This is a genomic window from Exiguobacterium sp. s16 (assembly GCF_018618115.1).
Lineage (GTDB): Bacteria > Bacillota > Bacilli > Exiguobacteriales > Exiguobacteriaceae > Exiguobacterium > Exiguobacterium mexicanum_A.
Window position 1 is genome coordinate 1 of sequence record NZ_JACSLM010000010.1, and the last position, 57,671, is coordinate 57,671.

At 43.4% G+C, this 57,671-nt stretch carries 54 protein-coding genes and 1 pseudogene; 24 read left to right on the forward strand and 31 right to left on the reverse strand.

Annotated features, from left to right (window positions below; genetic code table 11):
- Positions 1-234 precede the first annotated feature (234 nt).
- The 7 genes from KNP86_RS13465 to KNP86_RS13495 all read left to right on the forward strand — a co-directional run bounded on the left by KNP86_RS13465 (position 235) and on the right by KNP86_RS13495 (position 6,264).
- A complete protein-coding gene (locus tag KNP86_RS13465; RefSeq protein ID WP_034799670.1) occupies positions 235-690 on the forward strand; it encodes a JAB domain-containing protein in 456 nt (151 codons plus the stop codon).
- Positions 691-1,081: 391 nt separating this feature from the next.
- Positions 1,082-1,288 (forward strand): hypothetical protein, encoded by a 207-nt coding sequence (locus tag KNP86_RS13470; RefSeq protein ID WP_029596469.1) that lies wholly within the window; start codon positions 1,082-1,084, stop codon positions 1,286-1,288.
- Between the two features lie 169 nt (positions 1,289-1,457).
- Complete coding sequence (locus KNP86_RS13475) at positions 1,458-1,841, forward strand: hypothetical protein (protein ID WP_214754913.1); 384 nt, start codon at positions 1,458-1,460, stop codon at positions 1,839-1,841.
- A gap of 411 nt (positions 1,842-2,252) precedes the next feature.
- On the forward strand, positions 2,253-3,692 hold the full coding sequence (locus KNP86_RS13480; RefSeq protein ID WP_114167311.1) for a caspase family protein: 1,440 nt from the start codon (positions 2,253-2,255) through the stop codon (positions 3,690-3,692).
- A gap of 60 nt (positions 3,693-3,752) precedes the next feature.
- Positions 3,753-4,361 carry a hypothetical protein gene (locus KNP86_RS13485; protein ID WP_114167312.1) on the forward strand — a complete coding sequence of 203 codons (609 nt, stop codon included), beginning with the start codon at positions 3,753-3,755 and terminating at the stop codon, positions 4,359-4,361.
- A gap of 519 nt (positions 4,362-4,880) precedes the next feature.
- Positions 4,881-5,453, forward strand: coding sequence for a lecithin retinol acyltransferase family protein (locus tag KNP86_RS13490; protein WP_131472574.1), 573 nt, complete (start codon positions 4,881-4,883; stop codon positions 5,451-5,453).
- Between the two features lie 172 nt (positions 5,454-5,625).
- Positions 5,626-6,264, forward strand: coding sequence for a helix-turn-helix domain-containing protein (locus tag KNP86_RS13495; RefSeq protein ID WP_131472576.1), 639 nt, complete (start codon positions 5,626-5,628; stop codon positions 6,262-6,264).
- A gap of 335 nt (positions 6,265-6,599) precedes the next feature.
- On the opposite strand, the gene KNP86_RS13500 is transcribed toward KNP86_RS13495, so the two are convergent.
- From KNP86_RS13500 to KNP86_RS13510, 3 genes are all read right to left on the reverse strand, one after another.
- Complete coding sequence (locus KNP86_RS13500) at positions 6,600-6,902, reverse strand: putative quinol monooxygenase (protein ID WP_012655943.1); 303 nt, start codon at positions 6,900-6,902, stop codon at positions 6,600-6,602.
- A 136-nt stretch (positions 6,903-7,038) separates the two neighbouring features.
- The gene (locus KNP86_RS13505) at positions 7,039-8,190 is read right to left on the reverse strand and encodes an alcohol dehydrogenase catalytic domain-containing protein (protein ID WP_131472577.1); all 1,152 of its coding nucleotides are present in this window, start codon (positions 8,188-8,190) and stop codon (positions 7,039-7,041) included.
- 322 nt (positions 8,191-8,512) lie between these two features.
- On the reverse strand, positions 8,513-10,768 hold the full coding sequence (locus KNP86_RS13510) for an ATP-binding cassette domain-containing protein (protein WP_131472579.1): 2,256 nt from the start codon (positions 10,766-10,768) through the stop codon (positions 8,513-8,515).
- A 286-nt stretch (positions 10,769-11,054) separates the two neighbouring features.
- Between KNP86_RS13510 and KNP86_RS15840 the strand changes: the two are divergent.
- Positions 11,055-11,534 (forward strand): annotated as a pseudogene (locus KNP86_RS15840) (IS30 family transposase); the annotation flags it as partial.
- A gap of 185 nt (positions 11,535-11,719) precedes the next feature.
- Here the strand turns inward: KNP86_RS15840 and KNP86_RS13515 are convergent.
- Positions 11,720-12,838, reverse strand: coding sequence for an IS3 family transposase (locus KNP86_RS13515; RefSeq protein ID WP_214754915.1), 1,119 nt, complete (start codon positions 12,836-12,838; stop codon positions 11,720-11,722).
- On the opposite strand from KNP86_RS13515, the gene KNP86_RS13520 reads away from it, so the two are divergent.
- Positions 12,734-13,273: a hypothetical protein gene (locus tag KNP86_RS13520; protein WP_251130531.1), complete on the forward strand. Its 540-nt coding sequence runs from the start codon at positions 12,734-12,736 to the stop codon at positions 13,271-13,273. The two genes, KNP86_RS13515 and KNP86_RS13520, sit on opposite strands and share 105 nt — an antisense overlap.
- A gap of 77 nt (positions 13,274-13,350) precedes the next feature.
- Here KNP86_RS13520 and KNP86_RS13525 read toward each other — a convergent pair whose 3' ends face one another.
- From KNP86_RS13525 to KNP86_RS13535, 3 genes are all read right to left on the reverse strand, one after another.
- On the reverse strand, positions 13,351-14,292 hold the full coding sequence (locus KNP86_RS13525) for a DNA/RNA non-specific endonuclease (RefSeq protein ID WP_114167509.1): 942 nt from the start codon (positions 14,290-14,292) through the stop codon (positions 13,351-13,353).
- A 56-nt stretch (positions 14,293-14,348) separates the two neighbouring features.
- Positions 14,349-14,729 (reverse strand): hypothetical protein, encoded by a 381-nt coding sequence (locus KNP86_RS13530; protein WP_029596478.1) that lies wholly within the window; start codon positions 14,727-14,729, stop codon positions 14,349-14,351.
- A gap of 124 nt (positions 14,730-14,853) precedes the next feature.
- Positions 14,854-15,135: a hypothetical protein gene (locus tag KNP86_RS13535; RefSeq protein ID WP_029596479.1), complete on the reverse strand. Its 282-nt coding sequence runs from the start codon at positions 15,133-15,135 to the stop codon at positions 14,854-14,856.
- Positions 15,136-15,278: 143 nt separating this feature from the next.
- On the opposite strand from KNP86_RS13535, the gene KNP86_RS13540 reads away from it, so the two are divergent.
- From KNP86_RS13540 to mphN, 3 genes are all read left to right on the forward strand, one after another.
- Positions 15,279-16,121, forward strand: coding sequence for a ComEC/Rec2 family competence protein (locus tag KNP86_RS13540; RefSeq protein ID WP_131472583.1), 843 nt, complete (start codon positions 15,279-15,281; stop codon positions 16,119-16,121).
- Positions 16,118-16,342 (forward strand): DUF3006 domain-containing protein, encoded by a 225-nt coding sequence (locus KNP86_RS13545; protein ID WP_024127775.1) that lies wholly within the window; start codon positions 16,118-16,120, stop codon positions 16,340-16,342. Before KNP86_RS13540 ends, KNP86_RS13545 begins: the two co-directional genes overlap by 4 nt.
- Positions 16,343-16,880: 538 nt before the next feature.
- Entirely contained in the window at positions 16,881-17,771 is an 891-nt protein-coding gene (gene mphN / locus KNP86_RS13550) for a macrolide 2'-phosphotransferase MphN (protein WP_131472585.1), read from the forward strand.
- Positions 17,772-17,840: 69 nt separating this feature from the next.
- Here the strand turns inward: mphN and KNP86_RS13555 are convergent, their stop codons facing one another.
- The 19 genes from KNP86_RS13555 to KNP86_RS15845 form a co-directional block, all read right to left on the reverse strand.
- Positions 17,841-19,277 carry an ArdC-like ssDNA-binding domain-containing protein gene (locus KNP86_RS13555; RefSeq protein ID WP_214754916.1) on the reverse strand — a complete coding sequence of 479 codons (1,437 nt, stop codon included), beginning with the start codon at positions 19,275-19,277 and terminating at the stop codon, positions 17,841-17,843.
- Positions 19,278-19,281: 4 nt separating this feature from the next.
- Positions 19,282-19,569 (reverse strand): hypothetical protein, encoded by a 288-nt coding sequence (locus KNP86_RS13560; protein WP_214754919.1) that lies wholly within the window; start codon positions 19,567-19,569, stop codon positions 19,282-19,284.
- A gap of 5 nt (positions 19,570-19,574) precedes the next feature.
- Entirely contained in the window at positions 19,575-20,024 is a 450-nt protein-coding gene (locus KNP86_RS13565) for a hypothetical protein (RefSeq protein ID WP_214754921.1), read from the reverse strand.
- Positions 20,025-20,033: 9 nt separating this feature from the next.
- Positions 20,034-21,188, reverse strand: a complete 1,155-nt coding sequence (gene mobP2, locus KNP86_RS13570; RefSeq protein ID WP_214754923.1) for a MobP2 family relaxase — start codon at positions 21,186-21,188, stop codon at positions 20,034-20,036.
- Positions 21,181-21,432 carry a hypothetical protein gene (locus KNP86_RS13575; protein ID WP_131469365.1) on the reverse strand — a complete coding sequence of 84 codons (252 nt, stop codon included), beginning with the start codon at positions 21,430-21,432 and terminating at the stop codon, positions 21,181-21,183. Before KNP86_RS13575 ends, mobP2 begins: the two co-directional genes overlap by 8 nt.
- 192 nt (positions 21,433-21,624) lie before the next feature.
- A complete protein-coding gene (locus KNP86_RS13580; protein WP_214754924.1) occupies positions 21,625-22,464 on the reverse strand; it encodes a hypothetical protein in 840 nt (279 codons plus the stop codon).
- A complete protein-coding gene (locus tag KNP86_RS13585; RefSeq protein ID WP_214754926.1) occupies positions 22,465-23,043 on the reverse strand; it encodes a hypothetical protein in 579 nt (192 codons plus the stop codon).
- A 30-nt stretch (positions 23,044-23,073) separates the two neighbouring features.
- Positions 23,074-24,180, reverse strand: a complete 1,107-nt coding sequence (locus KNP86_RS13590) for a lysozyme family protein (RefSeq protein WP_214754928.1) — start codon at positions 24,178-24,180, stop codon at positions 23,074-23,076.
- The gene (locus KNP86_RS13595; RefSeq protein WP_214754930.1) at positions 24,180-26,132 is read right to left on the reverse strand and encodes a VirB4 family type IV secretion system protein; all 1,953 of its coding nucleotides are present in this window, start codon (positions 26,130-26,132) and stop codon (positions 24,180-24,182) included. Before KNP86_RS13595 ends, KNP86_RS13590 begins: the two co-directional genes overlap by 1 nt.
- Positions 26,133-26,149: 17 nt before the next feature.
- Positions 26,150-26,770, reverse strand: coding sequence for a hypothetical protein (locus KNP86_RS13600; RefSeq protein WP_214754932.1), 621 nt, complete (start codon positions 26,768-26,770; stop codon positions 26,150-26,152).
- 1 nt (position 26,771) lies between these two features.
- The gene (locus KNP86_RS13605; RefSeq protein ID WP_214754934.1) at positions 26,772-27,071 is read right to left on the reverse strand and encodes a DUF5592 family protein; all 300 of its coding nucleotides are present in this window, start codon (positions 27,069-27,071) and stop codon (positions 26,772-26,774) included.
- 6 nt (positions 27,072-27,077) lie between these two features.
- On the reverse strand, positions 27,078-29,036 hold the full coding sequence (locus KNP86_RS13610; protein ID WP_353048186.1) for a pLS20_p028 family conjugation system transmembrane protein: 1,959 nt from the start codon (positions 29,034-29,036) through the stop codon (positions 27,078-27,080).
- Positions 29,037-29,051: 15 nt separating this feature from the next.
- Complete coding sequence (locus KNP86_RS13615) at positions 29,052-29,468, reverse strand: hypothetical protein (RefSeq protein WP_214754937.1); 417 nt, start codon at positions 29,466-29,468, stop codon at positions 29,052-29,054.
- A gap of 16 nt (positions 29,469-29,484) precedes the next feature.
- Entirely contained in the window at positions 29,485-29,727 is a 243-nt protein-coding gene (locus KNP86_RS13620) for a hypothetical protein (RefSeq protein WP_214754939.1), read from the reverse strand.
- Between the two features lie 16 nt (positions 29,728-29,743).
- On the reverse strand, positions 29,744-32,107 hold the full coding sequence (locus KNP86_RS13625) for a VirD4-like conjugal transfer protein, CD1115 family (RefSeq protein WP_214754941.1): 2,364 nt from the start codon (positions 32,105-32,107) through the stop codon (positions 29,744-29,746).
- Between the two features lie 14 nt (positions 32,108-32,121).
- Positions 32,122-33,222 (reverse strand): hypothetical protein, encoded by a 1,101-nt coding sequence (locus tag KNP86_RS13630; protein ID WP_214754943.1) that lies wholly within the window; start codon positions 33,220-33,222, stop codon positions 32,122-32,124.
- 66 nt (positions 33,223-33,288) lie between these two features.
- Positions 33,289-33,513, reverse strand: coding sequence for a hypothetical protein (locus KNP86_RS13635; protein ID WP_012390467.1), 225 nt, complete (start codon positions 33,511-33,513; stop codon positions 33,289-33,291).
- Positions 33,514-33,525: 12 nt separating this feature from the next.
- Positions 33,526-33,708 carry a hypothetical protein gene (locus KNP86_RS13640; protein ID WP_051627825.1) on the reverse strand — a complete coding sequence of 61 codons (183 nt, stop codon included), beginning with the start codon at positions 33,706-33,708 and terminating at the stop codon, positions 33,526-33,528.
- A gap of 298 nt (positions 33,709-34,006) precedes the next feature.
- Entirely contained in the window at positions 34,007-34,495 is a 489-nt protein-coding gene (locus KNP86_RS15845) for a helix-turn-helix domain-containing protein (protein ID WP_214754944.1), read from the reverse strand.
- A 337-nt stretch (positions 34,496-34,832) separates the two neighbouring features.
- On the opposite strand from KNP86_RS15845, the gene KNP86_RS13650 reads away from it, so the two are divergent.
- The 4 genes from KNP86_RS13650 to KNP86_RS13665 all read left to right on the forward strand — a co-directional run bounded on the left by KNP86_RS13650 (position 34,833) and on the right by KNP86_RS13665 (position 38,446).
- The gene (locus KNP86_RS13650; protein WP_214754946.1) at positions 34,833-35,054 is read left to right on the forward strand and encodes a helix-turn-helix domain-containing protein; all 222 of its coding nucleotides are present in this window, start codon (positions 34,833-34,835) and stop codon (positions 35,052-35,054) included.
- An 80-nt stretch (positions 35,055-35,134) separates the two neighbouring features.
- The gene (locus KNP86_RS13655) at positions 35,135-36,511 is read left to right on the forward strand and encodes an AAA family ATPase (protein ID WP_214754948.1); all 1,377 of its coding nucleotides are present in this window, start codon (positions 35,135-35,137) and stop codon (positions 36,509-36,511) included.
- Positions 36,508-36,987, forward strand: coding sequence for a hypothetical protein (locus KNP86_RS13660; RefSeq protein ID WP_214754950.1), 480 nt, complete (start codon positions 36,508-36,510; stop codon positions 36,985-36,987). The genes KNP86_RS13655 and KNP86_RS13660 overlap by 4 nt, the downstream gene beginning before the upstream one ends.
- Positions 36,988-37,420: 433 nt before the next feature.
- A complete protein-coding gene (locus KNP86_RS13665) occupies positions 37,421-38,446 on the forward strand; it encodes a tyrosine-type recombinase/integrase (protein WP_214686093.1) in 1,026 nt (341 codons plus the stop codon).
- Between the two features lie 101 nt (positions 38,447-38,547).
- On the opposite strand, the gene KNP86_RS13670 is transcribed toward KNP86_RS13665, so the two are convergent.
- The 3 genes from KNP86_RS13670 to KNP86_RS13680 all read right to left on the reverse strand — a co-directional run bounded on the left by KNP86_RS13670 (position 38,548) and on the right by KNP86_RS13680 (position 45,920).
- The gene (locus KNP86_RS13670) at positions 38,548-40,899 is read right to left on the reverse strand and encodes an nSTAND3 domain-containing NTPase (protein ID WP_214754952.1); all 2,352 of its coding nucleotides are present in this window, start codon (positions 40,897-40,899) and stop codon (positions 38,548-38,550) included.
- Positions 40,900-40,935: 36 nt separating this feature from the next.
- Entirely contained in the window at positions 40,936-41,838 is a 903-nt protein-coding gene (locus KNP86_RS13675) for an HNH endonuclease (protein WP_214686089.1), read from the reverse strand.
- A gap of 395 nt (positions 41,839-42,233) precedes the next feature.
- Positions 42,234-45,920, reverse strand: coding sequence for a YobI family P-loop NTPase (locus KNP86_RS13680; RefSeq protein ID WP_214686087.1), 3,687 nt, complete (start codon positions 45,918-45,920; stop codon positions 42,234-42,236).
- A 1,733-nt stretch (positions 45,921-47,653) separates the two neighbouring features.
- Between KNP86_RS13680 and KNP86_RS13685 the strand changes: the two genes are divergently transcribed.
- The 8 genes from KNP86_RS13685 (at position 47,654) to KNP86_RS13720 (ending at position 55,646) form a co-directional block, all read left to right on the forward strand.
- Positions 47,654-48,988, forward strand: coding sequence for a hypothetical protein (locus tag KNP86_RS13685; protein WP_214754954.1), 1,335 nt, complete (start codon positions 47,654-47,656; stop codon positions 48,986-48,988).
- An 847-nt stretch (positions 48,989-49,835) separates the two neighbouring features.
- Positions 49,836-50,903, forward strand: coding sequence for a hypothetical protein (locus KNP86_RS13690; protein WP_144429880.1), 1,068 nt, complete (start codon positions 49,836-49,838; stop codon positions 50,901-50,903).
- A 674-nt stretch (positions 50,904-51,577) separates the two neighbouring features.
- Positions 51,578-52,360 (forward strand): ParA family protein, encoded by a 783-nt coding sequence (locus KNP86_RS13695; RefSeq protein ID WP_058765852.1) that lies wholly within the window; start codon positions 51,578-51,580, stop codon positions 52,358-52,360.
- Positions 52,357-53,046, forward strand: a complete 690-nt coding sequence (locus tag KNP86_RS13700; RefSeq protein WP_214754956.1) for a hypothetical protein — start codon at positions 52,357-52,359, stop codon at positions 53,044-53,046. The genes KNP86_RS13695 and KNP86_RS13700 overlap by 4 nt, the downstream gene beginning before the upstream one ends.
- On the forward strand, positions 53,043-53,819 hold the full coding sequence (locus KNP86_RS13705; protein ID WP_214754958.1) for a ParA family protein: 777 nt from the start codon (positions 53,043-53,045) through the stop codon (positions 53,817-53,819). Before KNP86_RS13700 ends, KNP86_RS13705 begins: the two co-directional genes overlap by 4 nt.
- Complete coding sequence (locus KNP86_RS13710) at positions 53,816-54,619, forward strand: hypothetical protein (protein WP_214754960.1); 804 nt, start codon at positions 53,816-53,818, stop codon at positions 54,617-54,619. The genes KNP86_RS13705 and KNP86_RS13710 overlap by 4 nt, the downstream gene beginning before the upstream one ends.
- An 86-nt stretch (positions 54,620-54,705) precedes the next feature.
- The gene (locus KNP86_RS13715) at positions 54,706-55,263 is read left to right on the forward strand and encodes a DUF6036 family nucleotidyltransferase (RefSeq protein WP_214754962.1); all 558 of its coding nucleotides are present in this window, start codon (positions 54,706-54,708) and stop codon (positions 55,261-55,263) included.
- Positions 55,264-55,295: 32 nt separating this feature from the next.
- On the forward strand, positions 55,296-55,646 hold the full coding sequence (locus KNP86_RS13720; RefSeq protein ID WP_214754964.1) for a hypothetical protein: 351 nt from the start codon (positions 55,296-55,298) through the stop codon (positions 55,644-55,646).
- Between the two features lie 187 nt (positions 55,647-55,833).
- Here KNP86_RS13720 and KNP86_RS13725 read toward each other — a convergent pair whose 3' ends face one another.
- A complete protein-coding gene (locus KNP86_RS13725) occupies positions 55,834-56,580 on the reverse strand; it encodes a hypothetical protein (RefSeq protein WP_214754966.1) in 747 nt (248 codons plus the stop codon).
- A gap of 270 nt (positions 56,581-56,850) precedes the next feature.
- Positions 56,851-57,669 carry a hypothetical protein gene (locus tag KNP86_RS13730; protein ID WP_214754968.1) on the reverse strand — a complete coding sequence of 273 codons (819 nt, stop codon included), beginning with the start codon at positions 57,667-57,669 and terminating at the stop codon, positions 56,851-56,853.
- Positions 57,670-57,671 lie beyond the last annotated feature (2 nt).

A 57,671-nucleotide genomic window follows, 5' to 3' on the forward strand; every position in this document is an offset into this window, starting at 1 on the left:
GACGTCAAAAAAATGACGCGCCCTCCGGCCCGTCTTCCTTCGCTTTAGGCTCAAAGCGAGGCTTTTCGCTCGTTGGCTACGGAAGCCTGGACCTATGTGCGCTCTACGCATTTTTTTGAGGCTCTCCCTGCGGTCGCCCTTGCACCGTCTCCCGACGCTCGCTGCGTTTCCGTCAACAGGACGCACAACGGTGTTCGTTCTGAGGACAGCTTATCCGAAAGGGGACAAACCATCATGGAACTATCCGCCATCATCGAGGTCATCCGTATCAAACAAGAGGTTCGCGAGGAAATGGTCGCCCTCGAGCATGCCATCATCCACTCGCCGGACAGTGCCAGACAAATCGGGTCATCGTTCATCGGGGACGACGACCGTGAAGTGTTCCTCGTCATCATGTTGAATACTAAAAACCGGGTCATCGGCGTCCACCGGGCGCATGTCGGGAGCGTCAACTCGAGCGTCGTCCACCCACGGGAAGTCTTCAAATGCGCCATCTTGAACAATGCCTCATGCCTCATCGTCTGTCACCAACATCCGAGCGGGGACCCGACCCCGAGCCGGGAGGACATCCTCGTCTCCGAGCGCTTACATGAAGCAGGCGACCTCATCGGCATCCCCGTGCTCGACCATCTCATCCTCGGTGCGGACGAGTCATACGTCAGTATGAAACAGCGAGGTTACATGGGTTGAATGGAATGGAGTGGGGCCGGGGGACCGGTCCCGGTCCGTCCGGTAAGGGCAAGGACGAAAAACATACGTTTTTCTTTGAAGAGACGGGCGACTCGCGTTGCTCTCGCCTGGATCCATAGAGCGGGATCCGGGAAAAGGTCCGTTTTCGCATGACGAAAACGAGATGGTTCGTGTGTGAAGGTTGGACGTTATTTTGGTCTGTCTCGTAAGAAGATTGTTTGATGAAATAGTAGAAGTGAAAACACGGTTTGTTTATTGAAAATGACCATGTTTTCGAAACAAGCCCTAGGGCTTGTTTGAAACAACACCAGAGCTTACGTGAAATATCCTGAGATGTTGCCTGCTTGGATGCGAGGTATCATGAGGCTAACAACAGGAGAGGATGATTCAGATGGACAGCTACCAACTAGATCAACAGACGATGGACGAGATGACGGAGGTATTGCTTCGACGCCTTCCTGACCGGCTTCAAGAAGATTTTGACGACTTAAAACTTGTGAGCATGGATCTTCTTTGTGATGTGAAGGAAGGAGAGCGCTTGACCCACCTCACCGTCTTTTTCAATACCAATATGATTCGACGGAATCGTCGTACATAAGAAAAAGGAATGGTTGTATACATGTATACATGTAGATTTGTATACGTGTATACATGTATATGTGTATACAGTTTTAAAAAGTCTTCATTTCTGTAGGTTCATGAACAAGGACTGAACTGGCTCTGGAGGGGGAGTCGTTTTAGAGAGGACCAGAAGGGGGGGAGACGTGATGAACGAGGGACTGCTTGATGACTATGCGTTCGAAGGGTTGGATCCGTTCGTCCGGACGGTCTTCTCGGAACTGATGGAACATCCCGAGTGGATGCGTGTCGTCGACAGGGAACATTGCGTCGAGAAGGTCGTCCGGTTCGATGAGGGACGGAACTCGCCTTACTTTCGCGTAGTGATCTATCTGGATGCGGAAGAGCGTCCGATCAAGAGCGTATATCAATATGGAACATGGGTGGTGGCGGATGGAGACGTCAGTTTCGTCGTCTCAGAGCTATCGAAGGATATATTCGAATATGAAGTGATGCATGTCCATTGGCTCATCAAGTATCGCTTTGAGGATTGGGGCGTGTTTGAAGACGGGGCATGGGAGAAGGAATGGTGATCCGGGCTCATGCGTGAGCGTCTAACGCCTTGTGGCGAAGTCGCTCATCGCACCGCTGCCTCCCTGACGGCCCGATAACAAGAGCTGCTGGTTCACCGCCGCATCTCTATGTTCCTGGCCCTTTCTGACGGGAGGCACGGAGCGTAAGAACAACACTAAAAGCAAGAACGTGGGCTTGTCGATCGACAAGCGAGGGAAACCATTCAGTCGAATGGTTTTTTGTTTTTACCTAGAGGCACTTTACTTTTCAAATCAGCTGTTTATCAATGGCTCTTAGAATAAGGATTGAGAATGAAAGAGTCTGCGTCGACATGTCTTCTGAATCGAGTGATTGATTTTCTATTCAAGTTTGGAGCATGTGTACATTGTATAATACAATATATGTAAATGATGAGAAGGTAGGGATTTACATTGTACAAAGCTCTATTAATTGCAGTCAATGAGCAACGTGACCATGAGATATCTGCTCTTCCGAATACGTTAAACGACGTAAGAGAAATCAATCGATTATTGACAGAAGAGCCCGCCGTATTCGGTAAATCTGACGTCCAGATTTTATATGGGAATTTGACCACCAAGTCAATGTTAGACCATGCATTACATAGTTTTTTTGGAGATGCGTCTCCAAATGATGTCTTATTTCTCTACTGGGCAGGCCACGGGGGGTTCAGTCAAACCAATGCGTATTTCATTCCATATGATGCAGGTATTCATGCTATAGGTGACACCAGCATCAACATGTCCGATGTCAGAGACCATATCGATCAAACAAAGGCCCGCACAGTCTTGAGCTTTTTTGATACGTGTCATAGCGGTGCGCTCATGCGATCAATCGACAATCTGATGGAGAGAGGGCTTGAAATTAAAGGGTCCGGTAAGTTCGTCATCGCAGCGTGCACGGAAAATCAGTTGGCTTGGGATCGAAACGGGCATGGAGCCTTCACAGATCATTTGATCCGTGGCCTAGAAGGTGGGGCGACGAACCTGAGCGGGGAGATTGATATCTACACGCTCTATGCTTACGTCAGCCGGGCTCTCTCGAAAGAATTCGAGAATCAACATCCTGTCTTAAACAGCACGCTCTCCGGTCCACCTGTCATCATCAAGAATGTAAAGACGAGACAGGCCGAGTCGAATTTGTCACCACTCTTTGACGGTGGACAACGGGTGATCGACAATTCTGGAGACTGGTTTCTATTGGGAAGTTCGAGCGCACGTTACTTCTCCTATCGCTACAACAGTTCTGACAAGGCATACAGCTTGATCTTGAAGGCCGAAGACAACTCGAGAGGGGTCGAGGAGGTGCTCAAGCAGATGTGGAAAACTGAGCAACCTTTCGCGATTGAAGATACGGCTGAATATGTCCGCGTGGCCGAGGTGAATGTGGAAGTGGTCGGGGGTGAAAAAACAATCAACCTCAAGCTGGTCTCGAGTGAAGACAGACATGGCAGTCATATGTTTAGTGAAATGACAGTCAATGGTATTAAACCCGATGAAATCGCTAAGCTGAGAATCGATCACTATCTATTCAACAAAGAAGTTCCAAGACATGTCAGAATGGATCATTCGGAAACACTCATTTACGGGAATCCATCCGACTATGAGGTGTCCAATCGGTTAATCCCGGATTTGCTTGATCAGCATGTCACCCTGGAATGTATCAGACTACACCTCATAGCGGTCCTTGTATTCAAATCAATTGTGTCTGAAGTGAGCTCATTGCATTTATTTGTCGAACGCGGTGCCATCACGAGGATTACCATCGAAGGTAGGCGGCCCCGCGTCTACTCGAACGTCAATCCGTCAATAGTGTCAGTGGACGAACCGGTACATTTTTCATTGGACTATTGATACGATCCGCGTACATGAGTAAGCGAAAGACCATCAAATCAGAGAAGGCGGAGAGGCCAGATGAAACATGCCTTACCGGACACACGTTGGCTATATGAACAACTTTTGAACCATGGGCAACAGACCGCTGTCGATGACTTTGCGGCTAAATGCCCTATGCACGGGCAAGCGGAATTCGTAGCACAGTTATGGGAGACGGACGCGGAAATCGGAGGGATCGGCGGATACCAGCTTCCTAAAAACCCGATACAAAATCCGTTTCCCGGCGGAATGGAACGAACTTTATATAGGCCGTTGCAGTATGCGGCGAGCGAACTAGAGCGGGACGTAGCGCATGGGGCGCGATACATCGTTCAATATGCAGGCATGCACCTGGAGGCCGTGACACGTCAATATTTGATGCGATCGCAAAAGCTCGGGTCGCTTCGACACTCCCAGTCCACCTTAGGAAAAGCGGTCCATCAAATCGCCAAGCTACGAACGATAGATGAAAAGACGATTCAGAGCCTACTTGTATTCGTACGTTTGTACAACATGTCGAAACATGAGGTGAACCAAGACGAATCGAGAGACCGTCTATTCAGTGCGGAGGACGCACTGATCGCTTATCTGTCTGCTCGTATCCTAGGCTTCCGGTTGTTGACCGAGATCGGTTTGGTTCCATCATAAGCATGGTCATGAAACAACTGATGTCCTGACACCTCTTGATCAATGGTCAAGATGTCTAGATTTTTAAACGTGAAAGATATCAATCTTTTTAATCGAACAGGCCATGAAAGAATGAATCAGACCATCTTAAACGAGCATGTATATATTTCGATGTCGAAACGTATACATACTCGTTTTACCCACTATTCCAAAAGTGTTTAAGCAGGACACTCCTGTCTCTCGACATGAAAGAGGCAAAACGAATATCTATTACGAACAACTTCACAAAACGTGAAATGGTGGCGAATCATCTGTTGGCTATACCAGTATCGGAGAATAAAGTCATTCATCTACCAAATTAACAAATGATAATAATCCCCTTACAATTTTATTCATAGGTAATACGATAAAAATATAGTATAATTTTTCCTGTTAATTAATCTTAGTTTTTTATCTTTATACTTTTATTTTGTAAAGAATTCGACATCTTAATTTTTGAATGATATTTGATACAAAGAAAAAAAGATTGGAGATATACAGTTGAAAAATAGATTTTTAGACAAAATTAAAGTCACGCCATCTAACAAAAAAGTACTAAAAAATATCGTTACTCCCATGTTATGGGCACGAGAAAAAACTTCAATTCATAGGCATTCCTCACTTTTGAATAAATCATACAATTTTATGCAAGAGCCTGCTATTGGTGCATTGATTTATTGCCAATTAGGTACAGCAGAACATTCGGGTGTATACATAGGAAATAAAAATGTTATCGACTTAAATCGAAAAGGAGAAATTAAAAAAGTTAGTCTGAAAGAATTCACTGGTAACATCCTTAGTACAGATAAAGACATTTTTATTCCAGTAATGAAGCATGCAATGTGGCCATTAGGAGATGAAAACATAGCAAAAGAAGCGTTTAAAAATCTGTCAGAAAGAAGAAAATACAATCTTCTTGATGATAACTGTCATCAATTTGTAGCAGGCTGTATCATAGGGAACCTTGAAAATGATTGTAATTTTTTGTTTATGGTCAAAGAAGAGTTTTCAAAATTCTTGAGTGTAGAGGAATCTAACATTGTTTGGGTTCGCTGGAAGTGGTATTTAAATTAGGATGGCCAAATCTTCAATCGACTACATCGATAGATAGATAACATAGGGTTATGGAGTGATCATCTACCTATGAATCGAGTGTATTCGTTTTATGAAGGATTTCTCTCGCTTTTAATACAATGAACATGGTATTATTTAATGAGAACATCATTGTGTTAAAAGGAGGTCCGTCATGTATACAATTGATGAAGCATTTGAGATTCTATCGAAGACCAAGCTCACGACCCACAAGGAAACCGTCCGGAACTGGGTACGAAAAGGCGTGATACAGGCGGAACCGCTCGAGTCCCGTAAAAAAGGCTATCGAATCAGCGAGGAGGCTCTCGAGCAGTTCATCAAAAAACGGATGCCTGAAGGATGGGAGATGTATCCAAAGTCGGTGACAGGAGATGCTCGGGAGGTCGTCAAGAGTGAGGACGTGGCCCCATATCACGTCGAAATCGACGTGGAAGCAATCAAAGAGCAGGGGCGGATTGAAATGTGGCATCAAGTGGCCGGCCGCTGGCTGTGGGAAGGCGATTTTGAGATCAGTCGTAGGATGGTGCGGAACGCGGTCGCGCATAGACGTTATTCAAAAGAATTTGAACAGCTGGTTTGGGAAAGGTGTCTTAAGAACAGTGCCCCACGAAAAAAACCACGTGTCCTTTATTTGGTTGATGCGTTCTTATTTGAAGAAGAGCGGGTGCCATTTCACAAGGGTTTTGATATCAAAGAAGATCAAATCATGCAGGCATTGATTGAACACGTTCGTATGAATGCAAAGTCCGGAAAATATACAAATGAATCTAGTGTAAATAAATTCAAGATTTAGACGCTTCTAATGAAAAGGTGTACTCTCTTTAACATTGAGAATACACCTTTTGCAATTGTTGTTGTATTAAATGAAAGATTGCACCTATATTTCTAAAGATTAGACTTCACTCTTAAGAAAATCGTCAGCACGACACAGAGTGGTGACTAAAGTGGACCCCATTGTCAAGACACTAATTTTATAATAATAAGGTGAAAACAGTCATTCTTCTTGTCCTTGTCCCATCTTGCAGACCCAGCCTTTCCTATGCCAGGTTCTGTCAAGGGCGTATTTTCCCTTGACAGGGCCTGGGATGGGAAAGATAATTGCTCCGAGATGGCAACGATAATATGACTTTATTTAGGAAGCTTGGAAGCAAGGACATCAATATTTTCAATCACTGGTGGCTCTACGAAAAGTTCAGGAGCTTTCTCCATCAATGCCGCAGCCACTTGACCAGAAAGGTGTGCTTGACGACCTGTGTCGTCCGGGAATGCGTCAAAGATTCCGAATGTCGTAGGTCCAAGTCGGATTGCAAACCATGCAATCGTTTCTGACTCCTCCTGAACCACAGGTAGGGCCCCACGTAGGAAGCTTTCAACTTCCGCTTCTTTTCCAGGTTTTGCTTCAAGTCGAACCAATAGCGCTACATTAACCATTTTTCTATCTCCTCCTCAAATTAGAAATTTCATCCATATGTGAGAACTATAATTCTATTTTACCTTTAATATATACACATTAAAAATATATTGTTCAGTTATATCAAACTACTTAAACGTTTAATTTTATGAATAATTACTCCGGTTTAAATACGACTTTAATATTATTATCTCGTTTTTCATCAAATACTTTATAAGCCTCATCGGCTTTTTCTAAAGGAAAAGTATGTGTGATAATTTCAGTAGGATCAAATACTTCATCTTTAATCATTTCATATAATTTAGGCATTAAATGAATAACTGGTGCCTGACCAGTTGTTAAACGAACATTTCTATTAAATATTAAATCAAGTGGAAAGTTATCAGCTGGTGTACCATAAATTCCAGTCAGTTGAATTGTACCAAATTTACGGACTGATTCAGCGGCTGTAATAATCGGACTAATTGTTCCTCTTTGTTGAGATGTTTTTGAAAGTTTTGGTTCTGGACTTGATTGTGCGCCATCAAAACCAACACAGTCAATAACTACATCAGCACCACCACTAGTTTTTTCTTTCAATAACTTACCAATTTCTTTTTCTTTATCGAAATTATAAACTTCAACACCATTGTATTTTTTAGCATGCTCTAGTCTATGTTCGACATTATCGATTGCTATAACACGTTCGGCACCTTTTAGTTTCGCAAATTTTTGTGCCATTAAACCTATAGGACCACATCCTAATACAATAACAGTATCCCCAGCCTTCACACCTGCATGTTCGACACTCCAATAAGCTGTAGGTACTACATCAGATAAAAATAATACTTGTTCATCTTTTAAATCACTATCTGGCACAACAAAAGAAGAAAAATCAGCATATGGAACTCTTAAATATTCAGCTTGACCACCCCAAAAATTCCCATGCATTTTTCCAAATCCAAATAACGCACCGTTATCCATCTTCCAGTTTGCAGGTTCTTCATTAGATTGATCACATTGTGATTCCATTTGGTTATTACAGTAAAAACAATCGCCACAACCAATATTAAAAGGAATAACGACACGATCACCTTTTTTTAGATTCTTAACTTCTTTACCAACTTCTTCAACAATCCCCATTGGTTCATGTCCGATAACAAAATCTTTATCCATAAACATATCGCCTTGATGATATAAATGTAAATCTGATCCACAAATACCTGAAGCAGTAATCTTAATAATTGCGTCAGTTGGTTCAATAATCTTTGGATCTGCAACTTTTTTTACTTTCATTTTCTTTTTACCTTGAAATGTTACAGCCTTCATACACATTACTCCTTTATTATATAATATCTGTATAACACATTATTAATACCCCTAATTTTAAATGATAAAACCTTTATACATATATTATTACCTTTACACAAGATTAAATATTCAACAAACTATTTATTTAATTTTACTTCTTAATTATCGAAAGATTTATCAGCTATGTGAATACCTATTAATTCACTATCTTTATTAAGGATAGGGGCTCATATTGCCCAAATGAAGTATCAGCTTAGTATATCTTCTTATTACATATACTTGCTTTTACTTTACCATCACTAAAAATATCTTACTTTTTTCACCACTAAATACACTCCTCTTATTTTTGAATGTAATTAGATAAATGTTTCCCAGTTACGCTATCTTGTATGCTAAGGACACCTTCTGGGTAACCACTGTATAATAATCTTCCTCCTTGTTGACCAGCAGCTGGTCCCATATCAATTAACCAGTCTGATTCTGTCATCATTGACAAGTTATGCTCGATTAGAACGACGGTATTACCTTCATCCACTAATTGATTAAATAATTCGATCAGCACATGGATATCCCTTTCATGTAACCCTGTTGTTGGTTCATCAAAAATAAAGATGTGGTCAGTCACTTGATTGATTAAATACTCACTGAGCTTTACACGTTGAATTTCTCCACCTGAAAGTGTGTCCAATGATTGTCCAAGTGTCATATAGCCTAGACCAGTGGCAGCGAGGGATTTTAATATCTCCAGAATTTTATGATGTGTATTGAAGTAATTTATTCCTTCTTCCACCGTTAATTGTAAGACATCTGCAATAGAGTAACCATCTACTTTAGCATCTAGAACTTCCTGTCTATAACGTGTTCCATGACATACTTCACAAACTTGTGAAAAATCAGGCATAAACGCAAGTTCTGTTTTAAGAATTCCTTTTCCTTTACAGTTTGGACAAGCACCTTCAGAATTATAGCTGAACATACTTTTCTTTAGCCCTGTCTCCTTACTGAAAAATGCTCGTAATTCATCAAATGTATTGGTATAAGTTAATATATTTGAACGATTTGAAACATTAATAGCTTTTTGATCGATGAATATAACATTTTTAATCTGTTTAAACCCAGTTTTTATGAGCGTACTCTTCCCAGAACCAGCAACCCCTGTAATAACAGAAATAGCATTTTTAGGGAGATACACTTCAACATTTTTGACGTTATTTTTTGTAACTGGACCGATATGAATCATTTCTTGAGATGACCTTGGAACTTTTAGTTGATGTTTTTCTTTGAGTTCTTGTCCAGTCGCAGTGTGGGAGTCGAGAAGTTGATCGTATGTTCCTTCAAATGTAATTCTACCCCCATTTTTACCGGCACCTGGTCCTACGTCAACAATGTGATCTGCAATCTTAATAATATCAGGATCGTGTTCAACCACAATAACTGTATTTCCTTTATCCCGAATAGACATAATTATGCGATTGATATTTTCAATATCTTCAGGATGCAGTCCAACACTCGGTTCATCGATAATGTATACGAGATCGGTCAGTGGGCTACTTAAATGACGAATAAGCTTAATACGCTGAGATTCACCACCTGATAATGTAGGTGTTTCTCGACCAAGTGTCAAATAACCAAGTCCAATATCAACTAGAGATTGAAGTTGCTGTTTAAGCGGCTTTACAATATATGCAGCTGTTTTATCAGTAAGATAGTCTAAAAACAGGATATTTTCTACGATACTTTGATTTGTAAAATCAGCAATATCTGCACCGTTAATTTTGCAGCTTAAAATACGTTGATTTAAACGTTTTCCGTGACAGTTAGGACAAACCATTGTCGTTACAACACGCTCATATTCATCCGGCCACCTGCTTTTTTCATAGCCATCATTAATAATAAACAGTCGCCTGAATCGATAGACGACCCCTTCATATTTTGCAGTACGGGGCCATTCTTCAGGAGGATTGGTCAGTTTGGTCGGCTCTAAATAAAGTAATTGATGCATCTCTTCCTTCGAATACTCTTTCAGCTTCTTATCATTATCAAATAGACCCGAATGCGTATAGCTTTTACCACGCCAGTGATCTGGTCCGAATGTAGGAAAATTAATTCCATGTTCGTTTAAAGATTTGTCATAATCCAGCAATTCATCGATATCAATTTCCTCGACATATCCTAAGCCTTGGCATCTCTCACACATTCCTGCCGAATTATTGAATGAAAATTCATTTGAATATCCGACAAATGGTTGACCAATACGAGACCATAGTAGACGAACAGCAGAATAAATGTCGGAAATTGTACCTACTGTAGAGCGCGAGTTACCACCAAGTCTTTTCTGACCAATGACCATTGAAACAGGAAGATTTTGAATGGAATCTACATCAGGTTTCTCATAATGAGTTAATTGATTCTGTATATATGTAGAATAAGTTTCATTGAGTAGACGCTCAGATTCAGCTGCAATCGTACTAAATACTAATGAAGATTTTCCAGATCCTGATTTTCCTGTAAAAACGGTCAATTGATGCTTTGGAAGACTTAACGAAACATTTTTTAAATTATTTTGTCGTGCACCTTTGATGATGATATTTTTCATCCCAAACTTCCTCTCCATAATTAAATATATTTATATTTTTTACCTTTTTAACGAGAAATAAGTTTATAAGTATCAATTTTAAAGTTCCAAATTTTTAGCTGAATTTCCGATTATATTCTATTAAAAAATTTAGGGAAATTCTATAATCAAGTTAGCCACCTACGGTGTGCTTTAAAAAATTTAAATGTACGCAGATTGTAAAATTAAGCTAGACAACTAAAAAAGCCTTCTGTGCTAAACTTAATATGTATTTCCGACCAAAGAAAACATTAAGGAGTTAGCACAAATGGCCTATACACACCTTACCACGGATGAACTTGCGTCCATAGAATTATATTACCACCAGAAAATTTCGGTCAGTGAGATCTGCCGGAGAATTAAGCGTTAAAGAGAGATCGTCTATAATGTAATTAATGCACTCAAAGCAGGTATATCTGTACTGGAATTCTATCAGAACGATAAGAAAAGAAAATCTCTTTGCAGAAGACGTAGAATCGTCCTTCCTAAGCATCAGATCAGTTATATTCAAAAAAGGATAGCCGACGGCTGGACACCTGACACCATCATAGGCAGAAATGAAGAATCTATCAGCTGTTCTGTTAAAATTCTGTACAGAATGTTCAGAGAAGATATTCTTCCTGTTCACTCACTTCCGATGAAAGGGAAAAGAAAACCTAACAGTCATCATGAGAAAAGAGGTCGTCAGACTTTCAAACGTCACATTTCAGAAAGAACAGTTGAATTTCCTGACTTTGATAAAGCGTTCTAAAGTGGATCCCATTGTCAAAACACTAATTTTATAATAATAAGGTGAAAACAGTCATTCTTCTTGTCCTTGTCCCATCTTGCAGACCCAGCCTTTCCTATGCCAGGTTCTGTCAAGGGCGTATTTTCCCTTGACAGGTCCTGGGATGGGAAAGATAATTGCTCCGAGATGGCAAGGACAGTAACCTACTGAAAATAGATGGATGCCGGTGTCCTATAACCCAATGACTGGTGGGGACGTTCCCAGTTATAGAATTCCATGTAGTCACGGATGTTCTGTCTCGCTTCTCTTGGTGTCCCGTAGTCCTTCAGATAGACCTCTTCGTACTTGAGGCTCCGCCAGAAACGTTCGATCATGATGTTATCCAGTGCCCGACCCTTGCTGTCCATGCTGATTTGGACGGCAGGCTGTTCCTTCAGGAGGTGGATATATTTGGAACTGGTGAAGTGGCTACCCTGGTCACTGTTGAAGATGTCCGGCTGCCCGATCGTGAAAGCCCGCCGGACGGCATCCAGGACAAAACCTATTTCCAGTGTCTGGTCCAGTTCCCAGCTGATGATATACCGGAAGTGCCAATCGATGATGGCTGCCAAATACATCCAGCTATCCTGCAGGCGGATATACGTGATATCAATGCCCCAAGCCTGGTTGGGACGGGTAATGTTCACCCCTTTCAGTAGGTATGGATAAATGCGATGCTGCAGGTTGCGTTTACTCAGATTGGGGCCTGGATAGAGAGCCTGTATGCCCATCTCGCGCATGTGACGCTGGACCCTCTTGCGGTTGATATTCACCTCTTCATTTTTCAATACTTCGGCAATCCTGCGTGACCCGTAGAACGGATATTTGGTGTAGATCTCATCAATCCTATGCTTGATGGCAACCTCTTCAGGCGAAGGGGCAACCGGCCTGTAATAAAGGCTGGAACGATTGAGCCCAAGCAGATCGGCCTGTTGGGAAACAGGAAGTTTACTGTTTCCCCATTCCATCATCTCTACCCGTTCCTGTCTAATCGTGGTAGATGCCAGATTTTTTTTGATCCACGACAGCTGCGTGGTTAACTTTCCGACTTCTGCATAGAGATTTTCCAGTTTCTCTTCATAGTCGGCTCTCATCTTCTCTTGGTCCTTGTTCTGTTTCTTGAACACTTGTGGCATCTCTGACAGGAAATGTGTTTTCCACTTATGCAGCTGGTTCACATGGATGCCATGTTCGGAAGCAATCTGGCTCATTGTTTTTTCTTCCTTCAAGATTTCCAACACAACTTGAGTTTTGAATTCGGGTGTATATCTTTTTCGTTTCATATACCTACCTTAACATCTCCTTTTTCGTGTCTGAAATCTTGGGTCCATTATAAAGAGACAGGGTTATGTGGTGCGCGTGGCATCGATCAAGAATTTATCCATGACGTGGATGCAACCATCGTGTTGGACCGTCGGGGCACACGCGACATTGTCACCGGATGTCGAGGCATGTTCGATTTTTGTGAAGCGTCTTATGGAGAACTGTTCGAAAGAGCGGGGCGATTGGTCGGAATGAACGACTGGAAGGCGACGCGCAACGGGGGATCAAGTGATGCAAAAGTATTTGCGGAATTCGGTATTCCGTCTGTGAATCTATCCATCGGTTACCGTGACGAGCATACAGACTTCGAGGAAGTTGACTATTGTGCAACATTTGAGACGGTGGTACTTGTCGAAACAGTCCTTAGTCATCGTCTGATTCAACAAAATAGCTGAAAAAATAGGAAGGCAGCACTTGAAAAAAATGCTGCCTTCCTATTTGCAATTTTCCTTGTATTAAAATGATTCTATTTTTATTCCCCTACCATTCCGTCATTATCGTTATCACGCATATAGGGGTAGAGCCAATGGTCGCTCATGATCGGCATCGTGAAACCGGCGTCTTTCGCTTCCTGGATCGTCACCTGACCGTTGCCATTCGTATCTACGCTCGAGACATCGCCTGTGGCCTCAGGTGCAGCTGCGGGTTCCGGTTCACCTTCTGTTAGGCCGAGTGCTGCATTCACTTCATCCGGGTTAACGTTGTCGAAGGAATCGGTGACGACATTTCCTTTGACCGTATAGGTGTATTGGTAGTGTGACGGAATATAAGTTTTCGTATCCGGATAGGTAATGATCGCCTCGAAGTCGGTCGCGCCGCCGGCCATACGGATGACGTCCTCCATATAGGCCTGGTCCCCGTAGCGGTTGAGCGTGCTATCTTGTGGTGTGATGTTGTAGGCGTTCGAGACGCCCCCGAGCGAGTCAGCGATGACGTGGCCTTCATCGAGATCACTGTTTTCGACGCCTGAGACCTTCGCCTCGTCATGATAGTAACGGCCATCCGAGGTCACATCCTCCGAATCATCATCCTGCAAGATGATCTGATCGGCGATGACACGAATCAATTGACCATGTTCGTTCGTGAACGCCCAATACTCGCGATCTCCATATCCGATATCGACGACGACGTTCGCCTCACGGTACCCGGACAAGTCCCCACCATCAACATTGATCAGTTTATAGCCGGAGAATTGATTGTTATCCGAATTTGTGACCGTTTCTTCGGCTGTTGCAGGTTCTTCTGCAGTCGTCTCCGTATTTGCGTCGTCTGTGCTCGTTTCGGTCGTCTCGACGACTTCTTCTGTTTGAGTAGCAGGCTCCTCTGCTTTCTCATTTGTAGAAGGGGTGTTTTCACTGGTACAACCGGCCATCAGCAGGATGGCCAAAGGCAAGGCTAAGTAGGTAAATTTCATTTTGTTCTCCTTATAGCATGTATATATGTAGATGAGTCAATACGATCTATGTTCAATTATATCCTCCGCATGTTTACGATGCGCCAATCCTTCACGTTTTGTTCGTCCATATGTTGAGTGACGCGTTCGATCATTCTAAATCGTTCGCGCTGACAAAAGTTGTAGGCTTCTTCCGGTAATGGCAGTTCGACCTCAATCGTGACTTTCACTTTTTTTCTTCGTTTGTTGAATCGATTCAGCAAATGATGTTCCAGCTTCGTGATGAACGCGTCGTCACCAATACCCTCTTCTGACTTCAGTACGCCGGTTATCTCAGGACTGATTCCATCAAGGTGGTGTTTGATTTCAAACGGTGTCGCATCTAAGTACTCGCAGAGGTGATCAAAGCGCAGTAACTCTGTACCGTGATATTGCTGGATCCATTCTTGAAGTCGCATGAGGAGAACCCCTTTTTAGTTCAAGTGTACCTCGTAGGGTTTTAACAAACAGTGACGAAGTCGTGTACAGCGTATGTAAGGTGCCGCACATGAGACTTGTTCGATTTCGTAATTCTGTCCTTCCTTAAAAACGGACTTTGTTCTGAGCCTCCATCTCTGCCAGCTTTGCCTTTTTCACATCAGGATCAGTGGTGAACCGATAGCTGCTTCCCTCATGGATCCAGGTCTCATCAAGGATAATGCCATTCATAATGTGGCGATACGGCATGGCGGTACATAACGTGTATCCCTTCAGATAGTGTGCAGCTTCCTGAATGGAGACACACTCCTTTACTTCTACCCCGTCTTTAAAAATCAGGACCGGTTTATACGTCTTGTTTATTGCGATTGGTTTTCGTAAATCCATTTCTCTCACTCCTCCTATCATCACACCTTACCTATTTATGTATGTGGTCAACCGCAGGAATTAGAAGCTATTTAACAAATAGCGGATTATAATAAAGGTGTGTTGGATAATTTTACAATAATTTTAAAGTGGAGTGATAGAAGATGAATAAATTGATCAAGATTGGGAGTGCCGTTCTATTTAGTGGAGCGCTATTGGTGTCACCATACGGGGAAGCATCAGCCGCTACGAGCATTAAAGTCCATTACATCGATGTCGGACAGGGAGACGCCATCTACATCAAGATGCCGAGCGGTGAGGACGTCATCATCGACGGGGGTAACAAAGGAAAGGGCGATGCCATCGTCGCCTACCTCAAAAAGCAAAAAGTTGACGATATCGAGGTATTGATCTCGACGCATCCGGATGCGGATCATATTGGTGGATTAGACGAAATCCTAGATGCCTATCGTGTCGAGAACGTCTACGCGCCGAAAGTGAAGCACACGACCCAGGCTTACAAAGATTTTCTGCAAGCCGTCAAACGGGAAGGGAAGACCATCAAAACGGCACAGGCCGGCGTGAAGCTACCGATCAAAGGCGTCAGTGCGAAGTTTGTGGGTCCGGTCAAATCCTACTCGAACAGTGACTTGAACAACTGGAGTGCAGTCCTTCATGTAACGTACAAGAAGAACACGTTCTTGTTCACGGGAGACGCGGAACACGTTTCTGAGAAGGACATGATGGCGAAGAAGCAGACGCTCCGTGCAGATGTCTTAAAGGTGGGACATCACGGTGCCAAGACGTCGACAAGCAGTACGTTCCTGAACACGGTCAAACCGAAGCATGCTATCATCAGTGTCGGGAAGAACAGCTACGGCCATCCGACTTCCGAAGTGGTGACGAACTTGAAGCGTCAAAAAACGAACACGCTTCGCACAGATAAGAATGGCACGATCATCATTACAGGGAACGGTTCAAGTTATGCCGTAAAGAAATCAAGATGAAGCGACGGAGAGGTATCATCGATCGATTTGAAGGGGACTTGGCTGTCGTCGAATTCGGAGAAGTGATGGAGGATATTCCAAAGTCACGACTTCCAGACACGGTTCAACCTGGTGACGTGCTTTGGTTTTATGAAGATGGGAAAGTTGAAGTGGACGCCAAGGAACGCAAACGATTATCGAGTGATATCGATGAGTTGATGGATGAGCTTTGGGAAGATTAAAAACGAGTATCAATTATTCATGATTGTATTTTTAAAACTTACAAATCAGTATTTTTTAATAAAGACAAATCGGCAAATAATTTTTATCTAAATATAAAGCTCGATTGACATTGAATAAAAACTGATATAAAGTCAACAGCATAATATTCACTAGGAGGATTGTTAAGAATGATGCACGCCGGGAGATTACGCCACCACACTTTGAACAATGGCTAATTGAATATGTTCAAAGGCTCTGTTTTCATAAAACAGAGTAAATGGGAGTAGTCTGCACATTTTTATCAATCTTTGACGAAGAAACCACACACTTACAAACATAGCAGATTTACAACTCTTTTTGTCGTGTCCTTTTATTTTTGATAATGGACGCTTCTTGGTTGTAGCTCATTTACTCTTGATCACAGACACCATTTTGTCTGTGATTTTTTTATGACTTCATTTAGTTAAGTCTAATTAGAAAAGATTGAAATGAAAAAGTATTAAAAATGCATACATTTCACTTGCTTATCGCACAACATAAAAATTGGAGGAACAAATCATGAACGAATTTAAACGGCTTGCAAAAAATAAAGGATTAGATGTGTTAGAGAATAGCATTGTGGTAAATGAATCGGGTGTTGATTTTCAAGTTGCTTATGCAAAAGATACGCTTGGTAGCAAGTGGATACTAAGAATTCCTCGAAGATTAGATTCGATGAGGAGCGCCTTGAAAGAAAAGGGGGCACTAGAAATTATGGAAGAACATGTGAGTTTTCAAGTTCCAAATTGGTCAATTTTTGATGATGAACTAATTGCGTATAAGCAATTAGATGGTGTTCCGGTTGCAACAATTGATGTAGAGCAACAAGATTACATCTGGAGTTTTGACAAAGAGAATACACCACAATCTTACTATCAGTCATTAGGTAAAGTGTTGGCAGAACTACACACATTACCACATCGACACTTCAAAGAAATCGGTATCAAAACTCTATATGCTAGAGATTTAAACAGTTCAATGAAGATACGGATGGAGAAGGTGAGACAGAAGTATCATGTGAATTCAGAGCTATGGGAGCGTTGGCAAGAATGGTTGGCGAATGATTCCCTATGGCCATCGCATGTAGGTGTAAGCCACGGGGATTTACACCCTGGCCACATATTAATAAATAAGAATTTTGAGGTCTCTGGTTTGATAGATTGGACAGAAATTAGTATTGCGGACACATCTGTGGATTTTCTATCACATCTATTACTGTTTGGTAAGGATGGTTTGACAAAGTTACTCGATGCTTACGACAATGCAGGCGGAAGAACATGGCCAAGAATGGATGAGCATATAATTGAGTTGTTAACAACCAGCGCAATAACTGTAGCTGAATTCGCAGAGATATCTGACCTACAAGATATGCGTGAAACAGCTGCTCATATGCTTACACAAAATGTATGAGGTAAAAGCAATGGCAGCGCTCTGAAATTGAAAAGGGTATGATTTTTTAAATCATCATACCCACGAATGTCACCAGAGTCTTTCGATGTTAAACAATGAAATTCTTGAAAGGGACTTTTGTTCTTCATCTAACAACACGTCATGCCAGTGATTTTCAAGCGATTTCAGGACCGGTCTCTCCAAACGATTGGTTTTTTCAAGATGGTGTAAAGGATGTACGGCACTTTCCGGGACGAAGTGACCACTGACCAATGGTTGATTCGGTAATGCGATTGTATAAGCCACAAGCTGATCTTCACTGAAGTCATGATTATTGGCGATGCCGAACTGCTGAAACCCGAGACCCATACCATGAATATACATGAGCGGCTCATCGACGCGATCCACCTTCAGGTTCGTCTCGAGGGCCGCTTTTGCGTTCAGATAGGGCTCCACCTCCTCGGGGAACACACTTTGTACGGCATGCACCCGTTCATAAAGACTGAGGTCAGCGTCTTTCCATCCCATTGGCCGCTCCAGCTGTTCAAGGTAATCAAGAGGGCTCTGCTCTTTCTCCTGTTGCAAGGTGTTCACCTTTTCTAAGTGTGTCTCGATATGTTCGAGGAAGCCTGCGGACGTCTGGTGGACCTCCTGCAACAATTTTTCCTTGTCGAGGAGTTCCTTGTCTTTCGTCCAACCGGCCAGATAGGAGAGCGAGAAGTCGTCCGTCGAGAACCCGAGTTGATGTGAGACGACATAGGCGACCATCTCGGCTTGGAACTCCTTCTCGGGTGCCGTGAGCGGTTGATCGCGTTCAAAATTCCGCTCCTGATTGTGTAGCTCCGCATGGGCAAGCTCGTGAATCAGGACGCTGATGTCCTCGATAGATGAGTTCCGCGGGTTCAAGGCAATCGCATGTAGCTCCGGATAGTAACAGCCCTTCGCCGTTCCGATCTCGTCGAGCGGTTCATCCAATAGTGTCACATTCCGGGCATCCGCGAGCGTCGTCAAGGCGTCACGGATGTCTTGTTCGTTCTCCATCCCGCCGTCCCGGTGATACCGTTTGAAGATGTCCGAGACCTCGATTCCTTTCTCGCGTGCGTCGGTCTGCGTGTACTCGAACACGTGACCGATCTTGAAGTACATCATCTTGCGTGACGGGATGCGTCCTTGTTTCACGCCGTCCTTGATTGGCTTCGGTGCCTTGCTGAGCGGTACCCATTCATCTTTGTGCAAGACATACGTCACCGGGTTCGGGACAAATACTTTGATGCCACGCTCACCTTTTTGGACCTGTGCGCCTTGCTTTTCCCAGAACGGGTAAGAGCCGACCGCGACCGCGCCGGGGAATTGGGACTCGATCAAAATTGCGTTCCGCATCGAGTATTGATGAAACTTGCCGAGGAACTGTAGATGTTCCCGGATTTTTTCCGGACTCTCGAAGTAGCTGTCGATCTGTTTTCCCATCTGTTCGGTCAAGGCCTCGAGCTCGGCCTTCCGTTCTTCGTTCGTCTTCATCTTGGCCATCGTGTCAGACTCCTTCCTTCAACAAGTCGGTGACAGATTCATCACTATCCGCAAATTCGTCCAGTTCACGCTCGAGTTGTGGCGACGTTTCCGGTATGTCGAGTAACAGCTGTGTCCGCTCGAAATTGACGGGAAGCAAGACGATCTCGTCTTGCGCGACGGCGGTCAAAAGTTGGTGCTCGGAAACGGACACCGGCATGTCGTATCGCTTTCCATAGATGAGGACCGTGACGGTATCCGGTTGAAGCGTCAACAGTTGTCCCATCGTGAAGGGACGGTCAAGTGGTCGCATAAGATTCATCCTCTCTCAAAAGTTAATGTGTCCTTCTTCTGTTTTTGGTGTTCGATGCGCTCCTGGACGATGCGTTCCGCCGTCGCGAGAAACGTCGGCTTGAATTGATCCGTCGTCATGATGTCCTCGATGCCCTCGGTCTGCATCAGCGCCTGCAGAAGCTCTGTCAGGATCTGCCCGTGGCGATCGGAACGGTTCGCGGCGAGTCGGATCCGCTCGAGTTCCGTCGACACCTGCTTGTTCATTAACTCCTCGATATGACTTGTAACCTGCGTGCTGATCGAGCGGGTGAGGAACTGCATGTCCCACTTCCCGTCAGCCAGGTGTTTATGCTCGTCTGCGATATGGTCGATGACCTGACCGAGATGGCCGAAGCGTTTGTCGTCGGCGAACTCTTCTAAATACGCGACCGTCTCCGGCTTTAATCGGAGACGGATCTGTCTCAACTCTTCCATCGTCCTCCCTCACTTTCCATATTCGATGTCCCGTTCCAGCTGTTCGAAAGCTCGTTGGTTCTTCAAATGTTCGAATTCGTCATTCATGTGCCGCTCGATACGGTAGATTGATTCGTTGAATATCTTTTGCTGGTTGAACGCGCGTCGGATCGGATGTTTGGGGGCTTCTTTCTTCTCCAATATCGCCTGTTCTTTTGACAAGTCGCGCATCTCGGAGAGGATGGCATTCCCCATCCGGGTGTAGAGATCCTGTCGTTTCGTCGTCTGGTAACGCTCGGCTTTCTCCGTGTCGCCGTAGCTGCGACGATGGAACGACGCTTCCTGCTCGAGTCGCGCGTTGAAGGCTTGAAACTCTGATTTGAAGTGAATATCGATATAACTGTCGGTCAGACGATTGAGCGATTCACGGAGCGGTTGCATCCCGTTCATGTTGTAGCGCCACTGTCGTTTGTCTTCCGGCAACCGCTCATAGATGTCCTTGAATTGACGGACGAGCTCGGGATGCAGGACACGGTTCGGGAGCGTTGGAATCTTTCGGTTCCGTTTATGGGCGACCAGTTCGTCTCTTATGAACGCATTCAGTTTCTCCTGTTCTTTCGTCCGGTCGGCGAGGGAATGGATGACCTTCGACTTCATCAACTCGATCGATTTCGGTTTGCGTTTGCCGCGCTCGCGTATGTGGCTCGTCTCGACGATGGCGACATGCACGTGGATGTTGTCGGTGTTGTAATGCACGGCACCAGTCCAGTAGGCATGAACCATCTTTTCTTTTTGGAGCATTGCCTCGACCGCGTTCCGTGTCGCCTGGATCAACCGTTTCTCGTCGACGAGGTCATCGTGGAGCACACCGGTCTCGCGTAGCCAGGTGTTATCGAATGAGATGACGTCCTGCCAGAGGATGCTCCCGTTCTCTTGCGCTTGCTTGAAGATGTCACGGACGGCGCGACGTTTTTCGTAATTCAACCGGTCGTCCTCGCGTGTAAACAGACCGCTCGACTTCGTCTCGTCTTCCATATAGTCGTGATACGTCTCGAACTGTTCGCGGCTGTCTTTCGCATCCGGTCGATTGATGTAGTCGAGGTATGTCGTGTACTGCCGCGATTTCTTTTTTGTACTAGGCACCTTGAACTTCGACTTGATGACGACACCGGGTGTCTCACGCATCCTGCATCACCTCACTCAACAAACGGGTCACCTGGGCGAGCTCGTCCGCACTCCGTTTCAAGTGGAGCGTGTTCGCCTCGAGCTGTCGTTCGAGCCGCTCGACTTGCGTCGATTGGATGCCGTTCGCGCACCAGGAGGCGAGCAGTTCTTTCAAATATTGTTGCCGGGAGCGATTATGTTCCTTCGCCCACTCATCGATTTGCTTCACGATGACGGGGTCGATGTCGCGGAGTAACAGATCCATCTGCCTGACCACCTTTCTAGAGGCTATATTTTGCCGACGTCCGAAAAGTTCGTTCAAAGAGCATAAGGGGAAATTGCTATCACTTGTCGTGATAGCCCAGGCAGAGCCTGGGGTTTCCGTGATATCACCAAAAGTCCGAAAACGGCACGAAATGTGCCAGTGAAACCAGCGATTTGGCACGAAATGTGCCACTTAAATCGACAGTTCCCGGAGCCGGACGCGCAATTTGTCATGCTTTTCTTCGAGCGCTTGGACCGACTGTTCGAGCTTCTCGAGTTCGAGTGTAAGCTCGTCGCGCTTCCGGACGAGGTCGAAGATTTCGTTCTCTTGTTCGACCTGTTCGTCGAGCGAGAGATAGGTGAGTTCGCCTTCAAGCTCCTTTTTGTCACGGTCGAGCCGCTTGATTTGTTGCCGCTGCGCCTTGACCGACTGCTGTGCTGTTTCCAAATGCCGTTCGGTCTCCGCGAGCTCGTCCTCGACAAATAGTCTCGTGAAGGTTGTCTCGTCAGATGAAGAGTGACTCGCCTGTTGGATGGTCCGGCGGTCGGCATAGAGGGAGGTCAGGAGACCGTCTTCTCGTTTCTCGGGTGTGAGTGTGTCAATTGATTGTGAGTCATCGAATCCGTAAATCCGGACAGCGAGCTGGTCAAAATCGTTCGGCACATCTTTCAATTCGAGCACGTATTGATCGTTCCGGTCATACAGCACCATGACTTCCTTCTCGGAATCCGGACGTGCCTTATAGACGTAGCGGAAGAGATGATCGTTCGTGTTACCTGGTGCTTCATCGAGCGAGAGTCGGATGCGTATTGTCTTGGCCTCCGTATCGTAACTGGACGCGTGGAGCGTCAAGGTCTCCCCGTTCGAGAGACGGATTGCCTCGTTGATCGTCGTCTCATTGACCGGTGCCTCCTCGGCGAAGAAGAACGACGAGGTGCCGAAAAAGAGGAAGCCGACGACAAAGAATACACCGAGTACGAGGTAGAACCGGGAGACGTTCTGGGTGAGACGCCGTCGTGTTTGTCGTCGCATCTAGATTCCTCCTTCAGGTGTCAGGTCTTCCATTTCGGTGACGACCAAACGTCCTTCGATGGACTCGAACGTCAGGGCCAACAGTTCTTGCGTCGTCTCTTCATAACCCGTCTCGGTAATCAACAGGTGCTGTTCGAACTGGACGAGACATTCTGCTCCGGAGACAGAAGGGAACACCTTGATGTCGCGGACGGTCGTCTCGTACGTGCCGACATCACTGCCGTCAGCGGCGAAGAGCGTGGCCGCGAGGTCCTCCGACATGACGTCCTTCGCCTGTCGTTTCTGGGTCGTGTAACTGTCCTTCGTGACGGTGAAGGCGTATTCGACGAAGCGCGTCGCGCGTGTTGTCAGCTCTTTCATCCGTTCGGTCTCTGTTGATGCGACGACTTGTTCAGTGTTCGACGGCGTATCTTCGAAAGTGACTGACTTAGAGGGAGTGATGCTCTCGTTTTGTGTCTCACTCGCGTCTGAAGTGCTCGTGACAGCCGTCATTTCCTGATAGAAAAAGACATTCGCCGCGAGCGAAATCAGGAGTAGCACTCCGAACAGATACGCGAGGTGACGTGCAGTGAAGTTCATTCTTTCTCCTCCTTTCCATACATCCATGACTTAAAATCCGAAGACCGAAGCGGGGTCGATGTGACCGGACCATTCACTCGTCTTGATCTCGAAATGCAGATGGTTCCCGCTCGATCGGCCGGTCGTACCGCAGTACCCGAGCGCTTGTCCGGCATCAATTTGTTGTCCGCTTTGAACGCCGAGACGACTCAGGTGCGCATACGCCGTGATGTAGTTGTCATGGCGGACCTGGACGAGATTGCCGTACGGACCGCGGTTCCCGCTATAGATGACGGTGCCGCTCTTGACCGCGTGGATTGTATCAGACGGGGTGCAACTGAAGTCGATACCGGTGTGGTTGTCCCGTTGTCCGAAGACGACGCGCCACCCGAAACGCGATGTCACGTTGAGCGAGATGGCGAGCGGGGAACGTAACCCTGATAACAGTTCTTTCGTGATGACTCCGTCGGCGACGGAGACCGGCGCAAGATATTTCAACACCGCGTCGACATACTCGATGTCGCCGTAACAGGCGCCGTGCTGGACCGCACTCGGACGATGACAGCGATAGATGCCGGTGTGTTTCACGCGCTGATACATCATCTGGGAGAACGAGATGGCGAGCTCTTTCGAGTAACGGCCGCCGTTCTCCTGGACATAATCGATAAAGCCGCCGCCGAAGTTGTAACTCTGTAACGTGAGCTGCACGTCACGGTTCGCCCGTTCGAAGACGGAGGCGAAATGTTCGACGCCGTAGACGATGCTCTCCTCGGGGGAGGTGATGCATCCGATGCGTCCACACTTTGATTCGCTCGCCTGCATCGGGTCGTTCCCGCGTCCGCCGCTCTCCTGCATCATGAGCGCGAGTACGGAGTTCGTCTGTTCGGCCAGTCCGTGCTTCGACAGTTCCGATTCGACCAAGCCCCGATATTGGAGCACCTGGTCGCTTACCTGTAGACCTCCTGCGGTATTGAACGTGACGTCGGTCGGTTGTTCGTTCTGGACACCTGTGAGCGAGTCGAGGATGCCGACGACGAGGATGACCAGGAACAACACGAGTGCCGCGATGCCGAGCAGGATGAGCCGCCACTTGAGCGTCGCGAGCTGCCATTTCGCTGTGACGGCGAAGCGGGCCGTCCGTTTCGCGGCCGCCCACATCAGGCACCCCCACCGAACAAGACGAGTTCTTCGGGTGCGACGTCCACGTCAAAGATGAGGTTCTGCACCCCGGAAATGCTCAGGACGACGCGTCCCGTCTCGAGTGAGGGGATGATCCGCATCTCGGAATTCGAGAGTTGGCCATCAAACACTGTTTGGATGATTGGGATGCTCTCCGCGTCCTGTTCGCCGATAATCTTGTATTGCGTAAGCTGGAAGAGCGACTTGACGTTCTCCGCGTTCTCGGACTTCGATCCGGCTGGCACGAAGTCGGTGATCAGATGCGAAACGAAGAAGATGCCGCCGAAATACTTGCGCGCCTCGCGCATGCAGCGTTGTAGATACAGGATGGCCGGCTGTGCGATGTCACGCGTGTTGATCAAGTGGTGCGCCTCATCGATGACGATGAGGTACTTGCATGCTTCTTCGGTCCGGAGCACGCCCTGGTTGTAGGCCTTCAGTTGACTCGAGCCGTTGGCAATCATCCCGTCCCACAGCATGTTCATCAAAGAGAACACCTGCGCCTGGAACACCTCGTCCCGCAGACTCGTCAGGTTCCGGAGCGGGAACGACACGATGAGCTCCTCGTCGAACCGGTCGATGGAGGAGTGCCCGTCGAAGATGTTGCTGTAGTTGTGGACGAGGTTCGTGACGGCGAGCTCGATGTTCTCGAGACGCCGCACCCGGTTCGGACTGATTGCTTCCTTGATCGAGGTGCGCGTGTCATCCGTATAGAGCTCACGACGTACGAGTTTTAAGAAGTCGGAGAACGTCGGGTACCGGTTCGCCGGATGCGTCGTGATCGGCAGTTCACCCTGTTCGTCCCAGAGTCCGTGCCGGACGTACAGGTCCCGAAGTAGGATCTCGAACTCGTTCGTCTCTTCCTGTGTCGCTGCCGGGTTGATGTAGTGATAGAACACGGCCATCTTCGATAGATGCTGCATGAACGAAAGCGCCTCGTTGGCGCTACCGTCGTTGTTCGTCACGGTCTTATAGACATGGAGCGGGTTGATGAGGCCGGCCGACCCGTCGAGCGCGATTTCCTTTCCCTCGAGCTGGCGCACGAGGTCGGAGAATTCGCCCGTGACGTCGAGGATGCGGATCTTGTTGCCCTTGATCGCCTGGTCGAGCACCGTCTTTTTTAGGAGCGTCGACTTGCCGGACCCCATCTTGCCGATCATGAGCGCGTTATAGAACTTGCGTTGCTTGTCCTTGTGGAACAGGTCGAAGATGACGCTGCCGTTTGTGTCGGTCGTCCCGTAATACGTGCCGGTCGCGTCCTGGAGCGACGTGAAGTGGAACGGGTATCCACCAGCGATGGAGAGGGACGGGATCTCTTTCCCCCGGCGCCGGTTCGGGAGCTTTTGTTGTTGGTCATAGCTCGTGAACAGGCTCTGCCACTCCCATTCCTGTTCGTTCAGGAAGATCGTTGAGCGGAAGTTCCGGGCCTCGAGTTCTTCCATCACTTCCTGTACTTTCACCTCGAGCGCGTCGAGCGTCTTCGCCTTCACGTAGAGGCGGAGATGCAGATACTTCATCGTCTCGCCCTGGGTGATTTGTTCATAGAGCTCGTTCAGCTCCTTGTATGTCTCCCGGGCGTCGATGCGGTCGATGTTGTCCTTTGCGTTCTCGAAGCGCGTGTTCTGTTCGGCCATCGACTTGTTGATGGTCTGGATGATCTCACGCTTGTCGGCCGTCCCGATGTCGAGCGTCGTCAAAACGTCCGGCATGTTCAGGATGGGTTCGAGCCAGTAGTCATAGACGAGCGACTGATATTTGTAGACATGGAGACAGGACAGGTAGCCGTCCCCGAGACGAACGAAGTTGGCCTCAAACCGGATGCCGCCCTGCGGCTGGATCTTGGCGATGACGTCGGGGTTATAGCCTTTCTCGATCTTGACGGTCTCCGGGTCCTGGTGTCTGGACAATTTGTCACGCAGGCGCTTCCACATGTGCGTCACTCCTTTCTTCAGGCGTCGAGTTGCGGTTTCGTGTTCGGGTTGTTCAGTTGATAGAGCACATGGACCTTCTGGTCGAGGGTCAGCTCGCGCATCGGGTTGGAGCGGCGGAGCAGTTTATAGAGGTGTGTCTTCCGCTCCTGTAGCGTCCGCTCGTCGTCGGCATAAAAAAAGAGGAGATAATCGCGATTGGTGCGATGCTCCTCGAGGTATTCGAGCTCCTGCTTCTTTTTGAGTAGAAAAGGCAGGTAGGCCGGTGTCTGATTTTGTCGAATCTGTCGTTCGATACTGATCTTTTGCCGATCGAGACTGAGCGGCGTGTTCAGTGGTACGACCTTGAGCGGGTGCGTGTATGCCTGCAAAAGATAAGCGAGCGAGAACACGTCATGGTCTTTTTCCTCCTCATTCAGTGAATAGATGTCTTTCGAGGTGAGCTGGACCATGTCGAGATAGGTCCCGTCCCGCATCTCGAACATTTCAGTGCCGGTGATGTCGACGACCGGTATCAGTTCGGCGACTATTGGTTTGACGACGACCTTGTCTTTGAGCTTCCGTTTCTCGACCACGTCCTGTTCGTCGAGCCAGGTGCCTGTGCGTCTCGGTTCCCTTAGCGTGTCTTCAATGAAAGCCATCTCACTCACGTCCTTTCGTCTGCGCATCGAGCGCGAGATAGGTGTCTTTGCGTTTGATGAGCGCGTAATAGAGCGCATGGACCATCCGCTTCTGTGGATTGGTCGCCGGCCGCAGTACCATGAACAGCCCGAAGACGATGAGGAATACCGTGAACGGGATGTGCAGCACGGACGGGACGAACGGAAGCGTCACGAGCCGGAGAACGATGAGCCCGACGAGGAACAGGAAGTCATGCAGATAGAGCATCTTGTTGATCTTGAGCTCGGTCGTGACCTCGTTCGGGATCCGGTATTTGCGCATGGGTCATCACTCCTTTTTCTTCATGTTGTCAGATCGCGGTGGCGAGGTCGGATAGATCCGTCGCGACTCTTCATGGTTATGAGTATGGCGGTGTGTCTGATTCTCACGCACCTGTTCGATGACCTCGGTCTCGACGTCGAGCACGGTGTCTTGATGGATGGTCCGTCGGGCGCGTCCTTGGCGTTTCTCTGTTGTCGAATCATTCGAACCTGTCGTAGAGGACGAAGACGAGGATGAGTCGCCTGAAGGTGGTACCTCACGAGGTGTCGGTGTCGTCACGTCATTTCTGTCTACTGATTCATTGTGACGACGGCCTGGTCCGGATATGGTATCGGTGGACCCGGTGACCGATTCGAGAGTCGACGAAGTAGGGCTTGGAGACTGATTAGAACTTGAATGATCGTGAATCGATTCCGGTCTTTGCGTCTCCGATGGCGTTGGTTGATGGTCGGCACGTTCGGTAATCGATTCAGGGTTCGTCGCATGAATCGATTCAGGAGACGGGCGACCCGACGCTTCGTTCACGTGTTGGGAACCGTGCACTTCAAGCTCGGATTCTTGACCGTTGTGTGGTTGCGAATCGTTCTTCGGATTTGTCGGTCTCTCTTGGTCTGTCTGCGTGCGACTAGCGGTTTGATTCGTCTGAGCAACACCATCTGGATCGGTTTGTCTATCGGCGTCCATCCGCTTTGACGCTTGAGTCTCCACATTAAGCGGTGAACCGTTCTGCGGCATGGCATTCGATTCCATCCGAGCCGTCGCGGCCTCATGGAGCGATGGCATCTTTGGTGCGCCATGTGCGGCACTCGTGACCTTTGAGACCGCATGGGCACCGGCCGAGGTCACACCTTTACCGGCGGCATAGGCGCCGAGCGCGACACCCCAGCCTCGTTTGAGCCCGGCATCGATCCCGAACAGCCGCTCGACCATGTTCGGCCCGTCGATCAATGCGACCGAGAAGGCGATGAGGGCGATCAGATAGGCGAACCCGTCCAACGTCTCCGCGAGGTAGGCGGTCCCGATTGTATACAACTTGATGGAGACGAAGATCAGGATGATCACGAGGAACGTGTTCAAAATGCTCTGGATGACCTTCTTCGTCTTTTGACCACTGTGCAGGTCGGCCGGGGCGACGAGGATCGCCAAGACATAGTTGAAGGCGAGCTCGAACGACAGGCGCGCCAGTTTGTAGGCAATCGAGAATAATGTGAAGCCCATGATCCCGAGCGTCACGAAGATGGTCAACCAGTTCGGCTGATAGCGGTAGTAATACTGGTTGTTCCATTCGACGCCACTTTGATCGAGTTTACCGAGACTTGTCTCTCTTCCATTCCATAGAATATAAGACTCAGCCAATTTGTTTCCGCTTGCCGATAAGTCATAGTTGTTCTTGTCGAAAATCTCGTTGATCCGGATGTTATCAATTAACTCAGTCGGAATAGCATTTAATGATTCGCCTGTAGCAGCATTAAAGTTCTTCGAATCGTGCTCAATCAAATCATGTACATTCCGTTTTAAGATACTCTCAGATAATGAAGCTTCTCCGTCGTAAAGCGAATCTGTTCCGATTTCTGCGATTGCTTCATCAGAGAACTCCTGAATTCGGCTCATAGTTGGCGAAAGTAAACCTAAGATCAAAAGTGTGATGAACAGGTTGATCAAAAAACTCTCACGTTCAAATTTCTTTTGGAAAATCAACAAGTACCCAGTAAACAAGAAGCTTCCTGCTAAAAGAACATACAAAAAAGGTTGAATCGTAAGAACGAATTCAACCACTTGTTTATTATTGAAGAATGTATTGGTTAATAGGATTTGATCCGTGATTGATTCAAGGCCGTCAATCAAGACTGATAGTCCTCTGACAAGAATCCATCCCATTGAGCGCAGTGCGTCATTGACCATACTACTTATTTGGAGTACATCTTCGTATTCCTGTAATTTGGTGATTAAATCGGAATCAGCCATTGAAAGACCCCCAATCTACTGAGTCCTAGTAAAGAAGTCCGCTAACTGTTGTTCGTAATTGTCCGCCGTCAACATTCCAACATTGATTTCATCTGTGATGTTTCCATCTTGAATAGAGTATAGAACGGCACCTTTTAGTTCGTCAGTGTATTCAAAGTTACCACGATCGACAAGTTCCTCGCCATCTGGCTGAAACGTATTATAGAGCGTGACTTGTTGGTTCTCTTCGTTCGCTATCTCTTTTACGAATTCAACGAACTCTTCGAATTCACCATCTTCTTCTTTTACAATCAGCAAATAATCATCCTCTTCGGCTGTCATGACCTTCTCAACGTGTTCAATATCACGTTGAACCAAAGACTCATTGGAATTTGAGCAAGCTCCAAGTAAAAACAAGCTGATTCCTAAAGTACCTGCAAGTAGTTTCCTCATAACGTTTACCCCTCCGTCAGACGATTTTCCCCTTCAGTAGATCCGCGACTTTCAGGTTGACGCGGAAGTCGAACTTATCTATTAGTGTAACAGTTTTCGGGGTGTCTGAGGTGTCGTCCTGATAGACGGTCAGAAAGCCATCGGCCGTCTGGATATTGAGCACGTCGCCCCGTTCGAGGCGGACGCGCTGCGTCTCGATGATCCTCGCGACGACACGTAATTCATTCTGGATTCGCTTCTCTCTCGCACTCTCGGCCATGGGTTCGGCCTCCTCTCTACGGTGTACCTTGCTTCAGTTTCTCGAGTCGCTTCGCGATCATCGTGCTCAAAAAGCTCTTCTGGCTGTCGGTGACGTCGTAAACTCCTAGGTTCAGGTTCGTTTCGAACTCGGGGAGGGACATCCCGCCGATGTCATGTCCTTCGAACATCGAGCGGAGGATGCTGTCCTGAAGCACGTCACATACCGTCAAGGACTTTTCTTCCTGATTTGATGGCGTATTCGCTTCCGTCGCGTCTTCTTTCTGCGTAAAGCGGATTCGAATCTGTTCGAAATTGAGACCGGCGTGACGGCAGGGGATGTCGATGTCATGCAGGGAACGATCCGTGTCGAAGTCGTCCGCTAGGTATTCGTAGCGGTACTTCATTGCCGTCCTGCCGGTCAGGAAGATTGGATACGACTGGATACGGCGTTTCTTCGTGTCCTGACGCTTGATGACACGGATGATGAGCATCTCGCCCTCTTTGAGTCCCATGACCTCGGTCGCTGTCATGAGCCGACGGCCGTCCACGTTCTCCGTCTTCGATTTCTTGAGCGAGAACGTCTGCCCGGACCGCGATTTCGTGACGATGGTCGCCTCACCGAGCTTCTTCGATATCAGTTCGGCGGTCGACTCGTCCGCGGTCAACAGATAGTGTGTGTTCCCACAGTTGCCGTCAATCGTCTTCCAATCCTCTCCGTATAGGTTCTCGAGTTGGGAGTAGGCCTGGATGACGAGGTTGAAGCGCATGTTCCGGCCGAGACAGACTGTTATGATGTTGGCCATGCCTTCGATCGGCGGCATGTTGCCGAACTCATCGAGAAGGAAGACGACCTGCCGCTCGCATTTGCCTTGTATAGTCTGCGAGGCGACCCGGGCGAGCGCCGTGTATACCTGTTTGATGTAGAGCGACGCGATGACGTTGAATGTCGGGTCATAGTCCGGGACAATCAGGAACACCGCCACAGGTTGGAGTTGATGCATCACTTCACGAATTTGGATAGAACCGTCGATAGAGTAATCGAATTGTCCGGTTTCCTCGTCCTGCGCTTCCAACTGAATCGTTGAAGTACCTGAGTCGGTCGAGATTTGAACGACGTCTCCTGTTCTAAGTGACGACGCGTGGTACACGATGAAGCTGCCATCGTCGTCCGTCGTGAGCGCATGGGTCATCCCATCGGGGAACGTGAACGTAAGACGGGTCAAAGGCTCGCTCCGTCCGCTGATCCAGCGGTTGAATCCGATGCGTCGCATGTCGAGCGAGTTCATCGACGTCAGCTTGCCGGTCCCGTTCAACGTGAAGATTCCGAGTTTCGCATTCGTATTGGCCAGGATACTGGCCCGTGTCTGGCCACCCGAGAAGTGGAGCGTCGCGAACTGGAGCCGCGCCGGGTGGTTCTCCGGGAATCGCTGAAAGAACTCGTCTAGCGCGGAGATCTCCTGTCCTTGTCGCGTCACCACCGTCCGTGACCCTAAGTCCGAGAGCATGAGGGCGACGTTGTACATGTTGATCTTCTCCGGTGTGTCCTTCGCCTCTTCACAGAGACCGAGGATGAGCGCCGTACACAGGTCGATTGATGAGTTGGCCCAGAACGGGTCCCGCGCCTTCGGGTCATGGTACAACATGAACGCGACCGAGCGCGCATATTGTTGGGCGAGCGAATAGTTCTCCTCGAGAAATGCGTCGATCGTCAGTTGCAACAGGTTATACGACATCGATTGGAGCGGGTTCATTAGGTTCAACACCTCGACCTGATAGCCGCGTTGCTCGAGCGTCTCTTTCGATGCGGCGAAGAGCTCACCTTTCGGGTCGTTGATGATCAGGCTCGCCTGGTCACGCGCCCGGCTGTACAGGTCAATCGTCGAGAAGACGAACGTCTCGCCCTTCCCGGACCGGGTCGTCCCGATGACGAGGTTATTGACTGGCGAGTCATCGATGAACAGTTCGTTTTTGACCCGTCCGACGGGGACACCACCTGATCCGTCATACCGTTTCTTCCGGTCCGGTACACGGCGGTACTGTTGTTTCAGTTCATCGAACGAGGTGAAGCGGGCACTCCCTTTCTGATTCTTCCGAAGATCCCGGAAGTTCAGCCATACCTTGCCGAACACGACCAATCCGCTGAACAGACTGAACGCGATCAGTCCGATCAAGACGGTCGAAGAGGGGAGACTCACCTCCAAGAACAAGGAGGGTGAGAGCGTCGGAATCGTCGCTCCGGCCAACAGCCCATCTTGTACGATTGGGGTCATGATTTGTCGAATAATGTTGTAGACCCCGTTCAGCAGATAAAAAATCCCGGCCGGCACCACCAACAGGCAGAACAGGGCGGGGAAGATCAGACGTATCGGGAATCGTGGTGATAGAGACTGAGTTCTCAATTATTTCACCTACCTTAATCTGAATAAAGAATCGTTTCCAGGTTAACTTCTGCAGCTGCGATCGCGGCTTGAATCTTCTCACGGGCCGATGTGTCCTTGCTAGAGGTCTTCTTCAGTTTCTCGTTCAGTTCACCGATGGTGGCCGTGATATTTTGGTACTCGTCGATTTTTTCTTGTACGGCAGGGTCGTTCGTCTTGGACGCCCAATCGTTCGCAGCCTCGATGTCCCCGAGATAGAGATAGGCGGTCACTTTCGCGGAAATACGGGGAGCAGTCCACTCCACATTTTCCGTCTTGCCCACGGTCTCATGATCCCGTTCCAGTGTGGCGAGATCGAATGCGCCCTCATCGGTCGGATGTGACGCTTGGAACTCTTGGAGCCGTTCCAATTTCTCCTGATCGGATAGGTCGAGCCTGGCCAGCTTCGTCTCGATCAGGATAGGGTCATCCGTGAGCTCGAGCGCTTTCTGGTCTGCTCCTTCTGCGAGATAGAGGTCGACCAGTAGAATATCCTCTTCCTCGGACCGGTCTTTCCGTTCCAGTAAATCGATGAGCGAGGACTCCTCACCTTGGAGCGCTCGTTCGTAAGCATCTAACCACCTCTGTTCAGTACCGGTCACCTGTTCGGCGTGCGCCTCCTTGTCACTGAACCATTGCGCGGCAGTGAAGAGTGAGGTGAATAGAATCCCGGCCGTGGCCGCACCGTAGATGAGGCGACGCTGTAGTCGGGTCAGGCGTGACTGATAGGTCGACGACACGATCGGGTTGGATTTGATGGAATGGCGTTTATAGTCTTCCGGTGTCTCGGACTCGATCTCGTCGAGGATCCACATCTTCTTCGCGTTATCCTCTTTCTTCGTCCGGATCCGTTGTACCCGGTCCTTTACTTGATGGTACAGGTTCGGATAGGTGCCTTCGGTTCCGAATGTGAACGTCCCTCGATACAGCATCTCGTCTTTCTGGTCGAAGAGACGGAAGTCACCGGAACAGCTCGTCCCTTCTTCGCTACGTGCCTGGTGCAGATTATGAGTCGCGACGACCGCTTCGGCGAAGGGGAGCCGTTCATAGTTCTGGATACGTGTGTCCGGTACGTCGGTGAATCGTACAAACAGCATCTCGTTCCTCCTCTCGTTTCAAGCAACAAAAAAAGCCTTCCGATTGGAACGCTGCGTGCGTGTGCATTAGAATTTGATGTTCTGGTCGACCATCTCGGCGAGCGTGAACGCGCCCATGACGATGATCAGGCCGACGGCGCCCCCGACGAGCCAACCGACGGCCTTCGAGCGGCCACGGTCCCCGCCGAAGATGAAGTAGAAGCCCCCGATCGCGAAGGCGATGGCCGCGGCGATGACGGCGAGTCCTTGGAAGAACTGAAGCAAGCTGAGCCCTGTCTCATTGAGTCCCATGTCGTTCCCTCCTTAGTCCTGGTGCGCCGGCGACTTGAAGCTGAGCTTCGCCTCGAGCGCCTCCATGATGAGTTCCTGGTTGTCCTGGATGACCTGTTGATGTTGTTCGTCGAGCCACTCCTCATAGTCCTTCCCACGGATGCGTAAGAGTTTCTCGGCGAAGCTACGGTTCTGTTTCTGTTCTTTTGATGCCACAGTACACACTTCCTTCCCTTGATCTCGTGATGTGCAGCAGCACATCATTAAGGACAGTCGGATTCGGTGCGGTGGGTTTCTAGCCGTTCCCCCACGAACTCCACTCCTCATGAATCTCAGGAGCTGTACAGGGTTTTTCGATGACCCGGAACGATGCGGTGACCTTGTGGCGAGTTTTAGGCGACTCTCGCCGAACCATCTGTGCGTAAATCCCGCCCACCCGGTCACTGGTGAGGGACACGCCAATATGTGATTGGAGTAGACCATCCTTAAGGATGTGCTGCTACGTCGATGTCGGTTACAGTCGGACTCTTTTCCGCTTCTTGACATGGATGAGCTCGTCATCCGGGTTCTTGCGCTTGGCGAGAACGTGTGCGTCACAGACGACCGTACGAATCCGATAGTAGAGTTGCGTCAACTGAACCGCCTCGCCGCTCCCTTTCTCGATGCCGATGAAACCGTGCAATTCATAGGTCTTCCCATCGAATGTGCGGACCGAGTCAGCCTGCGGCAACTCCTTCAGGTCGAACCGACGTCGCTCGAGCTTGGTGACGGAACGCTTCGCTCCGTAGCCGAAGTCGATGGCGTCCCATGGGATCGTCGCGAGCGTGTGCCCGAACGCGCGGGCCAGATGATCGATGTCAGCAATCGACGGCACTGACCGGTTCTGTTCGTACTGACTGATGGCGGGTTGCGAGATCTCTCCAAATGTCTTCTCGGATAGTTCGACCTGTGACCAGCCCGAGAGCCGGCGGTTCTCCTTCAACCACTCCCCGAATCGATACATGAGCCTTCCCCTTTCTGTAAACCAGAGCGGCGATCAAACAGATGTTTCCTTTTGTTGGTTCCAATATAACAAGATTAGATTTAAAAATCATCAGTTTTCTGATATGTCAGAAATTTTACAATTGACGATTCTTGTCGAATCCGCTCTACACAAGGGATATCTAGCAACAGCAACTCAATATTTTTAGTTTTGTCGCACAACTGTAAAAAAATAACGCTTTAAGTATAGAAAATAATGACAATTATTTTGATCTCAAGAGATTATGGTAGGGTAGAGGAATAGAAGTGTTCGTAAAGAATAAGTGATGAGAAGAGTACTTTGATCGTGGGGTGAGCAAGTGGAATTGAATGAAGCAATCATCGAGCGGATGAAGGAGCTCGCAGCAGAACGTAATATGACCATCCATCAAGTGATTCAAAAAGGTGGATTGAATCAAGCTACGATTTCAGAGCTGATGAGCGGTAGGACAAAACATCCGAAAGTGAGTACGATACAAAAGTTTTGTAACGGTGTTGACATCACTTTAAATGATTTTTTTAATAGTCAACGATTTAGATAGTAGAGTGATTTTAACGGGTATTATATTTCTATTTTGTGATATTGTTTAGAGTATAAAAAGAACTATAGGAGACTATATATATGAAAATAACACGGCTTGGTCCTATCTCAAAGTCGGACTTCACATTGAATGATTTAACAATATTTACTGGTAATAATAATCAAGGTAAAACCTATATGTCTTATGCCGTTTATGGCATTTTAAAATCATTAAATGATATTAGCCTTTATTTTTACTCACTTAAAGATGTAGACATTTTAAATAACGATGGTCAATTAATAATCTCTTTAGAAGAATTTCAGACTAAACTAGTGAAGGACTTAAAAAGTAGTATAAGTAAAAATTGGTCAAATATCCTTCGTATCAACTTTCAAACTGAAGAAAACATGTTTTCAGATAGTAAGTTAGTGCTGTCTGATAAAGACATTTTAAATTTCTTCAATTTTACATTTTCACAAAATCAAGAATACAAAAACACTATTAAGTATAAAAATTTTGCAGTTACTTTAACATTTGCTGATAATCAATTTTCATTTTCAAGATTAGAAGAAAATATATCTGAAAGTAACTCGAAAAGTGATATAGATGAAGATTTAACTATACTACATACTATATTGATGGTATTGACTGAGTCTTTTATTAATAGAAGCATCACAGCATTTTATATCCCTGCCGAAAGGGTGGGTTTAAATGTTTTTAGATCTCAATTAAACAGTAACAAAATTCAATTACTAGATACTCTGACTCAACATTTTAATTCATCAAATGATCATCTTAACATTTCTCAACCTATATCAGAATTTAAACCATATCTTGCGAAACCAATCAACGACTATCTAAAATTTATTAATGGTATTAATAAATATGACATTAACGATAATGATGATTCTTTAGGTCGGTTTATACGCGAAAAATTAATTAATGGTAGATTTGATATCGATAAAAATACTGACAAGAGCTTTTTCAGATCACGTCATAGTACCAAGAAATATAAAAAGGATTATATTCCACTTCACGTCACATCCTCATCAATCAAGTCTTTCTATGGGCTAGACTATTATTTAGAAAATTTAAATACTACCAACACAACTAACTTTATTATTATTGATGAACCTGAAATGAATTTACATCCTTCAATTCAAGTAGAATTTATTAATTTTATAGAATTGTTACTTTTAAATAATATTAAAATTTTGATTTCCACTCACAGTGATTTTTTGATAAAAAAAATTCAAAACGTCGCTTTAAAAAATAGGAATACTCAAGATGATAATAAAGGTATAGTCGAGGAAAACATTTCAGTGTACAATTTTTCAAATAATACAATGAAGAAAGTTGACATTTTTTCTGATGAAGATTATACAAACTTTAGTCAAACTATTTACGAATTGGAACATGAGTTCTTCGACGCACTAGAAGCTAACATTATTGATAGTTCTGACGAGGAGAGAAAATGAATATTGAAAGATTTGAGGATGGTTACCTCGAAAACTTTAATAAGCAATGTATCGTTACTGAACCAGGAGAATATGAAGTATCTTTCAGATTACCCCCTGGATCAAGTGAAGGTATTAAAATTGATCTTCCAAAAATTAAACAAAATTCACAGTTTCTTAAGGCCCCTTCAGAACTATATACTCCTCCTAAAGACTGCGATGTAATTTTATTAGATATCAAAAAACGCGTTTTCTATCTAATTGAAATTAAATCACTTAAAAAAACCTGTGATTTTGAAAAGGTAAAATTGCAACTGGCAGCAGGCTTTGAATGGTTAAAGTTTATATGTTTTTGCTTAGATGTAGATATTAACAGTTACACGGTGTTTAAAGTACAGACCATTGCTAATTCAGGTAGAGCAAACTATAAACGTATATTAAAAGTAGAAGAAGTATATAGAACTTATGGGAAACATATCTTCCTAGACTTAAAATAAATAAATTATGTGTTCTAATTTTATATAATTTAAAATAGTCTTCTTTTTATTTCAAATGATATTAAATAAAAAGGGGGCTATATTTTTATTTAATATTCAATAAATCTTAAATTGATACAGACAGAGTACTTTCCAACAAAATATGTTTTTTTTAGAGAATGTATTTATTTCATAGTTATTTTTAAATAGACAAACAAAAGTATTTTTTATGAACCTCTTCATCAAATTATAACTTGTGATAATATAAGATTATCACAAGTATTAATTATTTGATCAAATTAAATATATATTTGTAATACACTATCACCTAACACATTTATCTTCTTACACATGTATTTTAATTATAAATACATGTGTATTACATATTTTAATGACGTATTTCAAGGAAAATAGATATTTAGTTAAAAAATATGGCGCGAAAAGAGGGAGAAGCATGGAGATCGAGAAAAAGCAGCAGGCGTTCGAGGTAGCATTGCGAAAACTGACCGGGGCGAACCCGAAACTGGCCGAAGCATTAAGGAAGGACTATATTGATCTCGAGACGTTGAATGATGTCGAGGTTATTGAATTGTTCTGGGCGACGGAACTGTTCCCGATCTATGCGGACAAGAGCCCGCACACGCGACGCGCGTATAAACTAGATCTCGAATTCGTCCTCGGTTTTGTGATGACGAAGACAGACGGATTAAAACACCTGACCGTGCTCGACATCCATCGCTACCTATTCGAAGTGAACGAACAGTATGCCCCACGCACGGCACAACGGAAGAATAACATGCTGAAGCGTCTTCTGACCTACCTACACGTCAACCAGTATCATCTACATAATCTGGCCTTCCACGTGAAGAACCAGCAGCGCCCTGAATTGCTCCGGCGTGAGGTCAACTTCGACGAGATTGAGCGGATTGCCGAGTCGTTCCGCCATACCGTCAAACGAGCACAAAAAAAGGAGCTCATGGAGCTCCGGAACGAGACAATCGGTTATTTGTTATTGACGACAGGTATGCGGGCGACAGAACTGTTGTCAATAAAGTTCACTGACGTGAAGCGTAATCAGCAAACATCTTATCTCGAGGTGATGGGGAAACGCGACAAGTGGCGTCGCATCCCGCTTACCGAGAAAGCGATACACCTCGTGAATCGGCTGCAGACATTGATGATGATCGAGGAAGTCTCGTCCCCTTTCATCGCCTTCAGTACGAAAAAAGCCAACAAGGCCATCACATATGAAGCCCTGCGCCTGATGACTCATCAGGCGGTCGACCATGTCGCGAAGGAAGAGAAGACCCCGCCCCACTGGTTCCGCCGGGCCTACATCACAAAGCTCCTGGCGAACGGAAATTCTTTGATTGGGGTCATGCAGTTGGTTGGTCATGAGTCAATCAATACGACAAATGGATATCTGCAGTCTCTTAATCATTTAACAAACATATTGAATACAGACTTGCCATTTTCATGAGCCGTTGTTCATTGATATAGTCAGAACTGCTTTAGCTTTATTGGAAAATATCGTTTTGATTGTTAATACAAACGTTCTTTGTACGTATATTAAATAAACTTCTACCTATCAAATATTCGGTCTACAGCATCTAAATTACTCTCATCATATTGATAATCGTCCCAATATAAATCTTCATATCTATCATAGTCAGGCTCGGGAAAAATAGCTGAAGTTAGAACAGATTCTACTTCTTTGAAAAACGATTTTGAATCCATAACTTCTTCAATTTTTACCGATAGTCTATGAAAATCAATACTATTACTTATGGCACTAATTTCCCTCTCTAACAAGGAGAGTATTCTTCTACAAATAATATTGTATACTGCTTTCAACTCTTCCTGAGCCTCTTCATGTCGATCTAAAAGAAAGAAATGTTGTAGCTCACTAAGAGGATGTTCCTCTTGCGTTTTACTAATCTGTTCAATCTGTTCAAGTAAATCAATAATCATGATTTCTTCTTCTATAAGCTCATCTAAATTAGAATATATGTTTTCAGTTATACACTCATTTAATGCATTTTTTTCGTCTAATAGTTCATACAATTCGATTAATCCAAAATAATCAAACTCGTAAATTATACTGTTGAGAATTTTTTCGTTAGACAAATGCTTCTTCATATCATAAAAGTCAAATAAAGAATGACTTGCAATCATTTTTATTATTATTTGTTTTTTAGTAATAACCTCCTTTAAAACATAAATGTTCTCGAACTCTTTGAAATTTAATTCAACAATTTTTTTATACTTCTCATTTTCAATCTCTTTTACAGCAATTCCATAATAAAGATACGAATAGAACTTCTCACTTGACCCTTTTAGATTAAGGTAATAACCATTAATTAATTTATCTATAAGATAGTGCGAAGCATGTTCTTCATATAGTTTCTCTATTTGTTCTATATAGATAGCTGTTTTTTTCATCTGCTCTAACAAAAGCTTGTTTTCTTTTAGTTGATGAGATAAGTAATCATTTAACGAAGGATTAATTACGCCCACTTTTATCACTGAATTTTCATCATAGAATTTTATAAAAGAATTTCCTAATCTAGACTTAGCATCAGAAAAATAATTAACTGTTCTATCTATATTTGTTTCAGCTTCCAATTGAATATAAAAACATTCTCTTAATATATCTTCGTCAACGTAAGTATCTGTTAGTGAAAATAACGTGAACATGAAAATTCGGTCTATATTCACTAATTTATTTAAAAATTCATCATCCCAAATTTCCTTTGGATCGGTTAAATGATTATTTATAAATTCAACATAGTTTTCTGGTTCGACATCTTTATATCTGCTTCTCAATGTCACATATTCAATAATTCGGGGATTATAATTTTGATGTCTTACAATCCTCCTGTATGAGGATTTTTCTTTTAAAAAAGTCATATAATTTAATGGTATATTCTCTTTCAAGAGATGATTCATGAATATTCTAGCTTTTTCTTCTAATGTAATATTTTCCATACTAAATATTTTTATTTCTATCTTGTTACTTTCTAAAAAATTTCGGAATTCAAAGAGTTTTCTTTTTGCTTCTTGTAAAATTGTAATCCTGGAATTCATAATTAAAACTTTATTCTTATGACTTCTCACAAATTTAATTAAGGATATTATTTCTCTATCATGTCCTGCTTTTAAATCAAAATAATACTGCCCTAAGAAATCATCTAGATACAGTACTTCTTTTACGTCAGGATTAAGTGCAATTGCTTTTTTTAACTTAGTGAGATTTGAATCACTTGTATAGCGAATTTGATAGCCCTGTTTCACAAAAGAAATTGCAAGCATTTTTGAATTAATTGATTTACCGACACCTGGCGGACCAATTAACATAAGTACATTATTTTCATTTAATGACAACAAAGCTTCGTTAAATACTTTTGTCTGGACAAAAAATTGGAATTCCGTCTCAATGTCATCTAACAATACTTCGCCATCAATAAAAACATCACTACTAAAAATGTCTTTTAACAATTTATCTGACAGCATCCATAATTTAAAATTTTTCCGAAGAATATCCTGATTTTCATCTCTGCTTAAAAAATCTTCAAGTTGGTTTTTAGTAATAATATGCGAAGCATCCTCCATATACATTTCAAACAACCTATATATTTCTGTAGTGTTTTGAGGTGTTAAATCTTGGGAGATGCAAACGTAATATGAGTTTGGATTCAATTTTTCTACTTTTTTAACTTCTTTTCGTAACGACGTTATAAGGTTTGAATAAGTACTATTATTATAATGTTTGACTTGTACAATAATATTATTTGGAATTTTATCATCTTTTAAATCAATTCCACCATCTGGCCCCGATTTAAAAAATCTTAAACTTGTTCCTAGTTTCCTGGTCAGTATATCTGCACAAAGTTTCTCAAACTCAAAGTCGCTAAGTAATCCGAAATCAAACATTATTAATACTCCTCTCACATAATGAAATAGTAAATCTTAATTTTCACTTGTTTCAGTTTTCATAGAATTATATTTGAGTGTGTATTCTTTGTATGGTACTGTGATGCTTTCCGCATCATTAACAGAATAAGATGTTACTTGCATATTTAGTGTAGGAGCAGCAAAGGAGAATTGATCAAACCATGCTGGTTTTTGAAAATTTCGAAATTCCAAGGGAACATAAATTGTTATGATTCTGTGCCCATAACTTAGTCTGAATATATATGGAAAACTATTATTCAAAATATCCTCATCTTTCCACACTTCAATACCAACGAGATTTCTTCCACCTTCTAAAATAAAAATACTATCCATATATAATGGGGAATTTACATCTGCATCATTTAACCATTCAAATATTCCTTTGAATTCATTTCTTTCTTCATCGCTTATTAAGCCCCATCCCATATGAAATATAGCTTTATAAATGCCTACCAAACTATATGATGGTACTTTATTAAACCTTATGGTAATTTCATTATCCTTTTTTTGGATTACTTCAACTGTCTTTTCTTCCTCTTCTAAATTAAAAAAGACTAGATTTTGTCGGCTATCACTCTTTACATACGATTTATCTTTACCATATCTATATTTGGGTTCTCCTTTACGTTGTTTCCCTCTTAGTAAAATACGATCAAATTGAAGATAGTTTATTAAGTCGTTCTCAAACCTACTAAATAAATGCTCATTGCAATTATCACATTCTTCATAATGGAAAAGAGATCTATTTCCAAGTGCAGCGGGTATTATATGTGCATCTTTCTTGAAAGTCGTCTTATCAATTCCTTTTGAACAAAAAACACATTGTCTCTTCTCCTTAATTTTTTCTCCAATATTGATTTTTTCTTGAATATCTCCCGCGATATTGAAATTATATTGAGCAATCAAATGATAATCCATAATGTAATAATCACCTCACTATTCCGAAGATTTATAACTATTTATAAAAAAACGTTACTAGAAAACTTCAATGCGAAATCAATATTTGTTAAGCACCCTTTGGATTAATACTTTTATTAAAATGTATTCGTAGTATATAAAATCTCACAGATTAATATTGAATTTCATTAAATTGAAAATAATAACACTTCAATTTGGTGACGAAAAGAATTAGAGATATTATTTGGAAGAATAACATCACTCTTTCTATTGTACATTGCGAACTGTTACAGCAATATCTCTCAAGTAAGTAGTATAAACAACTACTTACTTATTTAATGATCTATCAAGAGCTTAAAAAATGAACCAAGTCGAAACATGCGACTTGATTCATTTTCATAAAATTTACTACTCAATTATTTTATTTTTCTACCTTGCGCTCTAAAGAACTCAGAATCGTCTTTATCTACTTCAAATTTTGTAATCCATCCCCTTTTTTTGAATATCAATAAGATTTTTTCATCAACAATTGTATTAGGGATTTTCGGACGTTTCCTTTCTAAAAGTCCAATGTATTCATCTAAATTCAAAATCCTTAGAGCCTCTATTGTTTCTTCTAATGTTAAATCCATTAAATTTAATGCAACCAGTTCTTTTTTTTCCCCGTAATATAAAATTTGCGCTTTTAAAAGTTTCCTTAAAATATCATAAGGCATAGTTATTTTATTATTTAGAATATAATTAAGATACTTATACAATACATCTTCTAATTTTCGTTTTACATTTCCACTTTCGGATTGGTAGTTGTTTATTAAAAACTGAAGATCTTCCGGATCGAAATTATTGGTCAAAATGTGAATCTTAAGTTTATCGTTATATTTTTTTGATTTAATACTTATCTTATTTTTCGTAAGTGATAAAAGTTGGATTTTGTAGTTTATTTTTACCGAACTATCTAATACCTTTAATAATTCCTCAAATGCAAAGTTGTTCTCGTCTATTAAAAGAGAATATTCCTCAATATTCTTAATGATAAAGTCAAAAACATTTGCATCATAGTTTTTTCTCATGAAGTCTAAGTTTGTTTCATTCATAGAAATTATCTCTAAAGAAATAAGAATTTTAATTTTTTCTTCACTAATATCTTTATAAGAAAAGGTAGGATAGTGCAATTTAAAAGATTTTAGTAAGGATTCGTATCTTTCATCAAGTAAAGCATCACATGTGATTATGTTTTGAAAGAACTTATATGCTGATTCCTCCCCAAATTTTTCATCAATTTGATCTTCATTGAAAATAAACTCTAAAGGTGAATCATTAATATAACTGATTAAATTTTGGTCAATTTTATCAAATTTAAAATAATATTCTAAAAGATTTTCTGTACTATACATTACTACTTTTCTACTAATAATTATTGGCCAAAGATTTGTATCGTGAATTCTTTCTATTTTATCAATTGATGTTGATAAAAGTTTAATGTACTTTGATTTTGATTCAGCTTCTACCTCTGCGTTATTTAACAATTCTATAACTGCATCCTCATCATCTTTTATCTCATCGCAATTTGACAAAAGAACTTCCATATACCTTTGAATGTTCTGCTGAATGTAATGATACAAACTCTCGTATTTATTACTTATAACCAAACTATAGTTTTTACATTTTAAATCACTATTGTCTTGAAAATCATATTTCCCAATTAAAAATCGTGAAATTAAGTCGAGATTTAATTCATATAATTGATTGTCATAAACCCAATCTAGTAATTCTACATTAGCGCTTTCAAAAATAATATTGCTAAACTTCACCTTTATATGCACAAGATTCTTTAGTAGATTATCGGAATAAGAATTTTCAATATCTAAAAAATCCCCGCAGCTCGAAACATAGTCTCTTAAATAATTATTGGCATTTATATCATCCAACTCTTTAGTAGTTAGGTGTCTTAGAAAAGCTAAAGCTATTCGTTTCTTAGTTTGACTACTATAACCACTCATTTCAATGGTTTCCTCAAAAAAGTTCGGCCATATTAAAGTTAAGATTTGAGTAAAAGATTTTTCTGGGACTTCTCTCAAAATAAATTTTTCAATAAAGTCAAATTTTTTATTTTCTTTTAGAAGTTCAATGATATTATTTAGTTTTTCGGTACTATGGCGACTATTATTTAACAGATAACATAGGATATCAAAATTCAAGATTTCTTTATTTTTAAAATCTGATGTTCCAAGTCTAGAAATTATTAGTTCAGGATTTTGTATTGAATAACTATAATCTTTAGCATTTTGATCAAATATACTTCTCATGAAAATTTTATCCGATGCACTGAAATTATTTTCATAAAAATAAGTCATGTAATCTGGATAAGTTTCATCTATATAACCATTTCGTATTAGATATTTTATTAGAGGAAAATAAGTACTTCTTTTTATTTCTAAATACTTATTTTCTTCTCCCACTTCATTTATATGGCTGACCCTGAAAACTTCATCTATATTCTCTGGAGTGATTACCTCTTTGAGTTTACCGTTTTTTAATACATCTAATATTTTTTTATTCTCAAAAATTTCCGACTTTAGTTGTTCTTGCTTATTAATGCTTTTTTCAATGATTATTTCTCTGCGACTTACATACCCTTCTATCTTTTCAAGTTTTTTTAGTTCTTCTTGTACATTTAATGGGGTATAATAACCATTTTTCCTTGTATACACATTTTGTGCTTTTTTCAAAACACTTATTAACTCAAATCGTGTTTTGAAAGTGAAGAACTGTTTATCATCTATAACCAGAGAATCATAAGAGGGATTGTAGTAGATTGCATCCAGCTCGTCCAAATCTCGTATTTCTTCATTCAAAATTTGATTAAGAAAAGATTCTTTCTCTTCAATTTTAAATTGAAGTCTATCAACACTATTTTTAATAAAATCGACTTTGTTATTAAATAAAGTGTAAACAAATCCGTTTCCTAGTTGCAGATCACTGAAGTCTTTGGGGAAAATATTTTTATAAATTATTAGTGCCAATAGCTTATTATGATTTAATTCAATTGTATTAATTCTACTTTTATAAACTTGAAATTCATTGTAAACATTTTTGAGTATCCTCATATCATCAATGTATAAAGATATTCCTTGGAGAAAATCAGTATTTATCTTAAATGATTCTTCATGCTTAAAGTGTTCCAAGAATTGTTCATAAGAGTTTGATCCATCCATCACAGGGACTACAGGTAATATGAAATCAAAGAACTTCGTTCGGTCTTTTGAAATGAAGACATCGTCTCTTAACAAAAATATAAAACGAATTGGAGATTTTTTTTTATTATTCACTAAAGTGTTAATCTCTCTTAATTTTTCAAAGATTCCAGTCATATCATATCTATCAATATCTTCGAAAACAATTGCATGGGCATCTGAATATTCGAATAAGTATAATACCTCATTCAAGTATTTATCAAAGTAAGATTCATTAACTTCCTGCATGATTTCTATTTCGTTCCCTCTAAAATTTAATTTTTTAAGCATATTATGATTACTTTGCATTACAAAAAAATCATATATCCATTTTCCAGCAATTATCAAAATCAGTATACTTCCAAAAACTCTGAGCTCTGGATCAATACTTATACTTAATATATTTTTAAGAGTGCTTTCTGGTAATTTTGATACGTAAGAAATCCAAGAATCAAAAAACAGAACATAAAAAAGCAATAGAAACATACTAATTAATAGCATCGTATTCATTACTATTTTGCGCTTTGACACTTTTTTCTTCACTTTGAAATTTGTCTTAGGAATTTTTTTTGCTTCAATTTGATGTAATAGTTGGTTTAATATTTTCCCTTCCAATTGACTATTAGCAATATCTGAATTTTCCGTTGAGTTCTCAGACTTAAAATGGGCTAATGATACATTTATAAACTTTTTATTTTTATGTTTTTCTTTATAAGATTCAATAATACTAGTTTTACCTGCTCCGTACGGGCCAGTAATTGCAATATTTTTTATATCGTCATTTTCAAATATAAAATTCAATCCACTTTCATAAACGTTTAAATCATAATTTTTTATAGGTGTTAATTTTTCGAATTTAATAGGTTTCATATTTATGTTTCCTCTCTAATCAATTTAAGATTGTGATGTATGAACTTTATTCTTTATAATCATACCAATAAAAAATAAATTGATAAAATTGAACTCCTTTTTCTTTTTTGATAAGTCTAAGTTTATTTTAAGTGATGTAATCACATATTTAATAAAATTGTACTTATGTTCAATGGAAGAATAGGAGCTGTAGGATGGATACAAAATATCAATTGATGTTTGAAGACTTCATGGCGTTACAGAAAGACTCGTTAAAGAGGACCGAGCATCACCAAGCTAGATACAATATTACAACCATCGCACTCGCCATGATGGTCTTCTTGTTCGGCTTTATTGTTCTTCATATCATATTGCCGATGTTTCTTTATTTCTATTCTCTCTACTTGAATTCGGAGAATATATTTAAACTCATCGTAGTATGTTTAGCCATTATACCCGTCATTCTATTGAGACCGTTCATCGGAAAGTATTACGATTTCGTCACGCTTCGTAAACTTAAATCGGTGTATAAAAACGATACAAGATGGCCAGGGGATGTGACGTTGCAGCTCCATGAAACCGAGGTTCACGTAAACTCTTATTATGAAAATGGGACCAAAAAACTGATGTGCCATGTGATTCAATTAAGGTTGTTGGTGAAGACGCTGGTCACCTCTTTTTATACTATGAAACGAACGTGGCAATCATTGTTCCAAAAATCATTCCTACTTTGACTGAAGCAGAAAATATGGCGTATCGTGATTTGATCGAACAAAGCTTGAATTATGATTTTAAGAAAAATGGAATGTGACGAACTATTTATATGAATGCTCTAATACTGATAACTGACAAAGTCTTTACTAACAAACATATAACTGAATGAGGTATTTTGAAACTTCCCTTCAAAAGATAAATCTATGATTGCTTTATCTTTTGAAGGGTTTTTATATACTTCATAAATACTGCTTATAAAGCTTAAACTTTTTGTTTTTTTTAAGTGTTGCAACGTTCTAAGAACCAAAAAAATTTTTATCAGGACAGACGTTACTAAGTATCTAGCATTAAAATATAAGGTTGTCCCTTATTAGAACCTTTTTATCTCCGTCACGGAAAGTTCTCCTAATGATTCTTATCTACTTTCTCATGATGTTCAGTCGAATCGGGTTGATTTTTAACATGAGTTGATTTTTAACATGAGTTGATTCTTCAAAAATCGACCAAAGTTATTATAATTGAGCATTCAGAAAAGTGTGCGCCGGCGCACACTTTTCTGAATGCTTTTATGTTTCATGAACAAACAAATTCGAACATCCTTCAAAAAAACGAGTCTAAACGTTAGTACGTCTCAAACACATGCTAAATCCACTTTTGATTTAAAACCGATCAAGTTGTTTTGGACAACCATAAAATTCTTAATTCAAGTGTTGTGATACAGCAAGATGCTTAGTTGTTTTGCTAAGCATCTTTTTTCTCTATGATTGTCTAACACAGAATGAAAGAATAAGAAATCGCCTTATCCACAATGTTTATATTACAAAAGTGTGCGCCGGCGCACACTTTTGTATAAACTTTCGGTATTTGAAATAATTTAAATTGAATAAAAAAATATGCCTTGATTTGTGCTATATTTATCCTTAGAAGAGGTGATCAATATGGAGACTCAATCGACCTCCAATGGCCGCTCACAACAACTTATCATTTCTCAAGCGGTCACAGCTATTCAGAGGCATCGTATGGAGGAGATTCTCCACAGCGTGTCTATTTTCGATATCCAGGAATTCGTCACGGCACTTTATCAAGAGAACTATCAATTCGAAAATCTAGAAGCTTCTTATAAGAAGATACGTTATCATTCATTCAACAAGTTAAAGAAACGCTGGGTGCAGGCCGCCATCCGAAACTATGAAGAAGGACGTGGCCCGAAAAAAGAATTGCGTGCCCGATTCGAAATGATTACCGCATATCATCATTTGGTTGGCCCCGAAGCCTTCCTGAAAGAGTTTCACGTGAAAACCATCGAGGATTATATGCAACAATGCATCCTAGAGTTGAAGGAATGGGCTGAGAATCCGAACCTGTTAATCCATACGTATCCTTACTGGTCCCAAAAGACGGTGAACCAAAAGAAAACGTCGCTCAAGACAGACGTTTTGATGATTTTATGGGAAGTCGCCAAAGAAGTCGACAGCAATCAACCGACGGCGCATCACTCTCCGACGCTCGCGGTTGATATCCCATTCTTCGGCATGTCCGACCGCATCAAGAACCAGACGGACCTGTTGGATGAAAAACTGAACGAAGCGTCGCAACTGAATCTCGAGCTTCAGAACTATGACACGGTCATCCCGAAATACAAGAAGGGGATTCCCGACCACCTCTCTGTCCTCGTCAGCAAAGAGTTCATCCAAGAATTGAACGGGAAGGTGCCTGATCTCGACTCGAAAGACTTCGAGGCCTTCACAGAGATTCTGGCGTATCGGGACATGACGTTCCAGACAAGCCGGAAAATCATCTTCCCGCTCTCGCAGCTCGTCAAGAAGCTGTATGCGAACGATAGTGGGAAAAGCTACGATTTGACGACGCAACGTCTCATGAAGCTCGGTTATTATCGGGTCGCAGGACACAACGAGGACGGGGACTTCTTCATCCGAGGCCTGTTCTCCTCGGTTACCATTAAAAATGCGACGACATTAGCCGAGAGCCAGGTCATCGTCACAGTCAGTGAGGAAATCTACGACGACCTGTTGAAACAACAGATCGTCAGCATCTACGGGGAACAGATCGAACAGTTGAAAGGCAGCTTCGCTTATCACCTTGCCTTCGTCCTTCAAAAAGAGCGGATGAGCTCCATCCAGACAGGGGAGCAACAACCGGTGCGAAGGCATTGGCGTCAGTTCACCTATTCGATTCGATTCAACAAGGTCCGAAAGGCCGACAACCTGAAAGAGCTTGAGTTGAATCTGAATCGGATCAAGGAACATGATTTCATCCTGAAGGATTGGCACCGTTCCGGCGATTATTACTTCTTTACCTTCTATCCGTTGGAGTCTTGGGAATTGCCAGGTCATGTGGACACGTTACTGTTATAACTGTTATCGCGCAGAACCCAGTCTATCTGGGTTCTTTTTTAATTCATCTACTTCATTGTTTCACATGAATCACGACGATTTGAATTTAACAGTGAAGTTGGAACCAACACGTCCAATGATGTCGAGTATCGTCTGGCATCCTGAATTACATCTTCTCTTGTACCGTACCAAACTTACACTTTCCTTTCATTCTTCTTAAAAATGGCGCTGGTTTGAATCTACCTTCCCTAAATTTTCATCTTAAAATCCGATAGATATTCAATCAAATCGCCTTTCTTGGTGAATATGGCTTTCCTTTATATCAGATTTAAACGATTTTGGTAACAGATGACCGTACCAAACTTGCACTTTTTGTTTTTTGGTAACAGATGACCGTACTGAAAGTGCATTTTCTTATTTTGGTCACGAAACACCGTACCGAAACTACATTTTTATCGATTCATCGCTATTTAGAAAATAAATTTTTAAGACTCTTTTTGATTTTTTGGTAACAGATTACCGTACTGAAACTACATTTACTTCTCTTTTGGTAACAAACGACCGTACCAAACTTACACTTTTGCTTTTTTGGTAACAAAACACCGTACCAAAACTACACTTTTCTCCTTTCCATCTAAAAAAATCTACTCTATTCTCTAAAGGAATGGCGCTATAGAGCGGATGAATCAATTTTAGTAACAAATGACCGTACTGAAAATGCATATTTTTGTCGGTTCAAAATGGCTTTATATCAACGTATTTTTCATTTTGGTAACAAAACACCGTACTGAAAACGCACTTTGACACTATCTTGAAAGAGCTGGATACTGAAACTAGCATATTTTAGGTTAGGGGAGGTGTAGGAGAGATGATGGAAACGAATCGACATATTTTAATCGCCAATAAACTATTGGTCGCGATGAGCGGATTGACACGCTGGACGAAACGCCCAAATCACTATCGTTATGAGCAGCATCATTATAACATCCCGGCCTGTTTCACGGCCTTCAAATGGACCAAGTCTCGGATCCGACATATCCTCTCCATTCTCGCCTACGCTGACGACCAAGGGAAGATGGAATTTGCAGAAGACAACACGCTTGCGGATTTTGCCTGTACGTCGGTCCGCTCCTTACATAACAACTTGAAGACTTTCGAACAGAATGGTCTCATGACGGTCGTCCGTCATTTCCCAGGCGTGATTTCAATCCAATTGACCAATTACCTTGAAAACTATCGTGATTTGTTTGTAGACGGTGCTGTGGTCGTTTCGAAGACCGGGTATACGTCTGTTTGGCACGGCCTCTTGTCCGAATTGATCGCACTCGATAATGTGAACACGTTGCGACTCGCGCTACGGACAATCGTCCAGGTCGAAAAAGACGTTCATGTCCAGTCAAATGAACAGGCCATCCTCACCTACGATGAGATCAAAGGATTCCTTCCTAAATACTGTGGCCATAAACTCGCCATCCAAAAGATGATGTCTGGTCTCAAATTCCTTCAAGTGTCGCTTGTTGAAGACAGTAAGCATTTCTTAAATATGGTCAAACAGAACATCTCGCTCAAGAAACGAGTCCAAGACGCCACACGACCGCTCTTACTTGAAGTGCAACTATCGGCTGCGCAAGACAGTAAGCAGATCAAAGAGAAAGACCGCACTGAAGTTCAGCTCGTTTGGTTCGAAATGCGCAAGCGAGTAGGGGAGTTCTTCGACTTTGACACTCTCAAGGTCAACCGTGATTCTCTCTTCTCGATGAGCGATACATTCGGGGCCGAGACATTCAAACGGGTCGTCGAAGAGTTAAAACAGGCATTCCTACACCATCGTGAGGACTTGGTCCACTCGAGCACCCATAAGCTGTTCTTTGAGGAGCCGATCTTCTATCTCCATCAACGACTAAAAGAGAACCAGGCAAAATCGGCTATCGCATGATGGTCTATTTGTCATGTTTATTTTTGAAAATATATATGAAAATCAACCATTCTTGCAGGGGTTTTCGTCTGTTTGTATTGTTTCCCATTCGTTCTAAGTCATCATTCCATACTGAATCTTCATTTTTTACTTTTAGGAAAAAAATCAAACCAAACAGTTAAGTAATCAAGGATTTACTGAATTAAATCCTCTCTTGTCTTTTAATTCTCAAATCAGGGTTGAAAAAAAATGAACCTTTGTGAACGAAACGATGGTACTTTTGAAATATCTCTTTTCACTTAAATTGTCAGAAGGACTGGTACGACTGGTTTGAGCGACCCTCTTCTTTTTCTAATTCTATTAATCTTTATTTAACTCTCTCTAATTTATTTATATTTTTTTAACTCAGAAGAATATGGTTTTATCTCTTCTTCTATTATTTAAATCATGTTCAGATGTGCCACGTATTTCTTCTATAGAAGTGATCTACAAATATGGAATGACGTTCACAACAGGAACTTTGTATAAATACCTAGATCAAAAATGTCTCTGTATACAATTCGACGTCGAAACGTATACAAATCCGAATCATTACTGTATACGTTTTTATATTTGATTTATCGGTGTCTTTGCTGTTTTTGTATTGAATGCAAAGAGTGAATGTGACATGATATGAAAGAGAAAGGGGAGAGAAGATGAACATACTCACGTTTTACATATCAAAAGGTGGGTCAGGGAAGACGACCTGTTCTTTGAATATGGCTTACGCATTAGGTGAGCTAGGACAACGGGTCTTGATCATTGATTTAGATCCTCAAGGCTCGCTCAGCAAGCTGATGTTAAAAGAGTCCGACACAATCAAGTACATGACGATGTTTGATGTACATACACGTAATCTTGATATCAGAGAAGTCCTGTTTGATGACGAAACGTATCACGTGAGTCTTCTCCCTTCGAATGAACGAAATGCCAGGTTGATCAATCTGATCTCCGAGCAAGACAAGCTATTCCTATTAAAGGACATGATTGCCCCACTCGAGGATGAGTTTGATTGGATCATCTTAGATTCGGTTCCATCGATCAACGAACTCTCTAAAGTCGTGCTTTCGACGTCAAACATGACGGTCATTCCGTTCATGCCGAAGAAGCTCGTGTTCGACCAACTTGCGAGTACGGTCCGGACAGTCCAAAAAGTGAAGAAGTTCTACAACCCAGACCTCGTCATCACAGGTATTCTTCCTGTCGCCATGGATGCTTCGTTAAAGGCAGATAAAGAGTATTTCGAGGCGATGGAAGCCATCGCGAAGGACGAGGCATTAGACATCCTTCCGATGATCAAACGATCCACCTTCATCGAGAAAGCTGCGGATAGTGGGAAGAGTGTCATCCAGTACCGCTCCAAGGAAGCGAAGGCACTCGCTGAACCGTTTCGACTATTGGCCAAACAAGTCGTCGAACAAGCAGGTGAGACATCATGAAGGCGCGGAACCGCAACATTCATAAAATCAAACCGAGTGAGCAGCACCCGTATCAGAGCGGTTTGACGAATATCAGCGCGCTCGTCCAAAAACTTCCAGTCTCTAAAGAAGTCGAGGACCTGGTTCATGAGATCAATGAGCTCTCAAAAGTTCAAACGATTTCAGTATTCGAGATCGGGAAGCGGCTCGTCATCGCCCGTGCTGAGATGCATGACAAAAAAGAATGGATGGGTTTTCTCGAAGCCGTTTCGATGTCGAGTTCACTTGCATCCCGGTACGTCAAAGCCTACGAGACGTTACATCCACTCGAATCATCTCTTGCGAGCCTACCGGCTTCCAAATTGTTTGAACTGATGTATCTCGACAATGTCGAGGAAGTCGTCGAACAGGGACTCTATATTGATGGAGAGTCGCGAAGTGTCGACGAGTTGACGGTCAAACAGATTCGAGCGGCGCGTAAGAGCCCTGAGTCTGTACAACAGGTCAAAGTCAGCCCGTTTCAAAAAACAAAGAAACCATCTGCGGTTCTTTCGGCACGAATTCCGTCCGACCTGTCCGATCAATTCCAACAGTATGCACATGCTCAAAATCGAAGCGTGAGTGAACTTCTAACGGAAATCATCCAGCGGACCGTGAACGACAATATCATCGACGTCACAGACGAGAAGCGAGGAGACGAATCATGAAGAAAATCGCATTGTACAATCGAAAGGGCGGTGTCGGGAAATCGACGACAACCATCAACTTGGCGCATGTCTATGCACGCGACGGATTACGTGTCCTCGTCATCGACGCGGACGACCAGGCCTCTTCGACGAACGGGCTTGGTCTGACAAACGATTATGAAGGCAAGGTATTACTCGATTGCCTGCTTGAAGAGAACGATCCATTCTATACTCCAATCGAACAGGTCATCGTGACATGCGAGTATGAGACGGGAACGGTCTACCTTGTTCCGACGAGACGCTCAGCCTCACCAAGTGACCTGACGAGCCAAATCGGGTACGAGTATCGACTCAGTGAAGAACTCGCCAAGATTGATGAGCTGTTTGACATCTGTCTCATCGATTGCCCAGGATCGACTTCTGCTCTTAACCCCTATGCCCGTTGCGCACTCGTCGCACAGGATCGCATCGTGATGCCTGTACAGATGCAGAAGTTCTCAATGGACGCCGTCTACTCGGCTCCAGAAGAGCTTGAAGAGATGAAGCGATTCCGGGAAGACATCCATATCGCAGCCTTCATCCCGACGATGGTGAGCGCCCGCTCAAAAGGGGATGTCACGACAGTCGAAGAACTTGAAGAACTCGGAAAAGAAGTCGGTATTCCGGTTTTGACGACGATACCTTACGCGGTGAAGGTTCAGACACTACAACGAGAGTCTCGTCCCGTCATTGATCACAAGAGCCCAGCAACCGACGCCTATCTACAACTTGCTCAGGAGGTATTGTCGTTATGACACGTAACCGAAAGAAACACACACCAAAAATTTCGACGTTCAGTGCCAATCTTCCGGTAAAACAGAATCAACAAGCGACGGATAGCCGTACGGAACAAGTCGAGGCTGTAAAAGAGTTCTCGGCGACGACGACTATATCGAATCCTTATCAGTCCCTTCCGGCGACGGGACTGTCACGTATTATCACCAAACAGCTACCGGAGGACATGGATGGAATCGTTCAGTACTACAACCACATCGACTCCATCCAAGCGACTAGTTTTATTGAAAAGTGTCGCATCCTCGCGCATGCGAACAGCCTCTTCCGTAACCCTGACACAAGAAAAGAATTTCAAAAAGAACAAGGCATGTGGAAAGATTTCTTAAACAAAATTGGGATGTCACATCCTCAAGTCAGTCGCTTCGTCTCATTTTGGAATACCTTTGGTCCAAACATCTTAGAGAAAACGCTCGAGCAAGATTTCAGCGCGACGAAACTTGCTGAATTGTTGTCGTGGCCAGAAGATCCAAAGCTCGCGCTACTCGAGAATAAGAAGTACTACACAGCTTCAGGAGACAAGACGGTGTACGAGATGACACGTGAAGAACTTCGTGAAGTGAAACGGATGTTGATCGAACGCCAGGAACAAAGCGTGCTTGAAGTTGAAGCTAAACCTGTGAAACCGATGCGTGTGCAGATTCGCTTTACTGATTTGACAGATCCTTTATACGTTGGATTAACGCAAGCCGCGCAAAAAGAACACGTGTCAGAAGATGAGATTATCCGGCGGGCTCTCAGTGCCTATTTAAATACGAATTAAATTGAGAGATGTGAAATACATCATGGCCCACGAAGACTCCTAACATACCGGATCAGAGTGGGTCATTTTCATTAGGAGGGACATACATGACTTACTCCAATCAATACAAAGATGTGGAGAGTATTATTGACACCTTGCTTGTCCTCGATACATTTTGTGCCTCAAGGGGCATAGAAGTCGAGTTTGTCGTAGTTGGTGCTTCAGGGATTCTTCTCTTCATTGAAATGATGAATAAGGATGCCGAGTATCGTCCGACGCGAGATATTGATATTCGCGTGACGGAGGGTGTTGTGACACCTGAATTGAAAGAAGCACTTAATGAATACGAAATTGAAATTGTCGAAGGGGTGATTCAGTTCCCACCTCGGGAAGACTTTAGAGAAAATGAATTCCGTCATAAGATTGAAGGTCTGTTCGAGGCGATTGATGTGTATATCCCTGACATTGAACTCTTAGCATGTACCAAGATTTTCTCCTCTCGCCAAAAGGATCTAGAGGATCTCGAAAAGACGAACCTATTGGAACTTTGCGATAAAGACAAACTTCTCGAACTTGTAGAAGAATACAAGGGTAACATGACTTGGGACGATCCATTTTGTAACGTACACGACTTGAGTCGAATTTTTCAGGAAAAGGGTATATAATAAATCAAAAGAATAGTAGAGGAGGGTGACCGATGACAAACAAGGAAAATGTATTTCTGCAAAGCGAGCTAGCAAATGAACTGAATCGCATGCAGGGAGGTGGCACAAGCTATCGCTTAGAGACCGCTCAATTGGCCCTTGCATTAAGTCGTCATGTGAAGGTCCCTGAATCGCTACGTGATCGAGAAGTAGCACGTCAGTACGTGAGAGCTGTCTCAATGGATTTACAGGAAGATCGCGCGGAAGATGTGGCCAAAATGCTTAGTATGGCAGCGCGACGTGCCTACAGTACTCCCGAAAGTACGTTCTCCGTAGATATGAAAGTGAAATTAGAAGAAAAGCGTAATCGATTCAAGAAGCGTGGATTGCGGGTGAAATCTTAATTGGACCGAGTGGAGTCATTTTTATACTCTCATGAGGTTATGATTCTACGTACGAAGGAAGCATCTTTGGTCAAGTCATTGAACATGTATCAGACGATTTCTTCAAACCGTTAAATCCTTTCTTTGTAATAAATATAAGGGTATTAGATTCAGTCACTGGTTGACTCAATCTAATACCCTTTTCGTATCATTGTTTATTCTGTTGGGTGTTCCGCTCCCGCAGGACCGCGAGCTCGATCTGTTCCTGTAACCGGTTCTCGAACGCCTCTTTTTCACGACGGAGGATCTGCACTTCCAGGTGAAGTTTTTGGTTCTCCTCTTCAAGTTGGTCGCTTCGTCGCGTTCGTGCCTTCAACTCGTCAATCGTGTCCATCAGGCTCTGGTTTTGACGATTGAGCTGGCTGCGCTCTTGCTCGAGCTTCCTGACGTCTTCCTCTAACTTAAAGACCAATTTCTTCTGGGCCTTTAGTTCCTCTTTGAAAGAGGCGCGTTCGGTCTCGAGGGCGTCCTGAGCATACTGTTTCTCGGCGAACAGGAGCTCCACTTGATGTTGAAGTGGAAGTAATTCCTGTTCGTGGGCCGCGACTTGACGCTCATAATCCTCTTTGAGCTGTTGCGATTCTATGATGATACTTTGCTCAAGGTCATGAATCGTCTTTTGATAGCGTGAACGGATCCGTTCGTGTTCCTTTGTCCGAAGCTCTAGCCGCGTGGCACGTTCATTGAAGAGGGCCAGCACCTGATTCAATGCCGCCTGGAGAGCGTCGTTCTCCTCACTGATCAATGGATCTGGAACCTGTTTATCAGCCAAGGTGATCAGTTCTTCAAATAATTGATTCGTCGACAGCTGCCGCTGTTCCGACAACCGCTGGATGTGTTCTTTTACCTCTTGTGAGACTCGAAAAGAGGTCACTTTGGTTTCATTAGACTGCACAGCATTCACCACTTTACCATTTGATAGATTTCTCATTTGAACGCATGTTGACTCGCATTCATCTCACTTCCATTTTCGCGTATTTACTACGTAAACACAAGACGAGGCATTGCTGACAAGCCTAATACATTTCGACGTCGAAATGTATACATTTTAAAGTGTTCTCGTCACTTTTGATTAGACATGACCATACATTAAGTACTCTGTATACAAAAACAATTGATTGATCAAGAGGCGTAATTATCGAGACTAGGCGGTACGGAATTGAGGTTACGAAGGGCTCGATGAGCGCATCAAAGAATCTTCTAACAACCGGGACTCTTCTAACAGTTCTTTTAACGTATCGCTATAAGGGTTCAATGAGATTTGAGTATGTCCGATGCTTCCAAAACTGAACGAACGTTGCATCAACACACCCAGAAATGTCAGCTTGTCTGTACTCGTGTAAAACGATACAAATTCCGGGTCATCGCTTAGCCTCTCCAAGAGAGCAGCTTCCCGTTCTTGAGGGGGCAGTTGTTGAAAGACCGGATCACCGATTGATTGATAATAGGCGTCACAAGCGTAAACTGGTGTAAATTTATGCTCGAAAGCAGCCGCGTGGTCATAGACGAGTTCAAAATGGCGAAGGTCATTGTCATTCACTTGTGACAGAAGATGCAAAAAGAAAGCGGACTCACTGTTTGCGGCGAGTTCTGTCCGGGCGAACACTTTCGCAGAGTAGATGGCCAATAGAATGGTCGCTTGATAAGAGTGATTGGTCTCCGAAATCTCTTTGGCACGGGCGATGAACAGTTTGACGACATCATCGCGGGTCTTGAACTCTTCTATGAGCCAGGACATGTTCTCGATAGTCATATCGCCCTCTGAATACAGTTTCCATGCGAGATAGTCCATGAAGTGGCACCGGTATTTCACATAGGGAGACTTTGCGAGCTCGTCGGAAAGATTGACCGAGAGAAGTTTGAGTGGATTGGTTGCTATTTCAAAAGCAAGGGCTCCGTAGTGACCGAGTGACACGGCGGACTCTAGTACAAGTTTAGGGGCATATTTGACGACTTTGCGGATTGGTTTTCGTATCTTTTCCATGT

Coding starts and splice junctions, on each gene's coding strand:
- KNP86_RS13465 (WP_034799670.1), top strand. CDS start 235: ATGGAACTATCCGCCATCATCGAGGTCATCCGTATCAAACAAGAGGTT.
- KNP86_RS13470 (WP_029596469.1), top strand. CDS start 1,082: ATGGACAGCTACCAACTAGATCAACAGACGATGGACGAGATGACGGAG.
- KNP86_RS13475 (WP_214754913.1), top strand. CDS start 1,458: ATGAACGAGGGACTGCTTGATGACTATGCGTTCGAAGGGTTGGATCCG.
- KNP86_RS13485 (WP_114167312.1), top strand. CDS start 3,753: ATGAAACATGCCTTACCGGACACACGTTGGCTATATGAACAACTTTTG.
- KNP86_RS13495 (WP_131472576.1), top strand. CDS start 5,626: ATGTATACAATTGATGAAGCATTTGAGATTCTATCGAAGACCAAGCTC.
- KNP86_RS13500 (WP_012655943.1), bottom strand. CDS start 6,902: ATGGTTAATGTAGCGCTATTGGTTCGACTTGAAGCAAAACCTGGAAAA.
- KNP86_RS13505 (WP_131472577.1), bottom strand. CDS start 8,190: ATGAAGGCTGTAACATTTCAAGGTAAAAAGAAAATGAAAGTAAAAAAA.
- KNP86_RS13510 (WP_131472579.1), bottom strand. CDS start 10,768: ATGAAAAATATCATCATCAAAGGTGCACGACAAAATAATTTAAAAAAT.
- KNP86_RS13520 (WP_251130531.1), top strand. CDS start 12,734: ATGGATGCCATGTTCGGAAGCAATCTGGCTCATTGTTTTTTCTTCCTT.
- KNP86_RS13515 (WP_214754915.1), bottom strand. CDS start 12,838: ATGAAACGAAAAAGATATACACCCGAATTCAAAACTCAAGTTGTGTTG.
- KNP86_RS13525 (WP_114167509.1), bottom strand. CDS start 14,292: ATGAAATTTACCTACTTAGCCTTGCCTTTGGCCATCCTGCTGATGGCC.
- KNP86_RS13530 (WP_029596478.1), bottom strand. CDS start 14,729: ATGCGACTTCAAGAATGGATCCAGCAATATCACGGTACAGAGTTACTG.
- KNP86_RS13535 (WP_029596479.1), bottom strand. CDS start 15,135: ATGGATTTACGAAAACCAATCGCAATAAACAAGACGTATAAACCGGTC.
- KNP86_RS13540 (WP_131472583.1), top strand. CDS start 15,279: ATGAATAAATTGATCAAGATTGGGAGTGCCGTTCTATTTAGTGGAGCG.
- KNP86_RS13545 (WP_024127775.1), top strand. CDS start 16,118: ATGAAGCGACGGAGAGGTATCATCGATCGATTTGAAGGGGACTTGGCT.
- mphN (WP_131472585.1), top strand. CDS start 16,881: ATGAACGAATTTAAACGGCTTGCAAAAAATAAAGGATTAGATGTGTTA.
- KNP86_RS13555 (WP_214754916.1), bottom strand. CDS start 19,277: ATGGCCAAGATGAAGACGAACGAAGAACGGAAGGCCGAGCTCGAGGCC.
- KNP86_RS13560 (WP_214754919.1), bottom strand. CDS start 19,569: ATGCGACCACTTGACCGTCCCTTCACGATGGGACAACTGTTGACGCTT.
- KNP86_RS13565 (WP_214754921.1), bottom strand. CDS start 20,024: ATGGAAGAGTTGAGACAGATCCGTCTCCGATTAAAGCCGGAGACGGTC.
- mobP2 (WP_214754923.1), bottom strand. CDS start 21,188: ATGCGTGAGACACCCGGTGTCGTCATCAAGTCGAAGTTCAAGGTGCCT.
- KNP86_RS13575 (WP_131469365.1), bottom strand. CDS start 21,432: ATGGATCTGTTACTCCGCGACATCGACCCCGTCATCGTGAAGCAAATC.
- KNP86_RS13580 (WP_214754924.1), bottom strand. CDS start 22,464: ATGCGACGACAAACACGACGGCGTCTCACCCAGAACGTCTCCCGGTTC.
- KNP86_RS13585 (WP_214754926.1), bottom strand. CDS start 23,043: ATGAACTTCACTGCACGTCACCTCGCGTATCTGTTCGGAGTGCTACTC.
- KNP86_RS13590 (WP_214754928.1), bottom strand. CDS start 24,180: ATGTGGGCGGCCGCGAAACGGACGGCCCGCTTCGCCGTCACAGCGAAA.
- KNP86_RS13595 (WP_214754930.1), bottom strand. CDS start 26,132: ATGTGGAAGCGCCTGCGTGACAAATTGTCCAGACACCAGGACCCGGAG.
- KNP86_RS13600 (WP_214754932.1), bottom strand. CDS start 26,770: ATGGCTTTCATTGAAGACACGCTAAGGGAACCGAGACGCACAGGCACC.
- KNP86_RS13605 (WP_214754934.1), bottom strand. CDS start 27,071: ATGCGCAAATACCGGATCCCGAACGAGGTCACGACCGAGCTCAAGATC.
- KNP86_RS13610 (WP_353048186.1), bottom strand. CDS start 29,036: ATGGCTGATTCCGATTTAATCACCAAATTACAGGAATACGAAGATGTA.
- KNP86_RS13615 (WP_214754937.1), bottom strand. CDS start 29,468: ATGAGGAAACTACTTGCAGGTACTTTAGGAATCAGCTTGTTTTTACTT.
- KNP86_RS13620 (WP_214754939.1), bottom strand. CDS start 29,727: ATGGCCGAGAGTGCGAGAGAGAAGCGAATCCAGAATGAATTACGTGTC.
- KNP86_RS13630 (WP_214754943.1), bottom strand. CDS start 33,222: ATGCTGTTTGTACGATTCACCGACGTACCGGACACACGTATCCAGAAC.
- KNP86_RS13635 (WP_012390467.1), bottom strand. CDS start 33,513: ATGGGACTCAATGAGACAGGGCTCAGCTTGCTTCAGTTCTTCCAAGGA.
- KNP86_RS15845 (WP_214754944.1), bottom strand. CDS start 34,495: ATGTATCGATTCGGGGAGTGGTTGAAGGAGAACCGCCGGCTCTCGGGC.
- KNP86_RS13655 (WP_214754948.1), top strand. CDS start 35,135: ATGAAAATAACACGGCTTGGTCCTATCTCAAAGTCGGACTTCACATTG.
- KNP86_RS13660 (WP_214754950.1), top strand. CDS start 36,508: ATGAATATTGAAAGATTTGAGGATGGTTACCTCGAAAACTTTAATAAG.
- KNP86_RS13665 (WP_214686093.1), top strand. CDS start 37,421: ATGGAGATCGAGAAAAAGCAGCAGGCGTTCGAGGTAGCATTGCGAAAA.
- KNP86_RS13670 (WP_214754952.1), bottom strand. CDS start 40,899: ATGTTTGATTTCGGATTACTTAGCGACTTTGAGTTTGAGAAACTTTGT.
- KNP86_RS13675 (WP_214686089.1), bottom strand. CDS start 41,838: ATGGATTATCATTTGATTGCTCAATATAATTTCAATATCGCGGGAGAT.
- KNP86_RS13680 (WP_214686087.1), bottom strand. CDS start 45,920: ATGAAACCTATTAAATTCGAAAAATTAACACCTATAAAAAATTATGAT.
- KNP86_RS13690 (WP_144429880.1), top strand. CDS start 49,836: ATGATGGAAACGAATCGACATATTTTAATCGCCAATAAACTATTGGTC.
- KNP86_RS13695 (WP_058765852.1), top strand. CDS start 51,578: ATGAACATACTCACGTTTTACATATCAAAAGGTGGGTCAGGGAAGACG.
- KNP86_RS13700 (WP_214754956.1), top strand. CDS start 52,357: ATGAAGGCGCGGAACCGCAACATTCATAAAATCAAACCGAGTGAGCAG.
- KNP86_RS13705 (WP_214754958.1), top strand. CDS start 53,043: ATGAAGAAAATCGCATTGTACAATCGAAAGGGCGGTGTCGGGAAATCG.
- KNP86_RS13710 (WP_214754960.1), top strand. CDS start 53,816: ATGACACGTAACCGAAAGAAACACACACCAAAAATTTCGACGTTCAGT.
- KNP86_RS13715 (WP_214754962.1), top strand. CDS start 54,706: ATGACTTACTCCAATCAATACAAAGATGTGGAGAGTATTATTGACACC.
- KNP86_RS13720 (WP_214754964.1), top strand. CDS start 55,296: ATGACAAACAAGGAAAATGTATTTCTGCAAAGCGAGCTAGCAAATGAA.
- KNP86_RS13730 (WP_214754968.1), bottom strand. CDS start 57,669: ATGGAAAAGATACGAAAACCAATCCGCAAAGTCGTCAAATATGCCCCT.